General features: G+C 72.4%; 55 protein-coding genes and 1 pseudogene (2 of these 56 running past the window's edge). 27 read left to right on the top strand and 29 right to left on the bottom strand.

Going from position 1 to position 54,458, the window contains the following annotated elements; translation table 11 throughout:
* On the top strand, positions 1-234 hold the 3' portion of the coding sequence (locus OEIGOIKO_RS15660) for a DUF3140 domain-containing protein (RefSeq protein ID WP_125054577.1). Its footprint begins 108 nt before the window's first position; only the last 234 of its 342 coding nucleotides appear in the window; the start codon falls outside the window, past its left edge; its stop codon occupies positions 232-234.
* 95 nt (positions 235-329) lie between these two features.
* Positions 330-923, top strand: coding sequence for a Uma2 family endonuclease (locus OEIGOIKO_RS15655; RefSeq protein ID WP_125054576.1), 594 nt, complete (start codon positions 330-332; stop codon positions 921-923).
* A 72-nt stretch (positions 924-995) separates the two neighbouring features.
* On the opposite strand, the gene OEIGOIKO_RS15650 is transcribed toward OEIGOIKO_RS15655, so the two are convergent.
* Positions 996-2,330: an MFS transporter gene (locus tag OEIGOIKO_RS15650; protein ID WP_125054575.1), complete on the bottom strand. Its 1,335-nt coding sequence runs from the start codon at positions 2,328-2,330 to the stop codon at positions 996-998.
* A gap of 62 nt (positions 2,331-2,392) precedes the next feature.
* On the opposite strand from OEIGOIKO_RS15650, the gene OEIGOIKO_RS15645 reads away from it, so the two are divergent.
* On the top strand, positions 2,393-3,400 hold the full coding sequence (locus OEIGOIKO_RS15645; protein WP_125054574.1) for a LysR family transcriptional regulator: 1,008 nt from the start codon (positions 2,393-2,395) through the stop codon (positions 3,398-3,400).
* A gap of 21 nt (positions 3,401-3,421) precedes the next feature.
* On the opposite strand, the gene OEIGOIKO_RS15640 is transcribed toward OEIGOIKO_RS15645, so the two are convergent.
* The gene (locus tag OEIGOIKO_RS15640) at positions 3,422-3,832 is read right to left on the bottom strand and encodes a VOC family protein (protein WP_125054573.1); all 411 of its coding nucleotides are present in this window, start codon (positions 3,830-3,832) and stop codon (positions 3,422-3,424) included.
* Positions 3,833-3,969: 137 nt separating this feature from the next.
* A complete protein-coding gene (locus tag OEIGOIKO_RS15635) occupies positions 3,970-4,737 on the bottom strand; it encodes an alpha/beta hydrolase (RefSeq protein WP_125054572.1) in 768 nt (255 codons plus the stop codon).
* Positions 4,738-4,840: 103 nt separating this feature from the next.
* Here OEIGOIKO_RS15635 and OEIGOIKO_RS15630 point away from each other — a divergent pair, with 103 nt between their 5' ends.
* On the top strand, positions 4,841-6,001 hold the full coding sequence (locus OEIGOIKO_RS15630) for an adenosine deaminase (protein ID WP_125054571.1): 1,161 nt from the start codon (positions 4,841-4,843) through the stop codon (positions 5,999-6,001).
* 138 nt (positions 6,002-6,139) lie between these two features.
* Positions 6,140-6,403 carry a hypothetical protein gene (locus OEIGOIKO_RS15625; protein ID WP_125054570.1) on the top strand — a complete coding sequence of 88 codons (264 nt, stop codon included), beginning with the start codon at positions 6,140-6,142 and terminating at the stop codon, positions 6,401-6,403.
* A gap of 89 nt (positions 6,404-6,492) precedes the next feature.
* Here the strand turns inward: OEIGOIKO_RS15625 and OEIGOIKO_RS15620 are convergent, their stop codons facing one another.
* The 5 genes from OEIGOIKO_RS15620 to afsQ1 all read right to left on the bottom strand — a co-directional run bounded on the left by OEIGOIKO_RS15620 (position 6,493) and on the right by afsQ1 (position 10,589).
* Positions 6,493-6,699: a PspC domain-containing protein gene (locus tag OEIGOIKO_RS15620; protein WP_125054569.1), complete on the bottom strand. Its 207-nt coding sequence runs from the start codon at positions 6,697-6,699 to the stop codon at positions 6,493-6,495.
* Positions 6,700-6,748: 49 nt separating this feature from the next.
* On the bottom strand, positions 6,749-7,261 hold the full coding sequence (locus tag OEIGOIKO_RS15615; RefSeq protein WP_174857165.1) for a VanZ family protein: 513 nt from the start codon (positions 7,259-7,261) through the stop codon (positions 6,749-6,751).
* A 138-nt stretch (positions 7,262-7,399) separates the two neighbouring features.
* Complete coding sequence (locus OEIGOIKO_RS15610; RefSeq protein WP_246177356.1) at positions 7,400-8,092, bottom strand: hypothetical protein; 693 nt, start codon at positions 8,090-8,092, stop codon at positions 7,400-7,402.
* Positions 8,089-9,915 carry a sensor histidine kinase gene (locus OEIGOIKO_RS15605; RefSeq protein WP_371858924.1) on the bottom strand — a complete coding sequence of 609 codons (1,827 nt, stop codon included), beginning with the start codon at positions 9,913-9,915 and terminating at the stop codon, positions 8,089-8,091. Before OEIGOIKO_RS15605 ends, OEIGOIKO_RS15610 begins: the two co-directional genes overlap by 4 nt.
* The gene (gene afsQ1, locus OEIGOIKO_RS15600; RefSeq protein ID WP_004571966.1) at positions 9,912-10,589 is read right to left on the bottom strand and encodes a two-component system response regulator AfsQ1; all 678 of its coding nucleotides are present in this window, start codon (positions 10,587-10,589) and stop codon (positions 9,912-9,914) included. The genes OEIGOIKO_RS15605 and afsQ1 overlap by 4 nt, the downstream gene beginning before the upstream one ends.
* 219 nt (positions 10,590-10,808) lie before the next feature.
* Between afsQ1 and OEIGOIKO_RS15595 the strand changes: the two genes are divergently transcribed.
* On the top strand, positions 10,809-11,606 hold the full coding sequence (locus OEIGOIKO_RS15595) for a SigE family RNA polymerase sigma factor (RefSeq protein ID WP_125054568.1): 798 nt from the start codon (positions 10,809-10,811) through the stop codon (positions 11,604-11,606).
* A 178-nt stretch (positions 11,607-11,784) separates the two neighbouring features.
* Here the strand turns inward: OEIGOIKO_RS15595 and OEIGOIKO_RS15590 are convergent, their stop codons facing one another.
* Positions 11,785-12,483 (bottom strand): uridine kinase family protein, encoded by a 699-nt coding sequence (locus tag OEIGOIKO_RS15590; RefSeq protein WP_246177355.1) that lies wholly within the window; start codon positions 12,481-12,483, stop codon positions 11,785-11,787.
* 137 nt (positions 12,484-12,620) lie between these two features.
* Between OEIGOIKO_RS15590 and OEIGOIKO_RS15585 the strand changes: the two genes are divergently transcribed.
* On the top strand, positions 12,621-13,022 hold the full coding sequence (locus tag OEIGOIKO_RS15585; protein ID WP_125054567.1) for a hypothetical protein: 402 nt from the start codon (positions 12,621-12,623) through the stop codon (positions 13,020-13,022).
* Positions 13,023-13,146: 124 nt separating this feature from the next.
* On the opposite strand, the gene OEIGOIKO_RS15580 is transcribed toward OEIGOIKO_RS15585, so the two are convergent.
* The 3 genes from OEIGOIKO_RS15580 to deoC are packed head-to-tail and all read right to left on the bottom strand — an operon-like array spanning position 13,147 to position 16,454.
* A complete protein-coding gene (locus OEIGOIKO_RS15580) occupies positions 13,147-14,025 on the bottom strand; it encodes an aldehyde dehydrogenase family protein (RefSeq protein ID WP_125054566.1) in 879 nt (292 codons plus the stop codon).
* Positions 14,018-15,454 carry an aldehyde dehydrogenase family protein gene (locus OEIGOIKO_RS15575; protein ID WP_125054565.1) on the bottom strand — a complete coding sequence of 479 codons (1,437 nt, stop codon included), beginning with the start codon at positions 15,452-15,454 and terminating at the stop codon, positions 14,018-14,020. Before OEIGOIKO_RS15575 ends, OEIGOIKO_RS15580 begins: the two co-directional genes overlap by 8 nt.
* A gap of 4 nt (positions 15,455-15,458) precedes the next feature.
* Positions 15,459-16,454 (bottom strand): deoxyribose-phosphate aldolase, encoded by a 996-nt coding sequence (gene deoC, locus OEIGOIKO_RS15570; RefSeq protein WP_174857300.1) that lies wholly within the window; start codon positions 16,452-16,454, stop codon positions 15,459-15,461.
* Positions 16,455-17,098: 644 nt separating this feature from the next.
* Between deoC and OEIGOIKO_RS15565 the strand changes: the two genes are divergently transcribed.
* From OEIGOIKO_RS15565 to OEIGOIKO_RS42240, 4 genes are all read left to right on the top strand, one after another.
* The gene (locus tag OEIGOIKO_RS15565) at positions 17,099-18,265 is read left to right on the top strand and encodes a hypothetical protein (RefSeq protein ID WP_125054563.1); all 1,167 of its coding nucleotides are present in this window, start codon (positions 17,099-17,101) and stop codon (positions 18,263-18,265) included.
* Entirely contained in the window at positions 18,262-18,909 is a 648-nt protein-coding gene (locus OEIGOIKO_RS15560; protein ID WP_246178012.1) for a class F sortase, read from the top strand. The genes OEIGOIKO_RS15565 and OEIGOIKO_RS15560 overlap by 4 nt, the downstream gene beginning before the upstream one ends.
* Before the next feature lie 85 nt (positions 18,910-18,994).
* On the top strand, positions 18,995-19,639 hold the full coding sequence (locus OEIGOIKO_RS15555; protein ID WP_125054562.1) for a PH domain-containing protein: 645 nt from the start codon (positions 18,995-18,997) through the stop codon (positions 19,637-19,639).
* Positions 19,640-20,017: 378 nt separating this feature from the next.
* Positions 20,018-20,719 carry a hypothetical protein gene (locus OEIGOIKO_RS42240; RefSeq protein WP_176602587.1) on the top strand — a complete coding sequence of 234 codons (702 nt, stop codon included), beginning with the start codon at positions 20,018-20,020 and terminating at the stop codon, positions 20,717-20,719.
* 481 nt (positions 20,720-21,200) lie between these two features.
* On the opposite strand, the gene OEIGOIKO_RS15540 is transcribed toward OEIGOIKO_RS42240, so the two are convergent.
* The gene (locus tag OEIGOIKO_RS15540) at positions 21,201-22,049 is read right to left on the bottom strand and encodes an alpha/beta fold hydrolase (RefSeq protein WP_170251710.1); all 849 of its coding nucleotides are present in this window, start codon (positions 22,047-22,049) and stop codon (positions 21,201-21,203) included.
* A 76-nt stretch (positions 22,050-22,125) separates the two neighbouring features.
* Here OEIGOIKO_RS15540 and OEIGOIKO_RS15535 point away from each other — a divergent pair, with 76 nt between their 5' ends.
* Both OEIGOIKO_RS15535 and OEIGOIKO_RS15530 read left to right on the top strand, forming a co-directional pair.
* Positions 22,126-22,530, top strand: a complete 405-nt coding sequence (locus OEIGOIKO_RS15535; protein ID WP_125054559.1) for a MerR family transcriptional regulator — start codon at positions 22,126-22,128, stop codon at positions 22,528-22,530.
* Positions 22,531-22,757: 227 nt separating this feature from the next.
* Positions 22,758-23,536: pseudogene (locus tag OEIGOIKO_RS15530) on the top strand (IS5 family transposase); the annotation flags it as partial.
* Positions 23,537-23,602: 66 nt separating this feature from the next.
* Here the strand turns inward: OEIGOIKO_RS15530 and OEIGOIKO_RS42110 are convergent.
* The 4 genes from OEIGOIKO_RS42110 to OEIGOIKO_RS15505 all read right to left on the bottom strand — a co-directional run bounded on the left by OEIGOIKO_RS42110 (position 23,603) and on the right by OEIGOIKO_RS15505 (position 28,488).
* Complete coding sequence (locus OEIGOIKO_RS42110; protein WP_174857164.1) at positions 23,603-25,033, bottom strand: hypothetical protein; 1,431 nt, start codon at positions 25,031-25,033, stop codon at positions 23,603-23,605.
* A gap of 218 nt (positions 25,034-25,251) precedes the next feature.
* Positions 25,252-26,925, bottom strand: a complete 1,674-nt coding sequence (locus tag OEIGOIKO_RS15515; protein ID WP_125054558.1) for a phospho-sugar mutase — start codon at positions 26,923-26,925, stop codon at positions 25,252-25,254.
* Positions 26,926-27,114: 189 nt separating this feature from the next.
* The gene (locus OEIGOIKO_RS15510) at positions 27,115-27,936 is read right to left on the bottom strand and encodes a purine-nucleoside phosphorylase (protein ID WP_125054557.1); all 822 of its coding nucleotides are present in this window, start codon (positions 27,934-27,936) and stop codon (positions 27,115-27,117) included.
* A gap of 114 nt (positions 27,937-28,050) precedes the next feature.
* A complete protein-coding gene (locus OEIGOIKO_RS15505) occupies positions 28,051-28,488 on the bottom strand; it encodes a gamma-glutamylcyclotransferase (protein ID WP_030017478.1) in 438 nt (145 codons plus the stop codon).
* A 96-nt stretch (positions 28,489-28,584) separates the two neighbouring features.
* Here OEIGOIKO_RS15505 and OEIGOIKO_RS15500 point away from each other — a divergent pair, with 96 nt between their 5' ends.
* Together OEIGOIKO_RS15500 and OEIGOIKO_RS15495 are read left to right on the top strand one after the other, a co-directional pair.
* Complete coding sequence (locus tag OEIGOIKO_RS15500) at positions 28,585-30,030, top strand: NAD(P)H-quinone dehydrogenase (RefSeq protein WP_125054556.1); 1,446 nt, start codon at positions 28,585-28,587, stop codon at positions 30,028-30,030.
* Positions 30,031-30,303: 273 nt separating this feature from the next.
* The gene (locus OEIGOIKO_RS15495) at positions 30,304-31,284 is read left to right on the top strand and encodes a DeoR/GlpR family DNA-binding transcription regulator (protein WP_078623926.1); all 981 of its coding nucleotides are present in this window, start codon (positions 30,304-30,306) and stop codon (positions 31,282-31,284) included.
* A gap of 115 nt (positions 31,285-31,399) precedes the next feature.
* Here OEIGOIKO_RS15495 and OEIGOIKO_RS15490 read toward each other — a convergent pair whose 3' ends face one another.
* On the bottom strand, positions 31,400-31,954 hold the full coding sequence (locus OEIGOIKO_RS15490) for a TetR/AcrR family transcriptional regulator (protein ID WP_174857163.1): 555 nt from the start codon (positions 31,952-31,954) through the stop codon (positions 31,400-31,402).
* A gap of 336 nt (positions 31,955-32,290) precedes the next feature.
* On the opposite strand from OEIGOIKO_RS15490, the gene OEIGOIKO_RS15485 reads away from it, so the two are divergent.
* Positions 32,291-33,472, top strand: a complete 1,182-nt coding sequence (locus OEIGOIKO_RS15485) for an alpha/beta hydrolase (RefSeq protein ID WP_125054554.1) — start codon at positions 32,291-32,293, stop codon at positions 33,470-33,472.
* Here the strand turns inward: OEIGOIKO_RS15485 and OEIGOIKO_RS15480 are convergent.
* Positions 33,459-33,839: a hypothetical protein gene (locus tag OEIGOIKO_RS15480; protein ID WP_125054553.1), complete on the bottom strand. Its 381-nt coding sequence runs from the start codon at positions 33,837-33,839 to the stop codon at positions 33,459-33,461. The two genes, OEIGOIKO_RS15485 and OEIGOIKO_RS15480, sit on opposite strands and share 14 nt — an antisense overlap.
* Before the next feature lie 97 nt (positions 33,840-33,936).
* Positions 33,937-35,706, bottom strand: coding sequence for an acetyl/propionyl/methylcrotonyl-CoA carboxylase subunit alpha (locus OEIGOIKO_RS15475; protein ID WP_125054552.1), 1,770 nt, complete (start codon positions 35,704-35,706; stop codon positions 33,937-33,939).
* A gap of 466 nt (positions 35,707-36,172) precedes the next feature.
* Between OEIGOIKO_RS15475 and OEIGOIKO_RS15470 the strand changes: the two genes are divergently transcribed.
* Complete coding sequence (locus OEIGOIKO_RS15470) at positions 36,173-36,685, top strand: hypothetical protein (protein WP_246177354.1); 513 nt, start codon at positions 36,173-36,175, stop codon at positions 36,683-36,685.
* Between the two features lie 41 nt (positions 36,686-36,726).
* Here the strand turns inward: OEIGOIKO_RS15470 and OEIGOIKO_RS15465 are convergent, their stop codons facing one another.
* Entirely contained in the window at positions 36,727-37,455 is a 729-nt protein-coding gene (locus OEIGOIKO_RS15465; RefSeq protein WP_125054551.1) for an IclR family transcriptional regulator, read from the bottom strand.
* 239 nt (positions 37,456-37,694) lie between these two features.
* On the opposite strand from OEIGOIKO_RS15465, the gene OEIGOIKO_RS15460 reads away from it, so the two are divergent.
* Positions 37,695-38,612 carry a helix-turn-helix domain-containing protein gene (locus tag OEIGOIKO_RS15460; RefSeq protein ID WP_246177353.1) on the top strand — a complete coding sequence of 306 codons (918 nt, stop codon included), beginning with the start codon at positions 37,695-37,697 and terminating at the stop codon, positions 38,610-38,612.
* 235 nt (positions 38,613-38,847) lie between these two features.
* Complete coding sequence (locus OEIGOIKO_RS15455; RefSeq protein ID WP_125054550.1) at positions 38,848-39,057, top strand: DUF2180 family protein; 210 nt, start codon at positions 38,848-38,850, stop codon at positions 39,055-39,057.
* Positions 39,058-39,106: 49 nt separating this feature from the next.
* Here the strand turns inward: OEIGOIKO_RS15455 and OEIGOIKO_RS15450 are convergent, their stop codons facing one another.
* The 7 genes from OEIGOIKO_RS15450 to OEIGOIKO_RS15425 form a co-directional block, all read right to left on the bottom strand.
* On the bottom strand, positions 39,107-39,394 hold the full coding sequence (locus tag OEIGOIKO_RS15450) for an antibiotic biosynthesis monooxygenase (protein WP_125054549.1): 288 nt from the start codon (positions 39,392-39,394) through the stop codon (positions 39,107-39,109).
* Positions 39,395-39,405: 11 nt separating this feature from the next.
* Positions 39,406-40,095, bottom strand: a complete 690-nt coding sequence (locus OEIGOIKO_RS15445; protein WP_125054548.1) for a TetR/AcrR family transcriptional regulator — start codon at positions 40,093-40,095, stop codon at positions 39,406-39,408.
* 54 nt (positions 40,096-40,149) lie between these two features.
* Entirely contained in the window at positions 40,150-40,770 is a 621-nt protein-coding gene (locus tag OEIGOIKO_RS15440) for a nucleoside triphosphate pyrophosphatase (RefSeq protein ID WP_125054547.1), read from the bottom strand.
* A gap of 66 nt (positions 40,771-40,836) precedes the next feature.
* On the bottom strand, positions 40,837-42,306 hold the full coding sequence (locus OEIGOIKO_RS15435; protein WP_125054546.1) for a peptidoglycan D,D-transpeptidase FtsI family protein: 1,470 nt from the start codon (positions 42,304-42,306) through the stop codon (positions 40,837-40,839).
* Positions 42,307-42,531: 225 nt separating this feature from the next.
* Entirely contained in the window at positions 42,532-42,663 is a 132-nt protein-coding gene (mmpB, locus tag OEIGOIKO_RS43515; RefSeq protein ID WP_003981923.1) for a morphogenic membrane protein MmpB, read from the bottom strand.
* A gap of 115 nt (positions 42,664-42,778) precedes the next feature.
* Positions 42,779-42,994 (bottom strand): acyl-CoA carboxylase subunit epsilon, encoded by a 216-nt coding sequence (locus OEIGOIKO_RS15430; RefSeq protein WP_030020617.1) that lies wholly within the window; start codon positions 42,992-42,994, stop codon positions 42,779-42,781.
* Positions 42,995-43,040: 46 nt separating this feature from the next.
* Positions 43,041-44,630, bottom strand: coding sequence for an acyl-CoA carboxylase subunit beta (locus OEIGOIKO_RS15425; protein WP_125054545.1), 1,590 nt, complete (start codon positions 44,628-44,630; stop codon positions 43,041-43,043).
* 159 nt (positions 44,631-44,789) lie between these two features.
* On the opposite strand from OEIGOIKO_RS15425, the gene OEIGOIKO_RS15420 reads away from it, so the two are divergent.
* From OEIGOIKO_RS15420 to hutH, 5 genes are all read left to right on the top strand, one after another.
* Complete coding sequence (locus tag OEIGOIKO_RS15420; RefSeq protein ID WP_125054544.1) at positions 44,790-45,722, top strand: biotin--[acetyl-CoA-carboxylase] ligase; 933 nt, start codon at positions 44,790-44,792, stop codon at positions 45,720-45,722.
* 339 nt (positions 45,723-46,061) lie between these two features.
* Positions 46,062-47,369 (top strand): adenylate/guanylate cyclase domain-containing protein, encoded by a 1,308-nt coding sequence (locus tag OEIGOIKO_RS15415; protein ID WP_125054543.1) that lies wholly within the window; start codon positions 46,062-46,064, stop codon positions 47,367-47,369.
* Between the two features lie 98 nt (positions 47,370-47,467).
* Positions 47,468-48,262, top strand: coding sequence for an enoyl-CoA hydratase/isomerase family protein (locus OEIGOIKO_RS15410; RefSeq protein ID WP_125054542.1), 795 nt, complete (start codon positions 47,468-47,470; stop codon positions 48,260-48,262).
* Between the two features lie 107 nt (positions 48,263-48,369).
* Positions 48,370-49,524 (top strand): GGDEF domain-containing protein, encoded by a 1,155-nt coding sequence (locus OEIGOIKO_RS15405; protein ID WP_125054541.1) that lies wholly within the window; start codon positions 48,370-48,372, stop codon positions 49,522-49,524.
* Between the two features lie 122 nt (positions 49,525-49,646).
* Positions 49,647-51,191, top strand: a complete 1,545-nt coding sequence (hutH, locus tag OEIGOIKO_RS15400; RefSeq protein ID WP_125054540.1) for a histidine ammonia-lyase — start codon at positions 49,647-49,649, stop codon at positions 51,189-51,191.
* 155 nt (positions 51,192-51,346) lie between these two features.
* Here hutH and OEIGOIKO_RS15395 read toward each other — a convergent pair whose 3' ends face one another.
* Positions 51,347-51,682, bottom strand: a complete 336-nt coding sequence (locus OEIGOIKO_RS15395) for a hypothetical protein (RefSeq protein ID WP_170251708.1) — start codon at positions 51,680-51,682, stop codon at positions 51,347-51,349.
* A gap of 115 nt (positions 51,683-51,797) precedes the next feature.
* On the opposite strand from OEIGOIKO_RS15395, the gene OEIGOIKO_RS15390 reads away from it, so the two are divergent.
* The 3 genes from OEIGOIKO_RS15390 to OEIGOIKO_RS15380 form a co-directional block, all read left to right on the top strand.
* Positions 51,798-52,190 (top strand): hypothetical protein, encoded by a 393-nt coding sequence (locus OEIGOIKO_RS15390; protein ID WP_125054538.1) that lies wholly within the window; start codon positions 51,798-51,800, stop codon positions 52,188-52,190.
* 270 nt (positions 52,191-52,460) lie between these two features.
* Positions 52,461-53,705: a L,D-transpeptidase gene (locus OEIGOIKO_RS15385; protein ID WP_125054537.1), complete on the top strand. Its 1,245-nt coding sequence runs from the start codon at positions 52,461-52,463 to the stop codon at positions 53,703-53,705.
* 74 nt (positions 53,706-53,779) lie between these two features.
* On the top strand, positions 53,780-54,458 hold the 5' portion of the coding sequence (locus OEIGOIKO_RS15380; RefSeq protein ID WP_125054536.1) for a DUF2786 domain-containing protein. The gene runs 650 nt beyond the window's last position; 679 of the gene's 1,329 nt are visible here — the first part of the coding sequence; it begins with the start codon at positions 53,780-53,782; the stop codon falls past the right edge of the window.

The raw sequence follows: 54,458 nt of genomic DNA, 5'->3' as shown, positions 1-54,458 counted from the left end.
GAGTCGGGGCAGCACAAGGGGGGCGGGGAATCGGTGGGCCACGAGTCGGGCCGCCGAATCGTTTCGCTCCTGCGCACCAAGCGCGCGGATCTTTCGGACGACGATTACGCCCACATGCGCAAGGTGACGGGGTACGTCCATCGCCATCTCGCGCAGAAGCCGTCGGGGGACGTGAAGGAGACGACGTGGCGGTATTCGTTGATGAACTGGGGGCATGATCCGTTGAAGAAGTGACGGAGGTGAATCGTTCGGGTGAACGGGATCGGTGGACCAGTGCCGGTCCCGTTCGCCATGCTGGGATCGGTGCCACACCACGTAAGGAGACCGCCGTGAGTGCACTCCCCGCCGACCCCGCTCCGGGGCAGTACTGGGATGAGCTGCTCCGCTTCTGGCAGGAAGCGGACTGGCCCGAGGGCAGCAAGGTGGAGATCATTGATGGAGTCATCGTTGTGTCACCACCACCGGCCGCACCGCACAACCGCATTGCCGCCAAGGTCCAGCGCAGCCTCTACTCGGTGCTGCCGAAGGACTGGGAGGTCTACCAAACCCTCGGGGTCACCCACCCCCATCGTGGGCGGCTGTTCATCCCGGACCTCGTCGTGGTCCCGGACGATGTGCTGGACCGGATCGAAGGGGGCGAACACGTCCCGCTCACCTCTGCGGAGCTGATCGTCGAGGTCACCTCGCCGAACAACGCGAGCTACGACCGGCTCAACAAGGCAGCCGCGTACGCGGAGGCAGATGTGCCGCTCTATCTCCTCATCGACCGCTTCGCTCCCGCCGGGCCCACGGTGACGTTGCTCGGAGAGCCGCAGGACGGTGTCTACCAGGAACTGCAGGCGGTGAAGTTCGGAGAGGACATCCACCTGCCGGAGCCTTTCGGTCTCACCGTCGACACCAGCGTGTTCCCCTTCGGCCCTTGAGACGGACGAAAGGCCCGCCCCACCAGGACAGGTGGCAGAGCGGGCCTTCCGGGTTCCCGGCGGCGAAGCCGCCTACGCGGCTTGCCGCACGCGCAGCACCCGCCGTTCCGCCGCCGCCTTCCGCGTCGCGTACAGCGTGATCGACGCGGCGCCGGCCATCGCGGCCAGGGCCAGGGCGACGGTGGCCTCCCAGCCGCCCGCGTGGAACGCCGCCGCGCCGAGCGCGCCGCCGATGCTGCTGCCGATGTAGTACGCGCACTGGTAGAGCGCCGATGCCTGCGCCCGCGCCGTCTTCGCCGTGCGGCTCACCGAGGACGACGCCACCGCGTGGCCCGCGAAGAAGCCCGCGGTGATCAGGACCAGGCCCAGCAGGACCGCGGCGATCGACGCGGTGAGGGTGAGCAGCAGGCCCGCCGCCGTGGTGCCGACCGCGAGGTAGAGGGCCCCGCGCCGGCCGACACGGCCGACCAGGCGGCCCGCCGCGGCCGAGGAGACCGTACCGACGAGGTAGATCAGGAAGATCGACCCGACGATGCCCTGGGGCAGGTTGAAGGGCTCGTCGACCAGGCGGTAGCCGATGACGGTGTAGACGGCTCCGAAGACCGTCATGAAGAGCGCGCCGATGCCGTACAGGCGCCGCAGCAGCGGGTCGGACAGGTGGCCGCCGAGGGTGCGGGCCAGGGCGCGCGGGCCGACCGCGCGGGGGGAGAAGTGTTGGGCCTTCGGGACGAGGAGGCGGAAGGCCACCGCGCAGACCACGGCCATCAGCCCGACCGCGCCGAGCGCCGCGCGCCAGCCCCATGCCTGGGCCACCCAGCCGGTGACGATCCGGCCCGACATGCCGCCGATGCTGTTGCCCGCCACGAACAGGCCGATCGCGGCGACCAGCGCCTTGGCCCGTACCTCCTCGGCGAGGAACGCCATCGCGGAGGCCGGCAGCCCCGCCAGCGCCACGCCCTGGACGGCGCGCAGCGCGACCAGCCAGCCCAGGTCGGGGGCGAACGGCACCAGCAGCGCGAGCAGCGCGGCCACCGACAGGGAGGCGGTCATCATCGTGCGGCGGCCGAAGCGTTCGGACAGCGCGCTCAGTGGGATGACGGCCAGGGCCAGGCCGAAGGTCGCGGCCGACACGGTCCAGCTGGCCTGGTCGGGCGAGACGGCGAGGTCGGTGGAGATCGCGGGGAGCAGCGCCTGGGTCGAGTACAGGAGCGCGAAGGTGGCGACGCCCGCGGCGAAGAGCGCGAAGCTCATCCGGCGGTAACCGGGGCCGCCCGGGTGCAGCTTGGCGGCCTCGGGGTCGGGCGCCGGGGGCGCGTCGGCGGCGGGCGCGGAGGAGGTGACGGGGGACGACTGCGCGGAGGCGTCGGCGCGCGCGGCGACCGACGCCCCGGTATCGGCGGGAGGCATGGTCCGAACGTATGCCTGCCGGTTTCATGCGTCCAATGCATAGAAACGCCATAATCGATGCTGTGGCGCATAACAGCAGCTCAGCACGGTCTCTGTCGCACACTGGCAACGTGAAAGACATCCGGGCGCGGGCGGGTGAACCGGCGGAGACCGCGGACCTCGGGGGGGACTCGTGGGCGCTGGCCCTGACGCCCCGGCTCGCGCAGTTCGCCGCCGTCGCGCGCCACGAGCACGTCACGCGCGCCGCGCACGAGCTGGGCATGCCGCAGTCCACCCTCAGCCGGGCCATCGTCCGGCTGGAGGCCGACCTCGGCGTCGCGCTCTTCGCCCGGCGCGGCCGGACGCTCACCCTCACCCCGGCCGGCCGCGCGTTCCTGGCCTCCACCGAGCGCGCGCTGCTGGACGTCGAGCGTGCCACCGAGTCCGTACGGGCCGACACCGACCCCACGGCGGGCAAGGTCGCCTTCGGCTTCCTGCACACCATGGGCTCGGAGACCGTACCGGGCCTGATCCGCACCTTCCGCGCCGACCACCCGCGGGTGCGTTTCCAGCTCGTGCAGAACTACGGCGAGGCGATGATCGAGCGGCTGCGCGCCGGTGACCTGGATCTCTGTCTGACCTCGCCGGTGCCGGACTACCCGGACCTGGTCGCGCGCCGGCTGGACGAGCAGAAACTGCGGCTGGTGGTGCCGGACGACCATCCGCTGGCGGCCCGCAAGCGGGTGCGGCTGGCGGAGGCCGCGGGGGAGCTGTTCGTCACCCTGGAGCCGGGGTACGGGCTGCGCCGCATCACCGACGCGCTGTGTGCCGAGGCGGGGTTCACGCCGAAGATCGCCTTCGAGGGGGAGGAGGCCGAGACGCTGCGCGGCCTGGTCGCCGCCGGGCTCGGGGTGGCGCTGCTGCCGCCGCCGGCCGTGCCGCGTCCGGGCGTCGCCGAGCTGACGGTCACGGCCCCGCGTGCGGTCCGCGAGATCGGGCTGGCCTGGATGGACGGCCATCCCGACACGCCTCCGGTGGCGGCGTTCAAGAAGTTCCTGCTGGGGCGGAGGGGGAAGCTGATTCCCCGGTGAGGCGCGGCAGGCCCGCCGTCCTCACTCGGCGCCCATGTCCTCCAGGGCTCCGTACGTCACGGTCATGAACTCGATGGCGACCGTGCCGCCGGGGTCGAGGACGTAGAGACCGCGGCCGCCCCAGTGGTGGTTGATCTCGTTCTCCTTCGTGCGGTACGGGTCGGCCCAGTAGCGCACCGACCGCTTCCGGACACGGTCGAAGATCGCGTCGAACTCGGCGTCCGTGACCAGGAAGGCCACATGGCTGCTGTTGATCGCGTCCGGCGCCACCTGGCTGTCGAGGAAGTCGATGCCGACGCCGTTGGCGGTCTGCACCTGGGTGAACGGGCCCCAGTCGGCGGGCGCGGGGGCGTCCATGAGGTCGCTCAGGAAGGCGGCGGTGGCCTTCTGGTCGTGGCAGTGGACGATCACGTGGTCGAGCGTGTTCGGCACGGGAGCCTCCCTGACGGTCGACGAGCCGGCGGTGGACGGAAGGTGGTGGACGGAAGGTGGTGTGACGAAGACCTGTGCACAGGTGCCGGTGGACGGAAGCCGCTGCACAGAAGTGTGCCGCTGCCGCGCGCCCCTTCCTAGTGCTTCAGCGACTCCCCGAAGCCCGACGCCAGCGGCATCCGCAGGCCCAGCGGCGGCGGTGCCGCCAGCGCGTCCGCGACCGGGCGGGCGTAGCTGTGGGCGAAGAGCGAGCCCAGGACGAAGTCGGCGGCCAGCGCCAGAACTTCGGAGCGGTGCTGGTACAGGGCGTGGCCGTCCGAGTGGACCTCGAAGCGGCAGACGTCGCGGTTGATCTTCTTGGCGCGTTCGGCGTAGCGGTAGGAGAGGTCCGGGTCGGTCCGCTCGTCGTTGGTGCCGTGGACGAGCAGTACCCGCCGGCCGGCGAGCTGTTTCACCGGTACGGAGTCGGCGCCTTCCGGGCCCAGGTCGGGTATCCACGGTGCCAGCGCCAGGACGGAGTTGACCGCCGGGTGGCCCGCGGCGTGCAGTGCGGCGCGGGCGCCCATGCCCGTACCGGCCAGGCAGACCGGTACGTCCCCGTACCGCCGCACCACCTCGTCCAGCGCCCAGGCGGCGTCCGCCGCGGGATGGGCCGCCGTGCCGTTCCAGCCGCGGCAGCGGTAGTGCACGACGTGGGCCACCAGGCCCTCCGTACGCCCCGCACGGGCGAGCCGGGCGGCCAGCGGACGGGCCGCCAGGGTGGACAAGGGGGAGGGGCGCCGGGTGCCCGAAGGGCCGCCCTCCGGCAGTAACAGCGCGACGCCGCACACCGCCCGTCCCGCTCCGGCCGCTCCCCGCGGTTTCCCCAGCCGGGCACCGCGCACCGGCAACGCTTGCTGAGCCATGACCGAAACGATGGCAGAAGGCGAGCCCGCGGCCACCCCGTGTACGGGTCACCGTTGGGTATCGTTCGTGAAGTTCTACGCGCGTAGGGGCTACAGTGCCGAGATGACGAGCGAGACCACCACCCTGCCGACCGTCGACCAGATCCGCCGCGCGCCCAAGGTGCTGCTGCACGATCACCTCGACGGCGGCCTGCGCCCCGCCACCATCGTCGAGCTGGCCCGTGAGACCGGGTACAACGGCCTGCCGGAGACCGACCCCGAGAAGCTCGGTGTCTGGTTCCGCGAGGCCGCCGACTCCGGTTCGCTGGAGCGCTACCTGGAGACCTTCGCGCACACCTGTGCCGTCATGCAGACCCGCGAGGCGCTGACGCGGGTGGCGGCCGAGTGCGCCGAGGACCTGGCCGCGGACGGCGTCGTGTACGCCGAGGTCCGGTACGCGCCCGAGCAGCACCTGGAGAAGGGCCTCACCCTCGAAGAGGTCGTCGAGGCGGTCAACGAAGGGTTCCGCGAGGGCGAGCGGCGGGCCCGCGCGGCCGGCCACCGCATCCGCGTCGGCGCCCTGCTGACCGCCATGCGGCACGCGGCCCGGGCCCTGGAGATCGCCGAACTGGCCAACCGCTACCGCGATCTCGGCGTCACCGGGTTCGACATCGCGGGCGCCGAGGCCGGCTTCCCGCCCACCCGCCACCTCGACGCGTTCGAGTACCTGAAGCGGGAGAACAACCACTTCACGATCCACGCGGGCGAGGCGTTCGGCCTGCCGTCGATCTGGCAGGCCCTCCAGTGGTGCGGCGCCGACCGGCTCGGCCACGGCGTGCGCATCACCGACGACATGGAGGTCGCCGACGACGGCTCGGTGAAGCTGGGCCGGCTCGCCTCGTACGTACGGGACAAGCGCATCCCGCTGGAGATGTGCCCCACCTCCAACCTCCAGACCGGCGCGGCGACTTCGTACGCGGAGCACCCGATCGGCCTGCTGCGCCGGCTCCAGTTCCGGCTGACGGTCAACACCGACAACCGGCTGATGAGCGGTACGAGCATGTCACGGGAATTCGAGCACCTGGTCTCGACATTCCGCTACACGCTCGACGACATGCAGTGGTTCACCGTCAATGCGATGAAGAGCGCGTTCATTCCTTTCGATGAACGCCTGGCGATGATCAACGATGTCATCAAGCCCGGTTACGCCGAACTGCGGTCCGAATGGCTCTTCCGCCAGGTGGATGCCGAGCCCGCGGTGATCAGCGAGTATCGCTCCGAGTAACCGGAACGGTTACGGGAGAAGGGAACGGCCGGGGTGTCAAGCGCCGGTCGTTTTCCGTTCCCGGCGGGTGTTTGCGGCGTGTCGGTGGTGTCACTAGATTCCGGTCCGGTCGAACTCCCATCACAAGGATGTATTTCCATGAAGCAGGGAACCATCAGGACTCTCGGTGCCGCCGCGCTCGGCGTCGCCTTCGCCGCCGCGGCGGCCGGTACGGCCTCCGCCGCCTCGGCGGTCGACAACGTACCGGGCGATGTCGCGGGGACGCTGCAGGGCCTGCAGGTCGAGGAGACCGCCAAGGGCGTGACCGGTGACCAGGGCGGCGATCACAAGCTGAAGGCCAACAACAAGGGCAACCTGCTCGGCGGCCTGCCCGCCGGGGGCCTCACCAAGGCGCTCGGCTGAGTCACCGGCTCCGCGACGCGTCCCGGAGGGGACACGGCTGTGCCCCGGCCCGTACTTCATGTACGGGCCGGGGCACAGCCGTACGGGGCCTACCAGGCGCTCCGGTGGGCCTTGTCCTCGGAGGGCAGGAACAGCCACAGGGCCAGGTAGATCAGGAACTGCGGGCCCGGAAGCAGGCACGAGAGCAGGAAGAGCACGCGCATCGTGCCGGGCGAGGTGCCGAAGCGCCGCGCCAGGCCCGCGCACACTCCGGCGATCATCCTGTTGTTGCGGGGGCGGACCAGTGCGGCGGCCATGGTTCTCGACTCCTTTTCGACCGGGTACGGGACTGTCTGCCCCGATGTCTCAAAGGTAGGTCCGGGAGCCCGACAGGGCGTCGGCCTGCGGTGCGAGGTGAACCCTGGCCCTCGTGGGGGTCGGCCGCACGGGCGGGTCCTCCTTGCGGCGTAGCCGGTACCGGACCCCTGGTACGACCAGCAGGTGCGCCAGTACGACCCCGGCCGTGTTGAGCAGCACCATGTCCACGTCGGGCACCCGGCCGGGTATGCCGGCCTGCAGCAGTTCGATCGCCAGCGAGACCATCGCGCCGGTGAAGGCCGTACGTGCCAGGGAGCCCAGCGGAGAAACGTTCAGGCGGCCCGCTGTCATCGGCAGCAGAATGCCCAGCGGCGCCAGCAGCAGCACCGCGCCCCCGAGACTCTGCACGGCCTCCCACGGCCCGTGCGCCAGCTCCGCGCGGATCGTCGCCAGCGGCCGGAGGTTCGCGGCGGGCACCCAGGGAACCGTACGGGGGCGCAGCGACAGCCAGCCGACGATCAGCAGATGCGCCACGAGGAGGACGGCTCCCGCGGCGCGCATACGGAGGGCGGCGGTACCGCCGCGGCCATGACCCTGCACACAGGCCAGGACGCGGCTACCGGCGGCCGCGGTTCCGTAAGGGCCGAGGCCCGGGCTCCGGGGGCCGGGCGGCGGGGGCCGTGGTCCGCCCGCCCGCCGTCAGCCCGACGTCCCCGGAGCGTCCGACCCCGCGCCCAGCACACTGTCCGGGTGCGTGCGCACCTCGTCCGAGCAGGGGTAACGCTGCGGATGTCCGTCGCCGGGGCCGCCCAGTACCGCGGCGTGCGTACGGCCCAGGGCCGCGCTCTCGCCGAACGTGCACACGATCTGGGCGAGCGCGAAGGACGGCAGGTCCTCCGGCCGCGCGCTCAGCCGCAGTGTCCCCTCGGGGTCGCCCGCGCGCGGGCCGGACACCTCCAGGTTCTCCGGCACCGCCGTGACGAACCCGGCCTCCTCCTCGACAGGCCCCGGCTGCTCCTGGAGCTCGTCCAGCAGCGCGCGGGCCGACCGGAGACGGTCGGCGGGCTGCTGCTTGGGGTTGGTCACGGTGCGTTCCACCGGGGCCAGCGCCGAGCTGCACTCCAGGTAGACGGTGACCCGAGAGCTGTCGGGCGGGACGGGGGCGACCGAGTCCGCAGGAACCTTGCAGCTGACCCGGGAGGGCGCGCCCCCGGCGTCGACCGGCACGGACGTACCGCGGATGCCGCAGCTCGCCAGCGCCGGTACGAGGGCGCCCAGCGCCACGGCCGTCGTCAGTACCGCGGTCCGGCGCCGGGGCGAGGGCCGGGTGCGGGTACGGGCGCGGGTACCGGGCCCCGGTCCGGCCGACGGGGTACGGGTGTGCCACGTCATCGGCCGTCACCGCCTTCCGTGCCGCGGGCTTCGGTGCCGCGGTGCTCCGTGCCTCCGGAACCGGCGTCCGTGCCGCTCCCCGCGTCCTCACGGGCGCCCGCGTCCGTACCGGTGCCCGCGTCCGTGCCGCTCCCCGCGTCCTTACGAGCACCCGCGTCCTTACGAGTGCCCGCGCCCGTACCGCTCCCCGCGCCCGTGCCGACCCGCGCATCCTCACCGGCGCCCGCGTCCGTATCCGTGTCCGTCTCTTCGGCCGGTCCGGCGGCCGAAAGGCCCACCGGCAGCCGCAGGGTGAAGACCGCGCCGCCTTCCGGCGAGTTCGCGGCCGTGATCTCACCGCCGTGGATGTGGGCGTTCTCCAGCGCGATCGACAGGCCCAGACCGCTGCCCTCCGACCGCGGCCGGGAGGCGCTCGCCTTGTAGAAGCGGTCGAAGACGTGCGGCAGGACCTCCTGCGGGATGCCGGGCCCGTGGTCCCGTACCCGGATCAGCAGATCCTCGCCGTCCGGCGTGGCCTCGGTGCGGACCGACACCCGGACCGGCGAGCCGCCGTGCTTGAGCGCGTTGCCGATGAGGTTGGCCAGGATGACGTCGAGGCGGCGCGGGTCCAGCCGGGCCACGATGCCGCGCTCGGCGTCCAGCTCGACCGCGTCCAGCCAGGCCCGCGCGTCGATGCACGCGGTCACCTGGTCGGCGACGTCCACCTCGTCCTGCACCAGCCGGGCCGTCCCCGCGTCGAAACGGGTGACCTCCATCAGGTTCTCCACCAGGTCGTTCAGCCGCCGGGTCTCGCTGACCACCAGCTTCACCGCGGGCGCGATCATCGGGTCGAGGGAGTCCTCCTCTTCCTCCAGCACCTCGGTGACCGCCGTGATCGCCGTCAGCGGCGTCCGCAGCTCGTGCGACATGTCGGCGACGAAGCGGCGGGAGGACGCCTCGCGGCCGCTCAGCTCCTCGACCCGCTGCTCCAGGCGTTCGGCCGTGCGGTTGAAGGTGCGCGAGAGGTCGGCGAGTTCGTCGGTGCCGGTCACCCGCAGCCGGGTGTCCAGCCGCCCCTCGCCCAGCTGCCGGGCCGCGTGGCCCAGGCGCTGCACGGGCCGCAGCACGGTGGTCGCGGCGGCCTGCGCCAGCAGCGCGGAGCCGACCAGCGCCAGCGCGGTGGCGATACCCAGCGACCAGGCCAGCGAGTTGAGATCCTGCCGCTCGGTGGCCAGCGACTTGAGCATGTAGCCGGTCGGGCCGCCGCCGTTCATCCGGGCCCCGGCGACGAGGTACGGGGTGTCCCGCAGCTCCTTGCGCTGCCAGTACATGTGGTACGGGACGCGGTTGCCGTCGTCCAGCGCGCGCTTCTCGTTGACCGCCGTCTGCAACGGCCTGGGCACGGTCTTGAGCGTGAACAGGTCCTTGTCGGTGGACGCCACGCACTGCTTGCCGTCGCTGCCCTGCGCGACCAGCAGGACCGCGTAGTTCTGCGGCCCGCCCGCCATCTGCCGTGCCGCGTCGTCCAGCTCCGAGCACCGTGGCCGCAGCGACAGCGAACGAGTGCTGTCCTCCAGCGACTTGCGGAAGTCGTTGAGCGCGGAGTTCTGGGTACGGTCCAGCACGGTGTTGCGGTTGAGCCAGTACGCGATGCCGGAGGCGGAGACCGCCGCGGTCAGCGCGACGAGCGCGAAGACGAACACCAGCCGCAGCCGCAGGCTGGTCCAGCGCAGCAGGCCGAGCGCCCGTACGCACCGCCGCAGGAAGCCGGGCCGCTCCGGCGCGCCCGCGCCGTCACCGGCCGCTTCGGCATCCGTACGGCTCTCGGGCGAGCGCTCCGTCACTGCGGGGTGTCCAGCCGGTAGCCGACACCGCGCACCGTGCGGATCAGGGTCGGCGAGGACGGTACGTCCTCCACCTTCGCGCGAAGGCGCTGTACGCACGCGTCCACCAGCCGCGAGTCACCGAGGTAGTCGTGCTCCCACACCAGCCGCAGCAGCTGCTGCCGGGACAGCGCCTGACCGGGGCGGCGGCTCAGCTCCAGCAGCAGGCGCAGCTCGGTCGGGGTCAGCTGGAGGTCCTCGCCGTTCTTGGTGACCGTCATGGCCGAGCGGTCGATGACCAGGGAACCGAACGTCGCCGCGTCGTTGGACTCCCGCTCCCCGCGCCGCAGCACGGCCCGGATCCGGGCGTCCAGCACCCGCCCCTGCACCGGCTTGACCACATAGTCGTCCGCGCCGGACTCCAGCCCGACCACCACGTCGATGTCGTCGTTGCGCGCGGTCAGCAGGATGATGGGCAGCTGGTCCGTCCGCCTGATCCGCCGGCACACCTCGAAACCGTCGATGCCCGGCAGCATCACGTCCAGCACGATCAGGTCCGGGCGCTGCTCGCGCAGCAGCTTCAGGCCGTCCTCGCCCGTCGCCGCGGTCACCACACGGTGACCCTGGCGCGACAGGGAGAGTTCGAGGGCCGTGCGGATGGCGTCGTCGTCCTCGATCAGCAACAGGAAAGGCACACCGGCCATTCTGGCCCATGGGGGACCAGGACTTCGACCTGCACGGCGTCCGGCGGGGCCCGTGCCCCGGCCCGCCCCGCGTCCGTACGGCGCTCCGGCCGCGACCCTCCCGCTGTGACAGGGCTGTGACAGACGGCAGACAGCGTCATGAAACTGCTTCGGCAGAGTTTTCCCCATCACGAACCGAAGCAAGCAGGGTCTACCGACGGGGGGCGCGCGATGAACACACTGCACAGCACCACGACCAGCGCAGTCATCACGCGTCTGCACGATGTCGGCCGGGCCACCGAGAAGTCCGGTGCCGTGGGCGGGCGGGGGTGCGCTCGCGGCACCGGGCGTCATCGCATTCCCTACATGGTCGCGATCGACGCGATGACGCACGACGGGGGACACGGGGGGACCGACGGGGGAGACGGTGGTCCCGCCGCGGCGCCGGCGTACAGGGAAGGCACGGGGGAACGGCGCTCCGCGTCGCAGGCGGAGGAAACGGGGGACGCCGCCGCGGCGTTCACCGCCTACGTCCAGGAGCGCCGCGCTTCCCTGTACGCCACCGCCTACCACCTGACCGGCGACCGCTTCGAGGCCGAGGACCTGCTGCAGAGCGCGCTGTTCTCGACCTACCGGGCGTGGGACCGGATCAGTGACAAGGCGGCGCTGGGCGGCTACCTGCGCCGCACGATGACCAACCTGCACATCAGCGCGTGGCGCCGCCGCAAGCTGAACGAGTACCCGACCGAGGAGCTGCCGGAGACGGCCGGGGACACGGACGCGATGCGCGGCACGGAGCTGCGCGCGGTGCTGTGGCAGGCGCTGGCCCGGCTGCCCGAGACGCAGCGCACGATGCTGGTGCTGCGCTACTACGAGGGCCGTACGGACCCGGAGATCGCGGACATTCTCAACATCAGTGTCGGCACGGTGAAGTCCAGCATCTGGCGCTCCCTGCGCCGGCTGCGCGAGGACGACGTCCTCAGCTTCGGCCGTGACGAGCAGGAGTCCTTCGGCGAGCTGGTGGCCTGAGGGCGGGGAAGACGGGGGGACCACGGGGGAGCGAGGAAGAGGGGGACGGGGGATCCCGAGGGGGGACCACGGGGGACACGGGGGGATGAGGAGCGGGTTCGGCCGGCCGGGGGGTACGGCGCGAATCCGCTCCTTCGCCGTTCGGGCCGCGCGGCGGGCCCGGACGGTCTTCGGCTGTTCAGGCGCGGGCGGTCGCCGTCGCGGGGGCGGTGGGGGGTGCGGGGGCCGTGGCGGCGTGGCCGGTCCCGTCGATGGCGCCGGCCGCGTCACGGGCCGCCGCTATCCGGGCCAGCGCCTCCGGCTTCGCGCACGGGTGGGCGCCCAGCGCCGTGTGCCGGGCGACGATCGCGCCCTCGGCGCGCAGCAGGCGCAGCCCGCGGCGCAGCAGGACCGGCACCGGCTTGCGGGCCTCGCGCAGGTCACGGGCGAGCCGCCGCCGGAAGGTCGTGGTGGGGCGGCCGCGCAGGCACAGCGCGTCGGCGAGCAGTCCGGCCGTGCGGCAGCGCTCGACGATGTCCGCCGCGAAGATGCCCTCCGCGAGGAACAGCGGCGCCTCGCCCCGCTCCAGAACCGTTTCGCCGACCCGTGCGCTGGCGGCGATGTCGTACACCGGTACGGCCGTACGTCCCGTACGGCAGAGTTCCTCGATCGCGGCCACGGCGGCACCCGCGTCCCACGACAGCGGCGAGTCCCAGTCGGTGCCGCCGCCGTCGGCCAGCGTCGGCAGGGTCGGGTCCGTGGCCTCCTTGTAGAAGTCGTCGAGGTTGAGCACGGGCAGGCCACTGCGGGCGGCGAGGGACGACTTGCCGGAGCCGGAGGGGCCGGTCAGCAGGACGACCCGGGCGGCGGGCGGCCGGGCGGCGGTGTGGGAGCTCACGGGGAGCCATTGTCGCGCATTGGGCCGTGCGGGCTACCCGGAGCGCGCTCGCTGGAACGGTCCGGCACCGCTCAACTACGCTTCGCAATCGTTCGATTACTCAATCATTTCCTTGGCGACGCACAGGCAGGTGGCACATGGCCTCACATGCACGACCCCGGCACCGGCGCCGCGTACCGCGCGGTCTGACGCGCGCGGGGCTGGCGCTCACGGTGGCCGGTGCGGCGCTCGCGGCGGCCGGTGCGGCACCGGCGGGCGCGGCGTCCGGCCGCGAGAGCGACCTCGACGTCCAGGCGGCCGGCAAGGCGCTGGGAGGCGCGTTGCAGCACTCCCTCGCGGGCGGCGTCGGGCCGGTCAAGAGCCTCAAGCTGGACCCGCTCGCGGGCACCACCGCCGACCCGCTGACCAACAAGATCGGCACTCAGGTCGCCGACTTCAAGCCGCTGACCACCGGCATCGTGACGGATCCGATCGCCGGTGGCGGCGCGTTGGAGGATCTGCCGCTGACCGGCGCGGCGGTCGGGCTGCTGCCCGGCTGAGACCGCCGGGTACGGGGCGGAACGCGGACCGCCCGCCCTCATGGACGGATGAGGGCGGGCGGCGTACTTCCGCGGGCGCGGACGCGCGCGGAAGCCAGGGCCCGCGGGCGCGCGGGCCGGGGGATCAGACCCCCATCGGGTGCCAGACGGTCTTCGTCTCCAGGAAGGCCAGCATCCGTTCCGTACCGGGGTCGGCGCTCCAGTCGGCGACGCCGTCCACAGCCTGTGGACGCAGGACGCGCTTGAGGTTGTCGGCCGCGGCCGTCTCCAGCGCCTTGACCAGCTCCGCGTCGGCCGCGGCGCCCGCCAGGTCGATCGCGTTGACGTCCTGGTGCGCGGCCAGCGGCCCGCCCAGCTCGTTGACGCGTCCGGACAGCACGTTGACCACGCCGCCCGGCAGGTCGGAGGTGGCCAGCACCTCGCCCAGCGACAGCGCGGGCAGCGGCGACTTCTCGCTGGTGACGACCACGACCGTGTTGCCCGTGACGATCGCCGGGGCGATCACCGACACCAGGCCGAGGAACGACGACTCCTGCGGCGCCAGCACGGCCACCACACCGGTCGGCTCCGGGGAGGACAGGTTGAAGTACGGCCCGGCGACCGGGTTCGCGGAGCCCGCGATCTGGGCGACCTTGTCGGACCAGCCCGCGTACCAGACCCAGCGGTCGACCGCCGCGTCCACCTGCGCCGCCGCCTTGGCCTTCGACAGGCCCTCGGCGTCGGCCACCTCCGCGGCGAACTGCTCGCGGCGGCCCTCCAGCATCTCCGCGACGCGGTAGAGGATCTGGCCTCGGTTGTACGCGGTCGCGCCGGACCAGCCGCCGAACGCCTTACGGGCCGCGACCACCGCGTCCCGGGCGTCCTTGCGGGACGACAGGGGCGCGTTGGCGAGCCAGTTGCCCTTGGAGTCCGTCACCTCGTACACCCGCCCGCTCTCGGACCGGGGGAACTTGCCCCCGACGTACAGCTTGTAGGTCTTGAGAACGCTCAAGCGATCAGACATCGAGGTACGCCTCCAGACCGTGCCGGCCGCCCTCGCGGCCGAAGCCCGACTCCTTGTAGCCGCCGAACGGCGAGGCCGGGTCGAACTTGTTGAACGTGTTGGACCAGACGATGCCCGCCCGGAGCTTGTTCGCCATCCACAGGATGCGCGAGCCCTTCTCCGTCCAGACGCCCGCCGACAGCCCGTACGGGGTGTTGTTGGCCTTGGCGACCGCCTCTTCCGGCGTACGGAAGGTGAGCACCGACAGCACCGGCCCGAAGATCTCCTCCTGGGCGATGCGGTGGGCCTGGGTGACGCCGGTGAACAGCGTCGGCGCGAACCAGTAACCGGCGTCGGGCAGTTCGCAGGACGGGGCCCAGCGCTCGGCACCCTCGGACTCGCCCGCGTCCGCCAGCTCCGTGATACGGGCCAGCTGCTCGGCGGAGTTGATCGCGCCGATGTCGGTGTTCTTGTCCAGCGGGTCGCCGACGCGCAGCGTGCTCATCCGGCGCTTGAGCGCCGCCAGCAGCTCGTCCTGCACGGACTCCTGCACCAGCAGGCGCGAACCCGCGCAGCACACGTGGCCCTGGTTGAAGAAGATGCCGTTGACGATGCCCTCGACGGCCTGGTCGATCGGCGCGTCGTCGAAGACGATGTTCGCGGCCTTGCCGCCCAGCTCCAGGGTGAGCTTCTTGTCCGTACCGGCGACGGTGCGGGCGATGGCCTTGCCGACCTCGGTCGAGCCGGTGAAGGCGACCTTGTTGACGTCCGGGTGCGCGACCAGCTCGGCGCCGGTCGAGCCGTCGCCGGTGAGGATGTTCACGACACCCTTCGGCAGGCCCGCCTGGCGGCAGATGTCCGCGAAGAACAGCGCGGACAGCGGGGTGGTCTCGGCGGGCTTGAGGACGACGGTGTTGCCGCAGGCCAGCGCCGGAGCGATCTTCCACGCCAGCATCAGCAGCGGGAAGTTCCACGGGATGACCTGGCCGGCCACGCCCAGCGGCTTCGGGTCGGCGCCGTAGCCCGCGTGGCCCAGCTTGTCGGCCCAGCCCGCGTAGTAGAAGAAGTGCGCGGCGACCAGCGGCAGGTCCGAGTCGCGGGACTCGCGGATCGGCTTGCCGTTGTCCAGCGACTCCAGGACGGCCAGCTCGCGGGAGCGCTCCTGGATCAGACGGGCGATGCGGAAGAGGTACTTGGCGCGCTCGGCGCCGGGCAGCGCCGACCACTTCTCGAACGCCTTGCGGGCGGCCTTGACGGCGCGCTCCACGTCCTCGGAGCCGGCCTGCGCGACCTCGGAGAGGACCTCCTCGTTCGCGGGCGAGACGGTCTTGAAGACCTTGCCGCCGGCCGCCTCGGTGAACTCGCCGTCGATGAACAGGCCGTAGGACGGCGCGATGTCGACGACGGCGCGCGACTCGGGCGCCGGTGCGTATGCGAATGCTGAGCTCATCGGTTCAGTCCACCGTGACGTAGTCGGGGCCGGAGTAGCGGCCGGTGCTGAGCTTCTGGCGCTGCATCAGCAGGTCGTTGAGCAGGCTGGAGGCGCCGAAGCGGAACCAGTCCGCGGTCAACCACTGATCGCCCAGCGTCTCGTTGACCATGACCAGGTACTTCATCGCGTCCTTGGTCGTACGGATGCCGCCGGCCGGCTTCACGCCGACCTGCACACCGGTCGTGGCGTGGAAGTCGCGGACGGCCTCCAGCATCAGCAGGGTCACCGGCGGGGTGGCGTTGACCGCGACCTTGCCGGTCGAGGTCTTGATGAAGTCGGCGCCCGCGAGCATCGCGAGCCAGGAGACCCGTCGCACGTTGTCGTACGTCTGGAGCTCGCCGGTCTCGAAGATCACCTTCAGGTGGGCGTACGAGCCGTCCTCGCGGCGGCACGCCTCCTTGACCTGCTTGATCTCCTCGAAGACCGTCATGTGACGGCCGGAGAGGAAGGCGCCGCGGTCGATCACCATGTCGATCTCGTCGGCGCCGGCCGCGACCGCGTCACGGGTGTCGGCCAGCTTGACGGGCAGCGCGGCCCGTCCCGCCGGGAAGGCGGTGGCGACGGCGGCGACGTGGATGCCGGAGCCGGTCAGGGCCTCCTTGGCGGTCGCCACCATGTCGGGGTAGACGCAGATCGCGGCGACCTTGGGGGTGCCGCGGTCGGTGGGATCGGGGTTGATCCCCTTGGCGCACAGGGCCCGGACCTTGCCCGGGGTGTCCGCTCCTTCGAGCGTCGTCAGGTCGATCATCGAGATGGCGAGATCGATGGCGTACGCCTTCGCCGTGGTCTTGATCGAGCGGGTGCCGAGGGTCGCGGCGCGGGCCTGGAGGCCGACCGCGTCGACGCCCGGGAGGCCGTGCAGGAAGCGGCGCAGCGCACCGTCGGAAGCGGTCACGTCCGCCATCGACGCCAGACGCCCCGCGGCTTCCTTGCCGTATGCGGGAACAGTGGTGGGCATGGTCACGAGGGGAGCATATCTACGCGCGTAGCTGCATGTCACCCCCTGCGGAGGGATATGGGCGCGGCGGGCGTCCGGCTGGGGGGTGGTGGAGGCGTTCGGGTGAGGGGCGGGGGTTGTACGTGACGGAGGGGGGCGGGCGGCGCCCGGGGCGAGAGTGCGGGCGGCGCCCGGGGCGAGAGTGCGGGCGTCATGCGTGACGGGGGGCCGGCGGCGCCCGGTACGGAGGTGTGCGTGGCGCCCGGAACGGGGATGTGCGCGCTGCCCGGTACGGAGGTGCGCGTGGCGCCCGGAACGGGGATGTGCGCGCGGCCCGGAGCGGAGGTGTGCGGCGGCGCCCGTGACAGGGCGCGGGTGCTGTTCGCGACGGGTGCGCCGGGGCGCGTGCGGCCGTGGTGCGCGAGCGCTCTGTAACAACGTGCGCAGGGCCCCCGTAACGGCTGTGCGCAGGCGTTCTGTAACAGGCGCGCGGTGGAGTGATGGGCTTCTGTGCGGCGACCGTTACACAACAGCGGACGGGTCGTCACGGCAGTCCCCTACCTTCAGTAGTGCCGCACCGCACCGCAGCACTTTCCGGCCTTCCGCACGAAGGGCGGCGGATGTGGTCACGTCGCCGCACGACCGACCATCCCCCGGGGGTCCTCATGACCGCACAGTCCGCCCGCCGCACACTCCGCGCCGCCGTCGCGTCCGCCGCCCTGGGTGCCGCCGTCCTCGGCTCCGCCCCCGGTGCCTTCGCCGCCACCTCCGCCACATCCGCCGCGCCTGTCACGGCGACCGCTGCCGCGCAGTCCGCCGCCGACACCGCCGCCCGCTACGAGGGCAAGCCGGTCGCCATCGGCAACGGCATGGTGGCCGTGCTGCGCAACGTGCCCGCCGCGGGCGGTCCGGAGGCATGGATCCGTTACGTCGGTCCGCAGTGGAAGCCGGGCGACTGGTACCTGGTCCGGGTGCTCGGTCTGCTCGACCGCGCCCACCCGAGCGCGCAGCTCAAGGGCCTGTCCCTGCGGCTGACCGGCCTCTCGGGCGCGTCGCCGAAGCTGCACGTCAGCGGCGGCCCCGGCGGCGCGAAGAGCTACGCGCTGCCGACGTCCGCGGCGCCCCACGCGGGCGGCAAGGCGACGGGCGGCCGGACGGCCGACGGCAAGACGGCCGACGGCAAGACGGCCGGCGAGACCGGCAGACACCAGGCGGGCCAGGCCACCGCGCACCGGACCGGCAGCGGTACGGCCTCCGGCAGCCGCAAGAGCTGCACCGTCACCCGCCGCGTGGCCATCGGCGGCGGCACCCTCGCCGTGCTGACCCGTGGCCCGCAGGGGCCCTCGGCGACGTTCGAGGACGGTCCGGGCAACGCCGTTCCCGGCGCCCGTCTCGACCGTGCGCACCCGACCCTGGCCCGCTTCGGCGCGAAGATCATCGACCCGTACGGCGCCCGCCCCAAGCTCCGCTTCAAGATGCAGGGCGGCGACTACCCGCCCGGCACCGCCAACTTCCCCGCCCTGCCCCAGGGCTGCGCCCCGGCCGCGAAGCCCGCCCCGGCCGCGAAGCCCGTCGTGCCCGCCAAGAGCAGCGCGCCCGGTGCCAAGCCCGCGGGCAGCAAGAGCCCGGGCGCGGTCGGCGCCCAGGCCACGCCGACCGGCAGCCAGACCAAGGTGCTGCCCAAGGGCGCCGTGGCCGCCGGTTACGAGGACCTGGAGCAGCCGGACACCACCCCGCTGTTCGCCGCGGGCGGCCTGTTCGCCGCGGCCGGTGCGGCGGGCGTCGTCTTCGCGGTGCGCCGCCGCCGTCAGTCCGAGGGAACGGGGTGCTGAGCCGGGGCCCTCACCGGCGCCTGCCGGGCCGTCTGCTGACGGCGGCGAGCCTGCTCCTCCTCGTGGCGGGCGGCGTACTGATCGCCCGGGGCGTCCTGAACGGCGGCACCCCGGGGGCGGCGCCGCCCGTGCACGTCGCGAACGTCGGTGCCCCCGCCGCTGCCCCGAGCGCGTCGGCCCCGGCGGCCCTGCCCGCCTCCCGGCCGGTACGCGTCCGCATACCGGCCGCCGGTGTGGACACCGGCCCGGTCCTCGGCCTGGGACTCGCCGCCGACGGCACGGTGCAGGTGCCCTCCGTGGCGCAGGCCGACCGGATCGGCTGGTACGACCAGGGCGTCACTCCCGGTGAGACCGGCCCCGCCGTCCTGATAGGCCACTACGACACCGTCGACGGCCCCGCCGTACTGCGGAACGTCGGCCGCATCGGGCCCGGCGACAAGATCTACGTCGACCGGGCGGACGGGCGCACCGCGGTCTTCGCCGTCCGGGCGCTCCAGCAGGTCGACAAGAAGGCGTTCCCCACCCAGCAGGTCTACGGCGACACCGACCGGCCCGAGCTGCGCCTGGTGACCTGTGGCGGCGGCCTGGTGGACGGCCACCGGCCGGACAACGTCGTGGTGTACGCCGATCTGGTGGCGGACTGAGCCGGCGTGCGCGCGGGCGCCCCGGCGCACGAATGATGCCGTACCGCAATGTCCGGGTTCCGGACGCTCAGGCAGAATCGCAGGCATGACGAGCCCGGAACAGTCCTCCACGCCGCAGGAGCAGTACGCGGACCGCAGCTACCGCTCGCCCGCGGCCCTCGTCGGCGGGGTGCTGCTGCTCGCGCTGGCCGCCTGGCTGGGCGGTGACGCGCTGGTGCGCGGCACGGCGCACACCAAGCTCACGGCGGTGGCCGGGCTGCTCTTCGTGGTGCCGCTGGTGGTCGCCTTCACGCTGCGTCCGCTGGTGCGGGCCGGCGCGGACCGGCTCCTGGTGCGCAACCCGTTCCGTACGATCACGCTGCCCTGGGCGGCCGTCGCCGACCTGCGGGCGTCGTTCTCCAGCGAGGTCTTCACCGCGGACGGTACGAAGTACCAGCTCTGGTCGATCCCGGTGTCGCTGCGGCAGCGCAAGAAGGCGAACCGGCAGGCGCAGCGCGCCGCCGCCGGGCGCCCGGTGCGCGGCGGCCGCGACGCGCACCTCGGCCCCGGCACGGAGGCCGGTGTGCCGCGCGCCACCGCCGACCGGTCGCTCGACGAACTGCGGGAACTCCAGGAGCGGGGCGCCGCGCGGGAGGGCGCGCAGGGCGCTCCGGTGGTGAAGTGGGCGTACGAGATTCTGGTGCCGTGCGTGGTGGGCGCGGTGGCGTTGGCGGTGCTCGTGGCGCTGTAGGGGCGGCGTCCGGATCGTCGGCGGGAAGGAGCCCGCGGTGGGCAAGCTGATCTACTCGTCCAGCAGTTGATGAACGGGAACGTGGACGGTTCTGACGGGGGCCGGGGGATTGGGACGCAGGGCGGCTCAGCGGCGTACGTTCGGTAAATGTTCGATTGTTGAACGCGGGGCGCGCGTCTCGGCCTCGGAGCCTCAACCCTCCAGGGGGCGCCGGTTTTCGCGTGTGTCAGGCTGAGCCTGGCACACGGGCGCAGCATGGAGACATGACCGATACGAAGCCCGGGAAGCCCCAGCTGTCCCCGCACGACGAGGCGGTGGCGGCTGTCGCTGAGTCTGCCCGTGTCGTCGCCGGGCTCGCACGCGGCCTGGTGCCCGCCTGTGTACGAGGAGCGCCGGTCTGATCCGGTGCGCTACCTGCGCGACGTTCTGACGATCCGCGACACGTTCCTCCCCACCCTGCTCGTGTGCGCGGCGATCGCCGGCCGCGAGTGCGGAGCGACCTGGGAACAGATCGGCGGAGTAGCCGGAATGTCGCGGCAGCCGGCCCACGAGAAGGGGGCCCATGTCGGGGCGGAATGGGCGGAATGGGCGGAAGGCGGGAGGCGGGGGCACAGCCGGGGTGAGTCCGTGGACGCGTTGCGGAGCGCGGCCCGGCTGGACGACCGGTACGCCCGCGGTCGTGACGGCAGCGACGGCAGCGACGGTATCGTCACCGGCCCGCGCGGGGTGCGCGCGGTCAGCGACGGCCTGGACGCCACGGACCGGCCAGAGCGGGACTGGGAGGAGGACCGCCCTGAGCGTCCGGCGACGGTGGCGGCGACGCGGGCCGCGCTTGCCCACTACAGCGACCACGAGTGGGGCGACCGGCCGCCGCGGTACCTGCTCGCGTTCCCGCCGGTGGACCTTCTGGCCGACGCGATGGAGTGGGGGTGGTCAGATCCGCGTGTACGCGGACACCTCATCGACGCCCTCGCCCGGCATCTGACGTACGGACGGTACGGGTGGCCCGCCGACGGGGAAGACATCTCCCGCGACCTGGTACTTGCGGAGATGATCGCGGGTGACCGTAGGTATCCCTGACCGACCGCCTACGAAACGGCCGGGCAGTAGGTGTTTTTGATCCTGGTCATCTCGTGAGCGTGGCGAAGTCGCCCACGGGATGTGCTGACCCGGTGAACCGGGATGGTGAGATGTTGCTGCGCGGTCCGGTTGCCGGTCATGGTGCCGGGGCCAGGCGCCAGAGGGACGTGATCTCCGCACGTCGAGCTGTGTGGAGTAGGGCGGCGGCGTCCTTGGAGCGTGGGTGACCGGGTTTGGTATCGATCTTGTCCATGACACGATGCTGTGCTGCCTCAACGGCGTCGAGCAGTTGCTGGCGGGTGCGGAGGCCGATGTGTTCTGCCAGGTCGGACGGGATGAGCCAGCCTTGACCGGAGCCCTGGAACCCGGCGCACACCCGACGCGACGGTCGGGCCCTCAACCTGTTCAGACTCCGGGCCCCAGCCAGAACTCACCACAAAGGGTCCGTCAGTGAGCTGGCGGCTCCTCTGCGAGAACGAGGTCAGAGGTTGTGGTCCGCCAAGAACAGTCGCACAAGCTCGTTGAAGCGACTCGGCTCCTCGAAGAAGGCAGCGTGACGAGCGCCGGGTATGCGGACCACAGCCGAGCGCCACAGAGCGGAAAACGGCAAGGCGTCCACGTGCTCCCGATTGACGAACGGATCGTCGGCTCCGTCGATGATGGCGAGCGGGACTGGAGGTGTGATCGCCAGTTGCCGCTTGTCGACGCCTTCTCCGGCCACCACGGATTCGAACATCCGTTTGCGTGCGCGTCCGTCCGCCCTGACTGCATCCGCGAGGACCTCGGGTGGCGCAGGAACAACTGTAGATTGTTCGGCCATTTCTCTCGCTTGCGCGGGAGTAAGTTTCTCCCGCCCGACGTATTCGAAGGTGGGATTGTCCAAAAATCCCGCAGAGAGTGTCTTCTCGTTCACCGGGGGAGTTCCCGTCGTGACGAGTGCTGCCACCCCGGGAAATTTGGCTGCGAGCTCATATCCGATGTATCCACCGAGGGACCATCCGACGACAGCGATGCGTTTGATCCCCAGGGAACCCAGTACTTCGATGAGCGTGTCTGCATACCCCTGATGTGTATACGCGACGAACGGATCGATCGCATCGTCCGAATCCCCATGGCCGAGCAGGTCCGCTGCCAGCACGCGGTGCTGTGCAAAGCCGCCTGAGAGCTGTGCGCGGAAGATTTTTCGTGAGGTGGAGTTCCCATGGACGAACAAGAGCGGAACCCCTGGTGCTTCGCCTTTCGGATCGGTGTCGAAGAGGGCGATCCGCCCGAAGCGCGTCTCGATGAGCCTGGAGTGGAACCCGGCGCCAATAGGAGCGTTGGTTGTCATGTGGGGTACCGTAGAACCTGACATCATGTGAGCTTCAAGTGGCAGAGGTGTAACGCACCGCACACGGAGGTCGGGGATGCGGATCGGGAAGCTCTCGCAACTCACGGGCGCTAGTGTGCGCTCGCTGCGCTACTACGAGCAGTCGGGCCTGCTGACTAGTCGGCGAGGCCCTGGCGGGCACCGCATATACGACGCGGCAGACGTTGCTCAAGTGCGCTTCATTCAGGCGCTACTGTCGGTGGGTTTGTCGACTCGGGAAATCCGCGAACTCAAGCAGCATTGCGATCAGGAACCGCATCAGGGTGTGTCTCGGACAACGGCTGTGCTCCTTGAGCAGAGGCATGTCTTGGATGGTTGTATCAGTAAGTTGTTGAAGGCCCGAGCTCAATTGGACGACTTCATAGCGGAGGTTCGAGCGCGAGATCGGGGCGTGTCCCCTCGGGGCATGTCCTATCGGGGCATGTCCTCTCACTCTGATTGAAGTATTCGACGTGGGTTTGACTGGGCGTTTGGTCCTGTCTCATCGCGTCTCGTTCGGGTTCGGCCGGTCCGTCGGCTCGGGGTGAGAGAGGCCGGTGGACCGGCCGGTGCGGGTGTGACGGCAGAGGACCTGTCTCATCCCGGCACCTCTCGTCTCCTCCCCCGACGGGGCGGTCCGCGGTCCTTCGCCCCCTCGCCAGGCCGGCCGCCGCGCGGTACCTCCCAGACATGACCTCGCGCGACGGGTACCCCAGCGACCTGTCCGACGACCGCTCGGCACTGATCGAACCCGCGCTCACCGCCCGGCGGACCCGGCGCCGCCACCACGCCCTGTCCATCGGCCGCCCGCCCGAGCACGACCTGCGGCGCATCATGGACGCCATCCTCTACGTCGACCGCACCGGCATCCCCCGGCGCTGCCTGCCCCACGACTTGCCGCCCCACCAGACCGTCTACGGACACCTTCGCCAAGTGGCAGCACGACGGCGTCTTCACCCAGCTCACCGGGTTGCTGCGGAGCCTGTTACGGCAGGCGCAGGGGCGGGACGCCGAGCCGTCGGCCTGCGTGATCGACGCGCAGAGCGTGAAGACCTGCACCAGCGTCCCCGCCGCCGGCCAGGGCACGGACGCGGCGAAGAAGATCGTGGGCCGCAAACGGAGCATCGTGATCGACACGCTCGGGCTGCTGCTCGCGGTGCTGGTCACCGCGGCCGGCGTCCAGGACTCCGTCGCCGGCACCCGGCTGGCCGGCCACATCGCCGCCCGCCCACCCCCGCCTGCGCAAGATCTGGGTCGACGGCGGCCACCGCCAGCACCTTGTCGAGCACGCCGCCCGACTCGGCATCGACATGGAAATCGTCCAACGCGCTTTCGGGACCAGAGGCTTCACTCCGGTCGCCAAGCGGTGGGCGGCGGAACGGGCACTGGGCTGGCTGATGTTCCACCGCCGCCTGGCCCGCGACTACGAGGCCCTGCCCGCCCGCTCCGAAGCCATGATTCACTTCGCCACCTCCGCCACCTCCGCCACCGACCCGCCGCCTGAGCGGTCCGTACGGTCCCGGCGCGCGGGCGCGTCACGGCGGGCCGCCGTACACCAGCGACATGTACGCCCCGAAGTACGCCGACCCCAGCGCGGCCCCCGCCAGGGCCAGCACGGCGACGCGGCGGTGTGCTCGGGCGATCGCCAGGGCCAGGGGCAGCAGCAGCGGGAATCCGGGCAGCAGGAAGCGGGCCCGGGGGAAGAAGACGCCGCCGCTGCCCAGGACGATCAGCAGCAGGACGGCGCTGAAGACCAGCAACGGCAGGGGTTGCCGGTCGCCCACGCACAGGATGAAGAGCGCTACCGACACGATCAGCACCAGCGCCACCACTACCAGGAAGAGCTGCGGGCGCGACGGGTACATCAAGAGGTCGCGCAGCGTTCGCAGCGTCTCCTTGCCGCCGTCCCACTGGTTCGCCCACTGCCGCTGGACCGCGAAGTAGCCGTCGGCGCGCCCGAGTCGCAGGCCCACCCACCCGACGTACGCGAGCCAGCCGAGCGGCGCCAGCAGCGCGCCGAGGACGATGCGGCGCACCCGGTCGCGGTCCGCGGGGAGGGGCGCGGCGAGGGGCGCGGCGAGGGGCGCGGGGTCCGGGCCGGGCCCCCGCGCGGGCTCCGGCGCGGAGTCCGGCGTGCGCACCGGAGCGGATGCCACGGTGGGTGCCGGAGCGCGCGCCGGAGTGGCCGGCCTGCCGGACGCGGGTGCCGGCGCGGGCTCCGCAGCGGCGGCCCGGCGCAGGCGCCACAGGGCGACGACGGCGCTGACACAGACCGCCGCGACCAGCGCGAGACCGGTGGGACGGGTGAGACCGGAGAGCAGACAGAGCACACCGGCCGTGACCCAGCGGTCGGTCAGCACGGCGTACAGGGACCACGCCACCAGCGCCGTGAACAGCGACTCCGTATAGCCCATCCACTGCACGACGGCGACCGGCGTGGCACCCCACAGCACGGCCAGTACGGTGCCGACCCGCGCCCCGTACAGCCGCTCGCCCACCGCGAAGATCCCCCAGGCGGCCAGCAGCGCACAGCCGACCGCGACGACCACCCCGACCGAGGCCCGCGAGCCGGGCGTCACCCCCGCGACGGCCTTCACCACCACCGGGTACAGCGGGAAGAACGCGAGGTTGCTCTCGTCGGAGCCGTTCTCGTCGAACGCGAACGAGTAACCGTGGTCCGCGATCCCCAGGTACCAGCCGGAATCCCACCGGTCGGCCAGCAGCGGCCACAGACCGCGGTGCTGGAGATGCGCCCACTTCATCAGCACGAGGGTGCCCAGCAGCCGTACGGCGGCGTAGCCGAGCAGCGCGGGCCCGGCGCGGCGCAGCAGGGCCCCGGCCGCCCGCGCGGCGGGGCCGCGGGGAGCGGGTCCCGCCACCGGTGCCAAGACGGCGGCCGGATCGGGCGCGGTCGGGTCGGACACGGCGGGAGCGGACGCGGCCGTGCCGGGCGCGGTCGGGGACACTGCGGCAACTCCTGGGTGGGCCGGGCAGGTTGTCGGACCAGACCAGGGTGTCCCGGAGCGCCGGCCGCCGGACGGGCGCGCTGCGGCAGGTGCCGTACGGCTGCCACCCGTACGGGGGAAACGGAGCGGGCCCCGGAACGCCGCGGTCCCGGGGCCCGTCCTCGATGACAGCCGTGTGCGCGATCAAGCGCGATCAAGCGCGATCAGGCGCGATCAGCTCAGATGCCGGCCGCCGCCGACAGGTCCGCCTTGATCGCGCCGAGCACCGCGTCGGCCTTGGCGCGCGCCGCCCCCAGCCCCTGGGCGTCGGCGACCGGCACCACGACCTCCAGGTAGCACTTCAGCTTGGGCTCGGTACCGCTGGGCCGGACCACCACCCGGCCGGCTTCCACACCGTCCTGCTCCGACTCCGCGAGGTAGTAGCGCAGCCCGTCGGTGGGCGGCAGCGTGTCCGTCCCCTGGGAGAGGTCGTCGGAGGACGACACGGGCAGGCCCGCCAGCGCGGCCGGCGGCTGTTCGCGCAGCCGCCGCATGGCGTCGGCGATCAGCGACAGATCTTCCACCCGGACCGACAGCTGGTCGGTGGCGTGCAGGCCGAACTCCAGCGCCAGGTCGTCCAGCAGGTCCGTCAGCGTGCGGCCGGACTGCTTCAGTTCGGCCGCCAGCTCGGTGATCAGCAGGGCGGCGGTGATGCCGTCCTTGTCCCGTACGCCCTCGGGGTCGACGCAGTAGCCCAGCGCCTCCTCGTACGCGTACCGCAGACCGTCCACCCGGGCCAGCCACTTGAAGCCGGTCAGCGTCTCCTCGTACGGCAGCGAGGCCGCGGCGGCGATCCGCGACATCAGCGAGGACGACACGATCGTGGTCGCGAAGGTGCCGGACGCCTGCTTGCTCACCAGGTGCGCGGCCAGCAGCGCGCCCACCTCATCCCCGCGCAGCATCCGCCAGCCGGCCTCGGTACCGGGGGCCGGCACGGCGACGGCGCAGCGGTCCGCGTCCGGGTCGTTGGCGACGACGATGTCCGGGCCGACGGAGCGCGCGGTCGCGAAGGACAGGTCCATCGCGCCCGGCTCCTCCGGGTTGGGGAAGGCCACGGTCGGGAAGTCCGGGTCCGGCTCGGCCTGCTCGGCGACCACGGTCGGCGCCGGGAAACCGGCCCGCGCGAAGGCGGATACCAGCACGTCCCGGCCGACGCCGTGCATCGGCGTGTAGACCACGTGGGTGTCGCGCGGCGAGCCCGGCGTGAGCACCGCGTCCGTACGCTCCAGGTACGCCTGGAGGACGTCCTCGCCCAGCACCTCCCAGCCTTCCTCCGGCCGCGGCACGTCGTTCAGCGAGGCCACCGCCGCGATCCGCTCCGCGATCAGCCCGTCGGCGGGCGGCACGATCTGCGAGCCGTCGCCCAGGTACACCTTGTAACCGTTGTCGCGCGGCGGGTTGTGGCTGGCGGTGACCTCGACGCCCGCGACGGCACCCAGGTGCCGTATGGCGAAGGCCAGCACGGGGGTGGGCAGCGGACGCGGCAGCACCGCGGCGCGCAGTCCGGCACCCACCATCACGGCCGCGGTGTCCCGCGCGAAGTCCGCGCTCTTGTAGCGGGCGTCGTACCCGACGACGACCAGGCCCCCGGCCTGGCCCTGGTCCTTGAGGTAGGCGGCCAGCCCGGCCGCCGCGCGGATGACGACGGCGCGGTTCATCCGCATCGGGCCCGCGCCCAGCTCACCGCGGAGCCCGGCGGTGCCGAACTGCAAGGTGCCCGCGAACCGGGCCGCCAGCTCGTCCAGGTCCTCGGCGTCGATCAGCTTGCCCAGCTCTTCGCGGGTTTCGAGGTCGGGGTCCTCGGCCAGCCATGCCTTCGCCCGGCTGATCAGCTCCGCGGGATCGGTTGCCACGTGATGCTCCTGCCTCTGGTTGCGGTGGTGGGGGAAGCGCTCGGCGCGTTAACGCTTACCCACTCCGCGCGATTGTTCGACCGGCGGGCGCGCGGACACCGGCCGCGCGCGCCGCGTACGACGTACGGGGCGTTCCGAGAACGCCCCGTACTCCTGCTGCACTGCTGCTACTGCTCTGCCGCGCGCGGCTCAGAGCTTGCCGAGCACCTGCGCGAGCAGGCTGCCCATGCGGGTCGCGGAGTCGCGCCCGGCCTGGAGCACCTCTTCGTGGTTGAGCGGCTCGCCGGTCATGCCCGCGGCGAGGTTCGTCACCAGCGACAGCCCGAGCACCTCGGCGCCGGACTCGCGGGCGGCGATGGCCTCCAGGACGGTGGACATGCCGACCAGGTCCGCGCCCAGGGTGCGGAGCATCTTGATCTCGGCCGGGGTCTCGTAGTGCGGGCCGGGGAGCTGGGCGTACACGCCCTCCTCCAGCGTCGCGTCGACCTCCTTGCACAGCGCGCGCAGCCGCTGCGAGTACAGGTCCGTCAGGTCGACGAAGCGCGCGCCGACGATCGGGGAGGTGGCGGTCATGTTCAGGTGGTCGCTGATGAGGACCGGCTGGCCGGGGCGCATGCCGTCGCGCAGACCGCCGCACCCGTTGGTGAGCACCACGGTCTTGCAGCCGGCGGCGACGGCGGTCCGCACACCGTGCACGACGGGGGCCACACCGCGGCCCTCGTAGTAGTGCGTACGGCCCAGGAAGACCAGGGCCCGCTTCTCGCCGATCTTGTACGAGCGGAACTTGCCGCCGTGGCCCTCGACGGCCGGCGCCGGGAAGCCGGGCAGCTCGGTGACCGGGAATTCGTGCTCGGGCGCGCCCAGGGCCTCGGCGGCCGGAGCCCAGCCGGAGCCCATCACCAGGGCGACGTCGTGGGTCTCGGCGCCGGTGAGCTCGCGCAGGCGGGCGGCGGCGTCGGCGGCGGCGCCCTGCGGGTCGCGCGCGATGTCCGGGGTAACAGATGCGTTCACGCGGACGAGGGTAGCCGGTAAATGCCTACGCGCGTAGATGTCCCGGCCGACGGCATCCGGGGGATCTGTTCGTAGCTCTCTACGAAGGGCCGCGCACGGCGGCCGGGCGCCCCTTCAGCAGGGACGCTTCCGCAGCTCCATCACATAGTCGTGCGGCGCCCCGGCCGACTCCGCCGCATCCGCGATCTCGCCCAGGTAGCGCGCGGCGGGCAGCCCGCCCTCGTACCCGTTGAGGACGTACAGCCACGCGGCCTCGTCACCGTCGAGGGTGTGCACCCGCACCCGCATCCGGCGGTAGATGTCCATGCCCACGCCCTCCCAGCGGTCCATGGACTCCTCGTCCATCGGGGCGATGTCGTAGAGGGCGACGAAGACCTGCGAGCGGGGGGCCTCGACGATCGTCGGGAGCGCTCCCTCCCAGCCCATCTGTTCCCCGCCGAACGTGAGCCGCCAGCCGTTGAGCCAGCCGGTGCCGCGCAGCGGCGAGTGCGGAGCGCGGCGGGTCATCAGCCGCGCGTCGAGGTTGCCGGCGTACGCGGCGTAGAGCGACATGGTTCCGAGGGTACGGGAGGTCAGGGGGTGCGCTCGTGGTACGTGAGGTTCGAACGGCGGCCCCCGGGGGGTAACCCGGCGCGGGCGTACGGGACAATGGAGGACGTGACTCGGATCGTGATCATCGGTGGCGGACCCGGCGGATACGAGGCGGCCCTGGTGGGCGCCTCTCTCGGCGCGGAGGTGACCGTCGTCGACTGCGACGGCCTGGGCGGGGCGTCGGTGCTGACCGACTGCGTCCCGTCCAAGACCCTCATCGCCACGGCCGAGGTGATGACCACCTTCGACTCGTCCTACGACGAGCTGGGCATCATCGTCGCGGACGACACGCCCCCGATCGACCGTCCCGCGCGCGTCGTCGGGGTGGACCTCGGCAAGGTCAACCGCCGGGTGAAGCGCCTCGCGCTCGCCCAGTCGCACGACATCACCGCCTCCGTCACCCGCGCGGGCGGCCGGGTGATGCGCGGCCGCGGCCGCCTGGAGCCGGGGCAGTCGCCGGACGGTTCCCGCACGGTCACGGTCACCGCCGCGGACGGTACGGAGGAGACGCTGACCGCCGACGCGGTCCTGGTCTCGACCGGCGCGCACCCGCGCGAGATCCCGGACGCCCAGCCCGACGGCGAGCGCATCCTGAACTGGACGCAGGTCTACGACCTGGACGAGCTGCCGGAAGAGCTGATCGTGGTCGGCTCCGGCGTCACGGGCGCCGAGTTCGCGGGTGCCTACCAGGCGCTCGGCTCCCGCGTCACCCTCGTCTCGTCCCGCGACCGGGTGCTCCCGGGAGAGGACCCGGACGCCGCCGCCGTCCTGGAGGACGTCTTCCGCCGCCGCGGCATGAACGTGATGGCGCGCTCGCGGGCCGCTTCCGCCAAGAGGGTGGGCGACCGTGTGGAGGTCACCCTGTCGGACGGTCGTACGATCACCGGCTCGCACTGCCTGATGGCGGTGGGCTCCATCCCGAACACCGCGGGCATCGGGCTCGAAGAGGCCGGGGTACGGCTGAAGGACTCCGGCCACATCTGGACGGACAAGGTCTCGCGCACCTCGGCCCCCGGCGTCTACGCGGCGGGCGACTGCACCGGCGTGTTCGCGCTGGCCTCGGTCGCCGCGATGCAGGGCCGGATCGCGATGTACCACTTCCTGGGTGACGCGGTGACGCCGCTCAACCTCAAGACCGTCTCCGCGAACGTCTTCACCGACCCGGAGATCGCCACCGTCGGCTACAGCCAGGCGGACGTGGACGCGGGCCGGATAGACGCCCGGGTCGTCAAGCTGCCGCTGCTGCGCAACCCGCGCGCGAAGATGCAGGGCATCCGGGACGGTTTCGTCAAGCTGTTCTGCCGCCCCGGCACGGGCATCGTGGTGGGCGGTGTGGTCGTCTCGCCGCGCGCCAGCGAGCTGATCCACCCGATCTCGATCGCGGTGGACAACAACCTCACGGTGGAGCAGATCGCCAGCGCGTTCACCGTCTACCCGTCGCTGTCCGGCTCGATCGCCGAGGTGGCGCGGCAGCTGCACACGCGCAAGATGTCCAGCGAATAGACCGCGGCCAGCCGGATGAACGGACCGCCCGGCACGCGGTGCGGCACCCCGTGGGGCGGGGTGCGCCCGCCCGCGCGCCGGGCCGCTCCCCGTACCGCTTCCGGTGCCGTCCTGCCGCGGAAGGCAGGCGGCGGGGGCCGGTTCGTGGCAGTCTGGTGTCGCTGAGTGACCGGCCAGCGGCATATACCACGTGCGAGGGTCGGGAACGAACAACTTCCGTTAATTGGTGCAACCTGCTGAAAGCAGACGGTCGTTGGCGTTACTGTCAGTTTCGTGTTCGCTGCAGAACGTCGCCAACTGATCCTCGAAATGGTGCGCGCGAACGGAGCGGTGTCGCTCCGTGAGCTCGCCCGCGTCGTCCAGACCTCCGAAGTAACCGTACGGCGGGACGTGCGGGCGCTGGAGGCAGAAGGACTGCTCGACCGCCGGCACGGCGGTGCGGTCTTGCCGGGCGGTTTCGCCCGGGAGTCCGGCTTCCCACAGAAATCCCATCTAGCGACCGCGGAGAAGACGGCCATCGCCGATCTCGCCGCCGGCTTCGTCGAAGAAGGCGAGGCCATCGTGGTCGGCGCCGGGACCACCACGCAGGAGCTGGCCCGCCGGCTCGCGCGGGTGCCCGGTCTGACCGTGGTCACCAACTCCCTCCTGGTCGCCCAGGCGTTGGCCCACGCCAACCGTGTCGAGGTCGTGATGACCGGCGGCACCCTGCGCGGGTCGAACTACGCACTGGTCGGCAGCGGGGCCGAACAGTCGCTCCAGGGGCTGCGGGTCTCCCGCGCCTTCCTCTCCGGCAGCGGCCTGACCGCCGAGCGCGGCCTGTCCACGTCCAACATGCTCTCCGCGAGCGTGGACCGGGCGCTGGTGCAGGCGGCGGCGGAGGTCGTGGTCCTCGCCGACCACACCAAGCTCGGTACGGACACCATGTTCCAGACGGTGCCCACCGACGTGATCACCCGGCTGGTGACCGACGAGCCGCCGGGCCACGACGACCGGGCCGCGACCGAACTGCAGGCCCTGGCCGACCAAGGGGTGCAGATCGCGGTGGCCGGCGGCCCCGGGGCCGGCGCCGCCCAGCAGGCACCGGAGGTGGTGGCGGCCGACCGCCGCGGCCCACGCCGGGACGTGCCGCTGCCCGGCCAGCGGCGCAATCTGGCACCGGGCGGCGGCGGTTCCGGGCCCCAGCTGCGTACGGCGGCTCCGCTCGCGGAGCCGCCGGGCGGCCGGGTCGCCGACCTGGCGCCGCGCCGTCGCTGAGCGGGTGCCGGCGTGCGTACGGCCGCGCCGGCACCGCACGGTCAACGGCCGGACGGACGGTGCCACGCGGCACCGCACGGTGAACGGCCGGGCGGACGGCAGCACCCGGCCCCGTTCACCCCTGCTCGGCGCGCAGCCCGGTCAGCGTCAGGGTGAGCAGCCGGTCGGCCAGCCGGGGGTCGTCCGGTGACTCCTCAGCGGCCAGGGCGATGCCGTTGGTCAGCTGCATCAGATCGCCGATGCTCACATCGGACCGTACGGCACCGGCCTGCTGCGCGCGGCTGAGCAGTTCGCCGCCCGCCTCGCGCATCGGGACGCTGCACCGGGACAGCCCCGAACTGGCGTCGCCGGGCGCGGCCATCAGCGCCCGTGACAGCCCGCGGTAGGTGCTGGCATGCGTGATGATCGCCCGCAGCCACTCCACGAGCGCCGCACACGGCTGCGGCGCGTCGCTCAGCTCCCGGGCGTGCGCCAGCAGCGCGTCCACCTCGCCCTGGAACACGGCGCCCATCAGGGCCGTCCGGTTGGGGAAGTGCCGGTAGAGCGTGCCGATCCCCACGCCCGCACGCCGTGCGATGTCCTCCAGCGAGGTGTCGGTCCCGTGGTCCGTGAAGGCCGTGCGGGCCACCGCCAGCAGCCGCTCGTAGTTGCGGCGCGCGTCGGCACGCATGGGTCGTACGGATTCCTGCCCTGCCGTCTCGGTCACCATCGCCGTCCTCGCCGTCCTCCCTGAGCGCGGCCCTCCAGCGGACCGGTGCCCCCAGGATGCCACTGCCCCCGGCCCGCCAGCCTTCGGACCGGGACGGCGCCCCGCGCCGGCCGGGCGCCGCCCGGCGCGCGGGGTGGACGGCAGGCGGCCCGCGGATGACCGGGAGGGAAGGCGGCGCGGACGCCTCGGCGAACAAGTGGCCAAGGCGGCAACGGAGCACGTCCGGGGGACATCAAACCTGGCGCAATGGGGTCTGCAGAGGCCGTCCGAACGCGTGCGGGAACACCTGGGGAAGCAATGGAACTGACCAGCCGATCGCTGCTGTACACCATGATCGCGGTCGCCGTGGTGTGCGTGGGACTCACGCTCTGGCAGTGGCCGCGTTTCGCCAGGCGCGGCCCGCTGGCCTGGCTGGGCCGGATAGGTTCCATCCTCGCCACCCAGCTGTCCGTCGTCGCCGCGCTCGGCCTCGTGGTGAACGCCAACTTCCAGTTCTACGGTTCCTGGCACGAACTGCTCGGCCTGTACGACGACGCCCCCGGCGCGGTCGCCAAGTGGGGCGACGGGGGCGCGGGCCCGGTCGGCGACCCGTCGAAGGGGCTGGTGCAGCCCGCGGGGACCGAGGACCTGGACAAGGTGCACGGCCTGCCCAAGGGGCCGCCCGACAAGGCCGGCCGGGTGGAGTCCGTACGGATCGTCGGCAAGCGCACCAAGGCCGTCGACCCCGCGTTCGTCTACCTGCCGCCGCAGTACTTCCAGAAGCAGTACGAGCGCCAGCGCTTCCCCGTCATCGTCGCCATCAGCGGCTACCCCGGCGGCCACTTCCTGCTGGGCCAGCACCTGCGGGTGCCGCAGACCGCCGGCGGCCTGATCGGCAAGGGGAAGATGCAGCCCACCGTCATCGTCATGCTGCGGCCCACCATCGCGCCGCCCCGCGACACCCAGTGCGTGGACGTGCCGGACGGCCCGCAGGCGGAGACGTTCTTCGCGAGCGACCTGCCCACCGCGCTGAAGGAGCACTACCGGGTCGGCCACGCCGCCAGCGGCTGGGGGCTGCTCGGCTACTCGTCCGGCGGCAGCTGCGCCCTCCAGCTGACCATGCGGCACCCCCGTACGTACACCTCGGCGGCGGCCCTCTCGCCCGACTACAAGGTCACCAGCGACCCCACCACCGGCAACCTCTTCGGAGACGGCAAGGAGCGCGTCGCGCGCAAGCGGGAGCACGACCTGATGTGGCGGCTGGCGCACCTGCCCGCGCCGCAGGTCTCGGTGCTGATCGGCACCAGCCGGGAGGGGGAGAAGAACTACCCGGCGGCGAAGGAGTTCCTGAACGCGGTCAAGCCGCCGATGAAGGCCGAGTCGGTCATCCTCGACCAGGGCAGCCACAACTTCGCCACCTGGCGGCGCGAACTGCCCGCCGCGCTCCAGTGGATGAGCCGGCAGCTGACGTTCCCGGAGGACGTGGTCAACACCTCCTGACGCCGGGCCCGGGACGGTACGGACCCGCGCCCTGACACCGGTCGTCCGCCGCGCTCCAGCGGGCCAGCAGGTCCCGCAACGGGCCTGCCAGGGCGGGCGACGCGCGCAGCAGACGGCGCAGCCGGGCCCGCCAGCCGGCCTCCACGTCGGCGGCCGCGGCGGGGTCGCCCTCCAGGCGGGCGGTCAGGAATTCCTCGCGGGAGTCCTCCAGTTCGTCGGTGAGCGCCTCACGGTCGACCCCGCCGGGGCTGAACCGGGCGAGCAGGCCGGTCAGTTCGTCCCGGCAGCGGTGCCACCGGTCCGTCCGCGACCGGGCGAACAGCTGCTGGGCGGCGGTCGCCGCGAGGGCCGCGAGGTGCGCATCCATGCGTTCCATGAAAGGCGCGGGGGCCCGGGGCACTCAAGTGCCCCGGACCCCCGCGCTGGCGGACCGGACGGCCGTACCGACCGTCCCGTACCGGCCGTCAGTCCTTGATCTCGCAGATCACCGCGCCGGACGAGAGCGAGGCGCCGACCTCGGCGGTCAGGCCCTTGACGGTGCCGGAGCGGTGCGCGTTCAGCGGCTGCTCCATCTTCATCGCCTCCAGGACGACGACCAGGTCACCCTCGGCGACCTGCTGGCCCTCCTCCACGGCGACCTTGACGATGGTGCCCTGCATCGGCGAGGCGAGGGTGTCGCCGGAGGCGGCGGAGCCGGACTTCTTGGCGGCCTTGCGCTTGGGCTTGGCACCGCCGGCGACCGCGGCGCGGGCCAGCGGCATGCCCAGCGAGGACGGCAGCGAGACCTCCAGGCGCTTGCCGCCGACCTCGACGACGACCGTCTCGCGGGTGTCCGCCTCGGCCTCGTCGGTGCCGGGCGCGGCGAACGGCTTGATGTCGTTGACGAACTCCGTCTCGATCCACCGGGTGTGCACCCGGAACGGCTCGGTGGAGCCGGTCAGCTCCGGCGCGAACGCCGGGTCCTTGACGACCGTGCGGTGGAACGGGATGGCGGTGGCCATGCCCTCGACCGTGAACTCGCCCAGCGCGCGGGCGGCGCGCTGGAGCGCCTGCTCACGCGTGGCGCCGGTGACGATCAGCTTGGCCAGCAGCGAGTCCCAGGCCGGGCCGATGACCGAGCCGGACTCCACGCCCGCGTCCAGCCGCACGCCCGGACCGGCCGGCGCCTCGAACGTCGTCACCGTGCCGGGGGCCGGGAGGAAGTTGCGGCCCGGGTCCTCGCCGTTGATGCGGAACTCGAAGGAGTGGCCGCGCACCGCCGGGTCGTCGTAGCCCAGTTCCTCACCGTCGGCGATGCGGAACATCTCGCGGACCAGGTCCAGGCCGGTGACCTCTTCGGTGACCGGGTGCTCGACCTGGAGGCGGGTGTTGACCTCCAGGAAGGAGATCGTGCCGTCCTGGCCGACCAGGAACTCGCAGGTGCCCGCGCCCTCGTAGCCGGCCTCCTTGAGGATGGCCTTGGACGCGCGGTACAGCTCCGCGTTCTGCTCCTCGCTCAGGAACGGCGCGGGCGCCTCCTCGACGAGCTTCTGGTGGCGGCGCTGGAGCGAGCAGTCACGGGTGGAGACGACGACCACGTTGCCGTGCTTGTCGGCCAGGCACTGCGTCTCCACGTGCCGCGGACGGTCCAGGTAACGCTCGACGAAGCACTCGCCGCGCCCGAAGGCCGCCACGGCCTCACGGACGGCGGAGTCGTACAGCTCCGGCACCTCTTCGAGGGTGCGGGCGACCTTCAGGCCGCGTCCGCCGCCGCCGAAGGCCGCCTTGATGGCGATCGGCAGGCCGTGCTCCTCGGCGAAGGCCACGACCTCCTCGGCGCCCGAGACCGGGTCGGGGGTACCGGCCACCAGCGGCGCACCGGCACGCTGCGCGATGTGACGGGCCGCCACCTTGTCACCCAGGTCGCGGATGGCCTGCGGGGGCGGGCCGATCCAGGTCAGCCCGGCGTCCAGGACGGCCTGGGCGAACTCGGCGTTCTCCGACAGGAAGCCGTAGCCGGGGTGGATGGCGTCGGCACCCGAATCGGCGGCGGCGGCCAGGACCTTGGTGATGTCGAGGTAGCTGGTGGCCGGGGTGTCACCGCCCAGTGCGTAGGCCTCGTCCGCCGCGCGCACGTGCAGGGCGTCCCGGTCGGGGTCGGCGTAGACGGCCACACTCCCGATTCCGGCGTCCCGGCACGCCCGGGCAACGCGGACAGCGATTTCGCCTCGGTTGGCGATGAGCACCTTGCGCACGATCGGTTCCTCCTTGGCGCTTCGCCGCAACAAAATAGGACGTCGCGAGTTTAGGGACTGGCGACACCGCGTGCCGACCCGTTCCCGGTAGTGAGCTTGCCCACACGGAGCGTGTGCCCGGTGCGGATACGGGACCGCAGGCCCCCGGTATCCCAGGGTAGGCCCGTATTCCGGGGCCCGTGGGGTGATCAAGATGTGGGCAAGGTCTCGCCTCCCTTCCGTTCACCGGAACCCCGTTTCTTTGTGGAGTCCCTACGAATGGGCGAAAGAATCTTTGCCCGCCGCTGCGTCCGGGTCCGGTCCGTGCCGCCCCCCGGACGCGTCCGCTCGCGTCCCACGGCCGGCACCGCTCCTCCGGCCCGTTCCGTTTCCGTGCTCATACCCGGCTCCGGGCTCTTGCAGCGCGGGGGGTACTCAGGAGTAGCGTGCCCGGTGTTCTTTCGTACTCGCGGTAACAGCGCAACGCGTGACCGGGAAGTGGGTGGACGGGGTGGCGGCACGCAGGCCGGTGGCGTGGGCGGCGGCGGTGGTGCTGGTGCTGGAGGCGCTCGGCATCCTCTTCCTGAACTGGGTCCTGAGCATCGTCGTGGACAAGCAGCAGATGTCCATGGCGGGCGTCGACCCCGGCGTGATGTCCACCGGCGCCTGGGTACTCGGCGCCGTCTTCGCGCTCTACCTGGTGTCCTGCGCCGCCCTCCTGGCCCGCATCGGCCTGCGCGACCGCCCGCCCGGCACGCTCGGACGCATCGCCCTCATCACCTGCGCCGTGGTGCACGCCGTCCTGGGCGCCTTCGCGGTCGGCCTGGTCGGCTGGGCGGCGTTCGCGGTGCTGATGGCCGTCCTGGCGCTGCTGGTACTGACACTGACGGCGTACGGCGCGTCGTACGGCGCGTCGTCCGGCCTCCCGGACGGCGAGGACACCGGCCGCGGTGGCGGGCCCGGCACCCCGGCTGGCGCTCCGGCTCGCCCTGCGAGCTGACGGCCGACGCGCCCCACCGGATCAGGACCCGGCGCCGCCGTTCATCCCAGCGCCGCCACCTCCCGCCGCAGCGCCTCGGTCAGCGGGGCGCGCAGGCGGGCGAAGTCCTCCACCGGGAGCGCGGCCGACACGGCGGTCAGTGTGGTGGGGGTGCCGGGGCCGCCGGGGCGTAGCGGTACGGGTACGGCGACGCACGCCATCCCGGACGCGGCCTCCTCCCGCTCCACGGCGATGCCGTCCCGGCGGACCCGGCGCAGTTCCCGCTCCAGCCGCTCCGGGGCGGTGATGGTGCGCGCGGTGCGGGCTCGCATGCCCCCGGCGGCCAGGTACTGGCGCCGGGTGGCGGCGGGGAGGGCGGCCAGCAGGGCGCGGCCGTGCGCCGTGGCGTGTGCGGCGGTGTCCTGGCCGACCGAGAAGGCGGACTCCGGGCCGGCGGCGCCGTCCAGCACGGCGATCTCGCCGTCCCGGTAGGTGCTGAAGAAGACGTCGGCGCCGGAGGAGCGGCGCAGGCGCAGCAGCACCTCGTGCACCCGTTCGTCGACCCGCAACTGCCGCTGGAAAGCCTGGTGCAGGGCCGGGACGCGGTATCCGAGGGTGTACCCGGCGGCCGTACGGGCCAGGTGGCCGCGCTCGGTCAGCGAGCCGAGCAGGTCGTAGACCGTGGAGAGGCCGCAGTCCAGCTGCCGGGCCAGGGCCTTCGCCGTCACCGGGCCGTCCGCCGCGGCGACCGCGTCGAGCAGGTCCAGGGCACGGTCGACGGACTGCGGCATGGCGGTCTCCCTCCGGGACGGGGTGCGGTACGGGCGCGGGGCGCGGCGTGTGCGGGGTGCGGCGGTACGCGGGCGGACGGCGCGTGCGTACGGCCTTCCAGCCTCGCACAGCTTTGCCGGGGGTACGGAAGTACGCTGGGCGGTTCCGCTTCCTCCGCGGCCGGAAAGCGATTGCGTGAGAATGAGGAATGCGGAAAGCGCAGCGGCGGAGCGAGCGGGAAAGCGGCGAAGAAGCAGGGATGCAGGAAAGTACGGGTTCCGCGGCGAAGCGTGCGCGGCCCGCGGTATCGAAGGTGGCGACGATGGACCGGCGGGCCGAACTACGGGAATTCCTCCGATCGCGGCGGGCCCGGGTACGCCCCGAGGACGCGGGCCTGCGGCCGGGCACCGGCTTCAGCGGCCGCCGCCGGGTGCCGGGGCTGCGCCGCGAGGAACTCGCCCAGCTCTCCGGGGTCAGCGTCGACTACTACGTACGCCTGGAGCAGGGCCGCGGCGGCCACGCCTCGGCCGAGGTGCTGGACGCCATCGCGCACGTCCTGCGGCTCGACGCACACGAGCGGGCGCACCTGTACGCGCTGGTGCGCGGCGATGAGGGCCGCCACGACGACGCCCGCCAGCCGGCCGCCGGGCAGGGCCAGGAGGTGCGGCCCGGCGTGCTGCGGCTGCTGCGGACGTTCGAGCACTCGCCCGCCTACGTGGTCGGCCGCCGCCAGGAGGTGCTGGCCTGGAACGAGCTGGCGCGCATCCTGATCGCCGACTTCCCGGCCCTGCCGCCCGGGGAGCGCAACCTCGCCCGCCTCACGTTCCTCGACCGGTCCGCGCGCCGCCGGTACGTCCACTGGCAGCAGAAGGCCGACGACACGGTGGCGTTCCTGCGGCTGGACACCGGACGGCACCCGGACGACCCGAAGCTGGCCGCGCTGATCGCCGAACTCACCGAGCACAGCGAGGACTTCCGCCGCCTGTGGTCCGACCACAACGTCCGCGACAAGACGTACGGCAGCAAGCCGCTGCACCATCCGCGCGCGGGCGCCCTGGACCTGTCCTTCGAGACGCTGCGGCTGCCGGACGAGCCGGACCAGGCCGTGGTGGTGTACCTGGCCGAGCCGGATTCGGCGGCCGACCGGGAGCTGCGCCGGCTGGTGGGGGAGGGCTGAGCGGGCGGGCCAGGAGGGCCGAGTGGGTCGGGCCGGCCGGATTGCCGGGTGGCAGTGGCATTACCAGGAATGCGGTTCCCGGGAGAAAAGGGGCCTGGGCGCCCGCCGAATTCCGCGGCACCGTGACGGTGGTCACCGCGCGTGAATTCCCGGAATGCGCGAGGGCCGGATGCCGTTCAGTCAGAACGGTCGCCCTTCCGGCGATCACGGAACCAAGCTCACCAGGAGTTGTTGAATGCAGTGCTTCGACTGTGCGGAACTCGGCCGCGAGACCGCCGCGCTGGCCGTCTGCGCGGACTGCGGCGCGGCGGCGTGCGCCGCGCACGCCGCCGCCGTTGCGCGGACGGTCCACCGTACGGCGGGCCTGGGCCGCAGCACGGCCCACTCGGCGGGCCGCCGCCTGCTGTGCACGCACTGCCGGCACGCCGCGACAGCGGCGGCCTGACGCCGGGCGGCCGCGGGCGGGAAGGGCCGGTGACCCGCCCGGCCGGCGCTCAGGGCGCCGCGAGCCGTACGATCTCGCGCGGCCGGGACTCCCGCTCGTCGTAGGCGAGGTCGAGTCCGGCCGCCGCCTGCACGGCGGCGAGGGACGCGGCCGACGCCTCCTCCGACTCCCACTCCACGATCGAGACCACCGCGTCGCCGTCCGCGGCCAGCCAGCAGTCCGCCGACAGGCACCCGGGCGTGCGCCGGAACTCCTCGGCGACGCGGCGTACGCGCGTGACGAACTCCGCGCGGTGCGCCGCGTGCGGGTAGTGGTGTGCCACCATGCCGACCTTCATGACGCTCTCCTTCACGTTGCCTGTGAGTACGGGGTGCGGGCCGTGCCCGCGGGGTCGCCGGGTGCGTACGGGAGCCCGAGCGCGCCGGCCGCGGCACCGGCGACCAGCGACTCGTCGTGCGGGGCCTGGCCGGACAGGGCGATCGACGTGCCCTCGACCGCGCCGACGAAGGCGAGCGCGAGGGTGCGGGGCGGCGGACCGTCCGGCAGCGCGCCCGCCGTGCGGGCGGCGGTGACCAGGCCGGTGCAGCGCTCGACGAGCCTGCGGTAGCCCTCCTCGATCGCGCGCCCCACGGGGTGGTCGTCCTGTCCGGCGAACTCCAGCCGCAGCGCCATCGCCACACGGGCGATGTCCCGGCGGCAGTACACGGCGTGCCCGCGCGCCAGGGTGAGCAGCGCCGCGAGCGGGTCCCGCTCCTGCTCGACGTGCCGGCCGACCTCCTGCCACCAGGTGTCCAGCACCCACTCGGTCACCGCCAGCGCCAGGTCCTGCTTGCCCGTGAACTGGTGGTAGAGCGCGCCGCGGGTGTATCCGGCGTCCTGGGCGACCTGTTCGAGGCGGAGGTTGCCGTAGCCGTAGCGGGACAGCCCCCGGGCGGCGGATTCCAGGAGCGCCGCGCGGGTGCGCGCCCGGCGGTCGGCCTGGGTGGTGCGGGGCGGCGACGTGCCGTCCGCCGCCCCCGCACTCTTACGTACATCCATGTATGTATGTTACGCGCGCCGGCGGCGCGGCAACAGTGGCCGTGGCCCGCGTCCTCACGCCCAGAGATCAGTGATCGCGACATCCAGATCGGCCAGCAGGCGCCGCAGCAGCGGCAGGGACAGGCCGATGACGTTGCCGGGGTCGCCGTCGATGCCGTCGATGAACGGCGCCGACCGGCCGTCCAGCGTGAAGGCGCCCGCCACGTACAGGGGTTCGCCGGAGGCCACGTACGCGGCGATCTCCGTGTCGCTCGGCTCGCCGAAGCGGACGGTGGTGGACGCGGTGGCCGACACCCGGCGGCCCCCCGCCGCCGTGTCGATCACGCAGTGGCCGGTCTGGAGGACCCCGGAACGGCCGCGCATCGACTTCCAGCGGGCGGTCGCGTCCTCCGCGTCGGCGGGCTTGCCGAGCGCCCGGCCGTCCAGCTCCAGCACCGAGTCGCAGCCGACGACGAGGGCGCCGGCGGTCTCAGGCCGCGCGGCCACCGCGGCGGCCTTCGCCTCGGCGAGCACCCGGGCCAGCTCGGCGGGGGAGTCCGCGGTGATCGCGTCCTCGTCCACGCCGCTGACGACGACCTCGGGTGCGAGCCCGGCCTGGCGCAGCAGGCCGAGGCGGGCGGGGGACTGGGAAGCGAGGACGAGACGGCGGGCGGCGGTGCCGGGCTGAACGGTCATGCCCGCCATCGTACGGAGCGGGGCGGGCACCGTCCGGCGCCCGCCCCGCTCCGTACCTGCCGCCGCTCACTTGTCGAGCACGGCCTCCATGACCTTCTTGGCGATCGGGCCGCCCAGCTTGCCACCGGCGATCTCCGAGCGCGGCATGTCCATGTCGGACGGGTCCACGAAGACCGCGACCGCGACCGGCGAGCCGTTGCCCTGCTTGGCGTACGAGACGAACCAGGCGTACGGGCGCTCGTCGCGGACGTCCGCGCCGTGCTGCGCGGTACCGGTCTTGGCGCCGACCTTGACGCCGTCGATCAGCGCCTTCTTCGCCGTGCCGTTCTCCGCGGTGTTCTCCATCATCTGCTGGACCTTCTTGGCGGTGTCCTCGGAGACGGCCTGGTTCAGCTCCTTGGGCTCGAACTTCTCGATCGTCGACAGGTCCGGACCGCGGGTCTCCTCGACCAGGTACGGCTGCATGACCTTGCCGTTGTTGGCGAGCCCGGCGACGACCATGGCCATCTGCAGCGGCGTGCTGGTCAGGCTGCCCTGGCCCATGCCGGTCAGCGCGGTCTGCGGCTTGTCCAGCTTCTCGGGGTAGCCGCTGGTGGCCGTACGGACCGGGGTGAAGAGCTTCTGGTTGAAGCCGAACTTCTCCGCCGTCTCGCGCATCTTGTCCTTGCCGAGCCGGTTCGCCGCCTCCAGGTAGGTGTTGTTGCAGGACCACTGCATGCCGACCTTGAGGGACGCGTTCGCGCACGGCGCGGAGGCGATGTCGTTGCCGACCTTGGTGGAGGTCTGGGGCAGCGTGTAGGGCACCGGGGCCTGCACCGGGGTGTCGATGTCCGGGACCACGCCGTGCTCCAGGGCCGCGGCCGCGGTGAGGATCTTGAACGTGGAGCCGGGCGGGTAGATCTCCAGCGACGCCCGGTTGTTCATCGGCTTGGTCTTGTCCTTGATGAGGGCGGTGTACCTGTCGCCCTCCTTGAAGGAGCTGCCCGCGAAGACGGAGGGGTCGTAGGACGGTGTGCTCGCCATGGCGAGGATCTTGCCGGTGGCCGGTTCGAGGGCGACCACCGCGCCCTTGGCCTTGAGGTCGGTCAGGCTCTTGTACGCGGTTCGCTGCGCCTTCTCGCTGATGGTCGTCAGCACGTCGCCGCCGCGCGGCTTCTCCCCGGTCAGGATGTCCTTGGCGCGCTTGAGGAAGAGCTTGTCGTCCTTGCCGCTGAGGATGTCCTTGTAGACGCCCTCCAGGAACGTGCTGCCCTGCGACTGCGAGGCGTAGCCGGTGATGGGCGCGTACATCGGGCCGTCCTTGTAGACCCGCTTGTACTTGAAGTCGCCGGTCGTCTCGACCGAGCCGGTGATCGGCTTGCCGTTGACGATGATGTTGCCGCGCGGGTAGGAGAACGCCTCGATCTTCACCCGGCGGTTGTTGTCGTCGTTCGCCAGCGAGTCCGCCTGGACGAACTGGACCCAGGTGACGCGCACCAGCAGCGCCAGCACCAGCACTCCGCAGAAGACGGCTATGTGTCTCAGCGGCCTGTTCATCGCTCTCCACTCCCCATGCCCGTACGGCGCGGTGCCGCGCGGGACCGGCCGTACGGGCGCCCGGATTGCGGCCTTCAGGGGTAAAGGATGTCCCAACTGGGGGTGGCGGTTGCAGGCGGGGTCTGTGAGCTGGTCCTCTTCGTCCGAATTCGTGAGGCGCGTGCCCGGGCCTGTCGCCGCGGAGACCGCTCCTGATCGCGGGCCGTGTCCGGACGGGAGGCCCGGTCAGGCCCCGCCGACCAGCATCACCATCAGCACCACCGCGGCCACGGCCAGCACGATGCCCATCCGGCGGAGCATCGCCTGTACCTGGCGCAGCTCCTCGGGAGGCTCGTCGGGCGGATCGGACCACAGCATCCTTCGATCCTGCGCCGGGAACGCCGACGGCGCCTGAGTACGCGTACTCAAGCGCCGTCGGGCGGATGGACCAGGGCGCCGCGAAGAGACCTCAGGAGCGCCCTGCCGACACGGCTCAGCGCGGCCAGTAGCTCGTACGCCAGGCCCGCGGGCCCGGGTGCGGCAGCCGGCGGCGCGGGATCGTGGACGCCGGGTCGGCCCATTCGTCCGTACGTTCCGTGCCGGGCGCGGCGGAGGCGGCGGCAGCGGCCGCCGCCGCGCGGGTGCGGACCACCGCCAGTGCGGCGGCCAGCTCCTCGGGTGTGGGGTTGCCCCGGACGACCTTGATCATGGTCAACCGACCTCCTGGAGGGGGATTGCGGCGGGCACGGACGGCCCTACAGCGGGATGTTGCCGTGCTTCTTCGGGGGCAGCGACTCGCGCTTGTTGCGCAGCGTGCGCAGCCCGCGGACGATGTGCCGGCGGGTCTCCGAGGGCATGATCACCGCGTCGACGTAGCCGCGCTCGGCCGCCACGTACGGGTTGAGCAACGCGTCCTCGTACTCCTGGATCAGCTCCTGGCGGCGGGTGTCCTGCGCGTCCTGGTCCTCGATCGCGGCGAGCGTGCGGCGGTGCAGGATGTTGACCGCGCCCTGTGCGCCCATGACCGCGATCTGCGCGGTCGGCCAGGCCAGGTTCAGGTCCGCGCCCAGGTGCTTGGAGCCCATGACGTCGTACGCGCCGCCGAACGCCTTGCGGGTGATCACGGTGATCAGCGGAACCGTCGCCTCCGCGTAGGCGTAGATCAGCTTGGCGCCGCGCCGGATGATGCCGTCCCATTCCTGGTCCGTACCCGGCAGGAAGCCCGGTACGTCCACGAACGTCAGCACCGGCACGTTGAACGCGTCGCAGGTGCGCACGAACCGTGCGGCCTTCTCGCTCGCGTTGATGTCCAGCGTGCCCGCGAACTGCATCGGCTGGTTGGCGACCACACCGACCGCGTGGCCCTCCACCCGGCCGAAGCCGGTCACCATGTTCGGCGCGAAGAGCGCCTGCGTCTCCAGGAACTCGCCGTCGTCGAGGACGTGCTCGATGGCGGTGTGCATGTCGTACGGCTGGTTCGCCGAGTCCGGGATCAGCGTGTCCAGCTCGCGGTCGTACTCCGAGGTCTCCAGGTCGGCCTCCTCGGGGAAGGCGGGCGGCTCGGAGAGGTTGTTGGAGGGCAGGTAGGACAGCAGCGCCTTGACGTACTCGATGGCGTCCTTCTCGTCACCCGCCATGTGGTGCGCGACGCCCGAGGTGCTGTTGTGCGTCCGCGCGCCGCCCAGCTCCTCGAAGCCCACGTCCTCGCCGGTGACGGTCTTGATGACGTCGGGTCCGGTGATGAACATGTGCGAGGTCTGGTCGACCATGACCGTGAAGTCGGTGATGGCGGGGGAGTAGACCGCGCCGCCCGCGCACGGGCCGACGATCAGCGAGATCTGCGGGATCACGCCGGAGGCGTGCACATTGCGGCGGAAGATCTCCGCGAACAGGCCGAGGGCCGCGACGCCCTCCTGGATACGGGCGCCGCCGCCGTCGTTGATGCCGACGACCGGGCAGCCGTTCTTCAGGGCGAAGTCCATCACCTTGACGATCTTCTCGCCGTAGACCTCGCCCAGCGAACCGCCGAAGATGGTGAAGTCCTGCGAGTACACGCAGACCGTGCGGCCGTCGACGGTGCCGTAACCGGTCACCACGCCGTCGCCGTACGGCCGGTTCTTCTCCAGCCCGAAGTTGGTCGAACGGTGCCGCGCGAACTCGTCCAGCTCGACGAACGAGCCCTCGTCGAGGAGCAGCTCCACGCGCTCACGCGCCGTCAGCTTGCCCTTCGCGTGCTGCTTTTCCACGGCCCGCGCGGACCCGGCGTGGGTGGCCTCCTCGATCCTGCGCTGAAGATCGGCCAGTTTGCCCGCGGTCGTGGTGATGTGTGCTTCCGGCTCGGACATCGGGATGCGGCTCCTGCTCGTCCTGGACTGGTGCTCGTACGGGGGGTGGTACGTCGTACGAGGGTGTACGGGGGTTGAACGGGGTTGGCTACCGCTTCGTAGCGTATCGGCGGGACTGCTCAGCGGCACTGCGTCGTTGACCACACCTAGGCTGGGGCCATGACGTCTCAACCACCGGAAAACCAGGACAAAGACCGCCCGGGCGGCGGCGACGGCGACGCGGCGCGCACCGGACCGGGACCGGAGGCGGGTTCCGGCGGGCGCTGGTCCGACCTGGACCGGCCGCCGCTGAACGGGACGGCACTGCGGCGCGCCCTGCTGCGCCCCGGTTCGCTCTGGACCGGCCTCGACGTCGTGCCGGCGACCGGCTCGACCAACACCGACCTCGCCGCGCGCGCCGCGGAAGGGCTGGCCGAGGGGACCGTCCTCGTCGCCGAGGAGCAGTCGGCCGCGCGCGGCCGACTGGACCGCAGGTGGTCGGCGCCGCCGCGCTCCGGCCTTTTCTTCTCCTTCTACCTCACCCCGAGGGTCCCCCCGGAGCGCTGGGGCTGGCTGCCGCTGCTCGCCGGGGTGGCGACCGCCAGCGCGGTGGCCCGCGTCGCGGGCGTGGACACCGCCCTGAAGTGGCCCAACGACCTGCTGGTGACCATCGGTGACGAAGAGCGCAAGGCGGGCGGCATCCTCGCGGAACGCGCCGGCGACGGCGTGGTCGTCGGCATCGGCCTCAACGTCACCCTGCGCGCCGACGAGCTGCCCGTACCCGGTGCCGGTTCGCTCGCCCTGGCCGGCGCCGAGGTGACCGACCGGGACCCGGTGCTGCGGGCCGTACTGCGGTCGGTCGAGGACTGGTACGGGCAGTGGACCGCGGCGGACGGCGACGCGGCGGCCTGCCGCCTCCAGGACGCGTACGCGGCCGGGTGCGCCACGCTCGGCCGTCAGGTGCGTGCCGAACTGCCCGGCGACCGGGCCCTGCTCGGCGAGGCGGTGGCCATCGACGGTGACGGGCGGCTGGTGCTGGCCACGGAGGAGGGCATGCAGCGGCCGGTCGCCGCGGGGGACATCGTGCACGTACGGCCGGCGGTGCAGGAGTAGCGGCGGGCGTGCCGGACGGGGCCCGCCCGGTCTCCGTCCAACTGCCGTCCAACCGGCGGGGCGGGATGCCGGGTGCTTTCGTACGGTGACTGTGGCGCGCCGGGCCTCTGCGCGCCACTGATCCCCCTCCCGTCCACATCGCGATCAGGAATGATCAGATCCTGGTCAAGAAACCTCGGGAGCAATCGCACTTATGTGTCGATCGGGGCGATAGCGCCGAGGCGTGAGAGTGAGCCAGAGCACACCTGCCGTATCGTTGAGGCCGTCCGCCGTGGAGCGGGCGAACGAGCGAGAAGTGATCGGAAGGGCAGTGCGCAGGGAACGGACAGGGAGCGAGCGGTGACCGCCGACGACTCGGGCGCCGGCCCGCGCGAAGCGGACATCGCCCCTCGTGAGACGGGGGCCGCTCCACGTGAGGGGGACTCGGCGCCTGCGGACGGCACGGCGCGCGCCGACGGCACGCCCGAGCCCGCCGCTGCCCACGGGGCGGACGGGACCGGCGGCGCCGATGGGACGGACGGGACCGGCGGCGCCGACCGGACCGGCCCCGCGTCCGGCACGGCGAACGGGACGGGCGCCGACAGCGCGGGCGACGGCCCCGACGACGACACCATCGCCATCCGCCTGGAACAGCTGATCCTCGGCTCCGACCGCCGCTACACCCCCTTCCAGGCGGCCCGCAGCGCCGGCGTCTCCATGGAACTGGCCTCCCGCTTCTGGCGCGCCATGGGCTTCGCGGACATCGGCCAGGTCAAGGCACTCACCGAGGCCGACGTGCTGGCGCTGCGCCGGCTGGCGGGCCTGGTGGAGGCCGGACTGCTCAGCGAGGCGATGGCGGTGCAGGTGGCCCGCTCCACCGGGCAGACCACGGCCCGCCTCGCCGACTGGCAGATCGACTCCTTCCTGGAGGGTCTGACCGAGCCGCAGGACTCCGGCCTGACCCGTACGGAGATCACCTACCCCCTCGTCGAACTCCTCCTGCCCGAGCTGGAGGAGTTCCTCGTCTACGTCTGGCGCCGCCAGCTCGCCGCCGCGACCGGCCGCGTCGTGCAGGCCCAGGACGACGCGGAGATGGTCGACCGGCGCCTCGCGGTGGGCTTCGCCGACCTGGTCGGCTTCACCCGGCTGACCCGCCGCCTGGAGGAGGAGGAACTGGGCGAACTGGTCGAGGCGTTCGAGACCACCGCCGCCGACCTGGTCGCCGCGCACGGCGGCCGGCTCATCAAGACGCTCGGCGACGAGGTGCTGTTCGCCGCCGACGACGCGGGCACCGCGGCCGAGATCGGCCTGCGCCTCATCGAGACCATGGCCAACGACGAGACGATGCCGGAGCTGCGCGTCGGCATCGCGTTCGGCACGGTCACGACGCGGATGGGCGACGTCTTCGGTACGACCGTGAACCTGGCCAGCCGCCTCACGTCGATAGCCCCGAAGGACACGGTGCTGGTGGACGAGGCGTTCGCGGAGGAACTGGGACGTACGGGCGAGGCGCCCGTCTCCGAGGCCGACGCCAAGGCCGCCGCCGCGGCGGCCGCGGACGGGGCCGGGCCGCTGCCCGAGTACCGCTTCGCGCTGCAGCCGATGTGGCAACGGCCGGTGCGCGGGCTGGGCGTCGTCGAGCCCTGGCTCCTCAGCCGCCGCAGCTGATCCCCGTACGCCGCTGCTCCCGCCTGCTTCGAGGCTCACGTGCCTGTTGCGCCCCTGACTAGAGTGACGGAACGATCGTTAACCAGGGAGGGTGCCGCATGGACACGCAACGCTTCGGGGACTTCGTCGGCGTACACCGGCACGGACACGTGGCCGAGCTGCGGCTCGACCGGCCCAAGGCGATGAACGCCGTGTCCACGGCCATGGCGGACGGCATCAGCGCCGCCTGCGCCGCGCTCGCCGCCGACCGGGACGTCCGCGTCACCGTCCTCACCTCCACCCACGAGCGGGCCTTCTGCGTGGGCGCCGACCTGAAGGAACGCAACTCCTTCAGCGACGCCGACCTGATGCGGCAGCGCCCGCGCACCCGGGCCGCCTACACCGGCGTCCTGGAGCTGCCGATGCCCACCGTCGCGGCCGTGCACGGCTTCGCGCTCGGCGGCGGCTTCGAGCTGGCGCTGTCCTGCGACCTGATCGTGGCGGACCGTACGGCGGTGGTCGGGCTGCCCGAGGTGTCGGTGGGCGTCATTCCCGGGGGCGGCGGTACGCAGCTGCTGCCGCGGCGGGTCGGCGCGGCCCGCGCGGCCGAGCTGATCTTCACGGGGCGGCGGGTGGACGCGGCGGAGGCGCTGGAGCTGGGGCTGGTCGACCACCTGGTGGACGAGGCGCGGGACACGCCGGAAGCCCTGGAGCTGGCCGGGCGCATCGCCCGCAACTCCCCGGTCGGCCTCCGCGCCGCCAAGCGCGCCCTGCGCCTGGGCCACGGCCTCGACCTGCGCACCGGCCTCGACCTGGAGGACGGTGCCTGGCGCAGCGTCGCCTTCTCGGCGGACCGGGCGGAGGGCGTGGCCGCCTTCGTCGAGAAGCGCAGCCCGGAGTGGCCGGGGGAGTAGGGGGTACCCGGCCCCGCCCGGTCGGAACAGGTCGGTACCGGTCGGAAAGGGCGGACGCTGTGGAACATTCCTACGCTGTAGTGACACGTAGTGCTCACGGTGACGGAATGCGAGGTCCGGTGACGGGTGACGGCGATGACAGGCTCCGGGCCGTGGTGGCACTCGCGCAGGCGATGGCGGCGGCACACACCCCGCGCGCGTCGGTGCGGGCCGCCGCGGACGGGGTGCGGGCCGCCCTGGGGGGCTCGTTCGCGGCGGTCTCGGCCTGGGAGCGGGAGCTGGGCCGGCTGAAGGTGCTGGTCAACGTCGGTGAGCTGGCCGACGGGGAGGTGACCTGCCCCGAGGACGAGTCCTACCCGGTGCACGAGTTCCCGGAGATCGTCGGCTTCCTGCACGAGCAGTGGGCCGGAGGCGGCCAGCCCAACGCCTGGGTGGAGACCGTCGGGGACGGCCCGCAGGACGGCCGGTACAACCACCAGCGGGTGGCCGCGCTGCGCCGCAGGGGCCGCGGCTGCTGCGTGGTCGCGCCGATCGTGCTGCACGGGCGGGCGTGGGGCGAGCTGTACGTGGCCCGCTCGGCCGGGGAGCCGGCCTTCACGCGCGCGGACGCGGACTTCGCCACCGTGCTGGCCGCGGTCGCGGCGGCCGGGATTGCGCAGACCGAGCGGCTGGCCGAGGCGCGCCGGCTGGCGTTCACGGACGCGCTGACCGGCCTCGCCAACCGGCGCGCGGTGGACATGCGGCTCGACGAGGCACTGGAGCGGCACCGGCGGGACGGCGCGGTGGTGAGCCTGGTGGTGTGTGATCTGAACGGGCTGAAGCGGGTGAACGACTCGTGCGGGCACGCCGTCGGCGACCGGCTGCTGGAACGTTTCGGCTCGGTGCTGTCGCTGTGCGGCGCCATACTGCCCGGCGCCCTCGCCGCCCGGCTCGGCGGCGACGAGTTCTGCCTGCTCACGGTGGGCCCGTCGGCCGACGAGGTGGCCAAGGTGGCCACCGAGCTGTGCGACCGGGCGGCGGAGCTGGAGCTCGGCGAGGGGGTGGCGGTCGGCGTCGCGTCGACCGGCGACCCGATCGGTCCGGTGCGCTCCGCCCGCCGGCTGTTCCGGCTGGCGGACGCCGCCCAGTACCGGGCGAAGGGCTCCGGCTCGCGCGGCCCGGTGGTGGCGGGCCGGGACGGCGGTAGGGACGACCCGGTGATCCGCCTGGCCGACGCCCCGGAACGCCCCTCGTCGACGGAGCGCCGCCGCTTCCGGCGGTGACCGGGGCGCCCGCCCGCGTACGCGCCCGGCCCGCCCGCCCGCGCACGGTGCTCGCCCCGCCCGCCGCCGAGCCGGAAATCCAGTGGTGACATCCAGGGATTCAGTCTCTAGGGTGCCTGAATATGGATATGCACACTGTGGTGCTGGGGACGTCCGGCACGACCGCACAGGACGTCATCGCCGTCGCCCGCGGCGCCGCCCGTATCGAGCTGTCCGAGGAGGCCACGGCGGCCGTCGCCGCCGCCCGCGCGGTCATCGACGACCTCGCCGCCAAGCCGGACCCGGTGTACGGCGTCTCCACGGGCTTCGGCGCCCTGGCCGTACGCCACATCAGCCCGGAGCTGCGCGCCCAGCTCCAGCGCAACATCGTGCGCTCGCACGCCGCCGGCATGGGCCCGAGGGTGGAGCGCGAGGTCGTCCGCGCGCTGATGTTCCTGCGCCTGAAGACGCTGGCCTCCGGCCGTACGGGCGTCCGGCCGCTCGTCGTCGCCACGATGGCGGAGATCCTCAACGCGGGCATCACCCCGGTCGTCCACGAATACGGCTCGCTCGGCTGCTCCGGCGACCTCGCGCCGCTGTCGCACTGCGCGCTGACGCTCATGGGCGAGGGCGAGGCGGAGGGCCCGGACGGCGTCGTCCGCCCGGCCGGCGAGCTGCTCGCCGAGCACGGCATCGCGCCGGTCGAACTGCGCGAGAAGGAGGGCCTGGCCCTCCTGAACGGCACCGACGGCATGCTCGGCATGCTCGTCATGGCCTGCGCCGACCTGGCCCGCCTCTTCACCACCGCGGACATCACCGCGGCGCTCTCCCTGGAGGCGCTGCTCGGCACCGACAAGGTGCTCGCGCCCGAGCTGCACGCCATCCGTCCGCACCCCGGGCAGGCCGCCTCGGCCGCCAACATGCTCAAGGTCCTGGCCGGTTCGGGACTCACCGGCCACCACCAGGACGACGCGCCGCGCGTCCAGGACGCCTACTCCATCCGCTGCGCCCCGCAGGTCGCGGGCGCGGGCCGGGACACGCTGGACCACGCCCGCCTGGTCGCGAGCCGCGAGCTGGCCGCCGCCGTCGACAACCCGGTGGTGCTGGAGGACGGCCGGGTCGAGTCGAACGGCAACTTCCACGGCGCGCCGGTCGCGTACGTACTGGACTTCCTCGCCGTCGCCGCGGCCGACCTCGGCTCCATCGCGGAGCGCCGCACGGACCGCCTGCTGGACAAGAACCGCTCGCACGGCCTGCCCGCCTTCCTGGCCGGCGACCCGGGCGTCGACTCGGGCCTGATGATCGCCCAGTACACGCAGGCGGCGCTGGTCAGCGAGCTGAAGCGGCTGGCGGCGCCCGCCTCGGTGGACTCCATCCCGTCCTCCGCGATGCAGGAGGACCACGTCTCGATGGGCTGGTCGGCGGCGCGCAAGCTGCGGACCGCCGTGGACAACCTGACCCGGGTGCTCGCCGTGGAGCTGTACGCGGCGACCCGCGCGGTGGAGATGCGCGCGGGCCTGACCCCGGCGCCGGCCACCCGCGCGGTGCTGGACGCCGTACGGGCCGCGGGGGTGCAGGGCCCGGGGGAGGACCGTTTCCTCGCGCCGGACCTGGAGGCGGCGTACGCGTTCGTGCGCGACGGCCGGCTGGTCGCGGCGGTCGAGGAGGTCACGGGCGAGCTGGCCTGACGGGGCGGGCGGCCGGGCGGGGCGGGTGAGACCCGCTCCGTCCGGTTCGCGCTTCCGCTCCGCCGGGCCGCCGTCCGGACATCCGCGCGGTTCTCCGCGCTTCTTTGCCAGGTCGGGGCCGGGGCGGGAGGCGGGCAGGGGCCGGGCCGGGCCGGTCAGGCCGCGTCGCCGCGGGTGCGGCGGACGGAGAAGCCGACCAGACCGGCGCCGATCCCCAGGAAGGCGGCGCCTCCGACGACGTACGGCGTGGTGTCGAACGCGCCGGTGTCGGCGAGCAGCGCCCCCTGCGCGGCCGCGGAGCCCTGCTGGTCCGTACCGGTCCGCGCGGCGGCGTGCGACTGCGTCTTCGGGGCCTGCTGGGCCGACCGGGGGGTGTCGTGCGGCGTCCGTTCGCCGTGTTCGACGGTGGCGTTCGCGGACGGTACGAACCACAGGGCGAGCAGTACCGATCCCGCGGCTGCGGCGGTCAGCAGTGGTCGACGTGCGGTCACGGGCACGGAAACGATCCCCCTTGTGGGCTCGGCAAATTGACCGTTGACAACAGATGTTAGTGACAGCCGCGGGTCGTGGGGAAGTCAGGAGCCGGTGGTGCTTACGCTCCCTGACATGAGCAACGACGAGACATCACGGTTTGTCCGGCTCCATGTCGAACTCGTCATGGAGGTCGCCGACTCGGACCGGCTGACCGGCGCGGCACTCGACCACATCAACGGTGACCCTTCTCTACCCGCGGAGGAACGCGGCCATGCGCGGGAGACGGTCCAGACCGATCCGGCGGAGGCGCTGGCGTACCTCGTGGACCCCTTCGACCTGGTCGAGGGCGTCCCGGGGGTGGAGCTGACGCAGGCGTCCTGGAGCAGCGAGGAGATCGACTACGACGCCGACGCGGAGTGGGTCCTCGGGCACGACGCCGAGGACGACGACTTCCCGGAGGACGAGGAGCCCGGGACGGCCGGGGCGGACGGGACGTCGGCGGACGGGGTGCGCGTCCGCTTCTGAGGCACCGCCCGCGGCCGGCGCCGCGCGATCTCCGTACGACCGGCACGCGCTTTCCGTCCGACCGCCATGCGATCTCCGTACGACCGCCGTGCGATCTCCGTACGACGCCCGGCGCCGTACGGAGATTGCGTGGCGTTTCCCACAGCCGCCACAGGCATGGAACGGACGAAACGGAACAGGCGTTCCTGATGGTGTCGGCCGGCAGTCTGCGGCGCGGCGCCCAGCTCGGGGGTTTTCGGGTTCGGCAGCAAGGCAATGGAGAATCGTGTGATGACGGACAGCAAGCGTCGCAAGGGCCTGATAGCCACTGCCGCGCTGCTCGGGGGTGTGCTGACACTCGGGGCGTGCGGTGGCGGTGACGGCGGTGACGGGGGCGGCCAGGACAACACGAAGAAGGTCGACGAGGCGGCGGCGAAGGACGCCTCGGAAGCCAAGATCAAGATCGAACCGAAGAACGGCTCCACCGACGCGGGCATCAACAGCGCCGCCAAGGTCACCGTCGACGGCGGCAAGCTCACCGACGTCACGATGACCGCCGGGGAGAGCAAGAAGCCGGTCGAGGGCACGCTCGCCGCCGACGGCAAGTCCTGGCAGCCGAAGAAGCAGCTGGAGCGCTCGACCAAGTACACGATCACCGCGCACGCCGCCGACGGCGAGGGCCGCAAGGCGGTGGAGCACTCGACCTTCACCACGGTCTCCCCGAAGAACAGCTTCATAGGCAACTACACGCCGGAGGACGGCTCGACCGTCGGCGTCGGCATGCCGGTGTCGGTCAACTTCGACAAGCCCGTGAAGAACAAGAAGGACGTCCAGTCCGCGATCAAGGTGGCGTCCAGCAGCAACCAGGAGATCGTCGGCCACTGGTTCGGCGACCAGCGCCTGGACTTCCGCCCCAAGGACTACTGGAAGCCGAATTCCCAGGTCAGCGTGGATTTGAAGCTGGACGGCGTGGAGGCCGCGCCCGGCGTCAAGGGCGTCCAGAACAAGAAGGTCAACTTCACGATCGGCCGGTCCCAGGTCAGCACGGTCGACGCCAAGACCCACCAGATGACCGTGGTCCGCGACGGCAAGACGATCAAGACCATCCCGATCTCCGCGGGCAGCAAGGACCACCCGACGTACAACGGCAAGATGGTCGTCTCGGAGAAGTACCAGCAGACCCGGATGGACGGCTCCACGGTCGGTTTCACCAACAACGACGGCAAGGGCGAGTACGACATCCCCGATGTCCCGCACGCCATGCGGCTGTCCAGCTCCGGCACGTTCCTGCACGGCAACTACTGGGGCAAGGGCATCTTCGGCAACGCCAACACCAGCCACGGCTGCATTGGCCTGGAGGACGTGAAGGGCGCCGGCGACCCCAGCACGGACGGCGCCTGGTTCTACCAGAACTCGCTGATCGGCGACGTCGTCCACATGGTCAACTCCCCGGACAAGACCATCAAGCCGGACAACGGCCTCAACGGCTGGAACATGGACTGGAACGAGTGGGTGGCGGGCAGCGCCGTGAAGTAGCGCTCCCCCTGTCCCCCCGAGGGCGGGCCCCCGCCGGTGCGCAGGCGGGGGCCCGCCCTCCGTATCGTGACCACGTGAGCAAGCGCAACGACGGACAGCGGCAGCGGGGCGGCCGGGCGGCGGCCGGTGAACTGGTCGGCACCGTACTCGGCACCGTCCGGTACGCCGAGGACGGGACACCCGCCGAGGACGCGCTGGAAGCCGGCGCCTCGATGCTGGCGGCGGCCCCCGCAGGCCCGGAAGCCGTCAGCGCCGCGCTGCTGGCCGCGGCGGAGGACGCCGTACGGCGCTGCTGGCAGGGCGGCTGGCAGCCCGCCGACCTGGAGCGGATCGTACGGCGTGAGACGGGCGGCGGCCCACGTACCGCCGTCGTCGTGGACGCGATGGCGGCCGAGGCGCAGCGCGCGGGCCGGGCGGCGGAACGCGCTCGCGGGCCCCGCTGGGCGGCCCAGCTGCGCGATCTCGGGGCCGAGGCCTGGTGGCAGTCGGACACCCGCTACATGCAGGAGCTGGCGCACCGCCGCCGCAGCTCACGCTTCGAGACGACGTACGACGTATTGGCAGCGTTGCGCGTCCTGGCGCGCCTGCCCCGCATCACACCCCTCCCGGCCGCCCGTCCGGCACGCACGAGCGCACCCGCCGAGTCCCGAACCCTGGGCCGTATCCGCGGTCTGCTCGCCAAGGCCGAGGCGACGGACTACCCGGAGGAGGCGGAGGCGCTGTCGGCCAAGGCCCAGGAGCTGATGGCGCGGC

The organism is Streptomyces paromomycinus (assembly GCF_003865155.1).
Lineage (GTDB): Bacteria > Actinomycetota > Actinomycetes > Streptomycetales > Streptomycetaceae > Streptomyces > Streptomyces chrestomyceticus.
The sequence above is the reverse complement of the archived record's forward strand: the minus strand, read 5'-3'. Positions and strand labels throughout refer to the sequence as shown.

Bases quoted from the DNA above. Each gene is read 5' to 3' on its own strand.
- hutH (WP_125054540.1), top strand. From the start codon at position 49,647: ATGGATATGCACACTGTGGTGCTGGGGACGTCCGGCACGACCGCACAG.
- deoC (WP_174857300.1), bottom strand. From the start codon at position 16,454: ATGCCCACCACTGTTCCCGCATACGGCAAGGAAGCCGCGGGGCGTCTG.
- OEIGOIKO_RS15620 (WP_125054569.1), bottom strand. From the start codon at position 6,699: ATGGCCGCCGCACTGGTCCGCCCCCGCAACAACAGGATGATCGCCGGA.
- OEIGOIKO_RS15430 (WP_030020617.1), bottom strand. From the start codon at position 42,994: ATGATCAAGGTCGTCCGGGGCAACCCCACACCCGAGGAGCTGGCCGCC.
- OEIGOIKO_RS15435 (WP_125054546.1), bottom strand. From the start codon at position 42,306: ATGAACAGGCCGCTGAGACACATAGCCGTCTTCTGCGGAGTGCTGGTG.
- OEIGOIKO_RS15650 (WP_125054575.1), bottom strand. From the start codon at position 2,330: ATGCCTCCCGCCGATACCGGGGCGTCGGTCGCCGCGCGCGCCGACGCC.
- OEIGOIKO_RS15555 (WP_125054562.1), top strand. From the start codon at position 18,995: ATGACGAGCCCGGAACAGTCCTCCACGCCGCAGGAGCAGTACGCGGAC.
- OEIGOIKO_RS15615 (WP_174857165.1), bottom strand. From the start codon at position 7,261: ATGCGCGCCGCGGGAGCCGTCCTCCTCGTGGCGCATCTGCTGATCGTC.
- OEIGOIKO_RS15535 (WP_125054559.1), top strand. From the start codon at position 22,126: ATGCGGATCGGGAAGCTCTCGCAACTCACGGGCGCTAGTGTGCGCTCG.
- OEIGOIKO_RS15630 (WP_125054571.1), top strand. From the start codon at position 4,841: ATGACGAGCGAGACCACCACCCTGCCGACCGTCGACCAGATCCGCCGC.
- OEIGOIKO_RS15445 (WP_125054548.1), bottom strand. From the start codon at position 40,095: ATGGATGTACGTAAGAGTGCGGGGGCGGCGGACGGCACGTCGCCGCCC.
- OEIGOIKO_RS15585 (WP_125054567.1), top strand. From the start codon at position 12,621: ATGGCCTCACATGCACGACCCCGGCACCGGCGCCGCGTACCGCGCGGT.
- OEIGOIKO_RS15490 (WP_174857163.1), bottom strand. From the start codon at position 31,954: ATGCGTGCCGACGCGCGCCGCAACTACGAGCGGCTGCTGGCGGTGGCC.
- OEIGOIKO_RS15465 (WP_125054551.1), bottom strand. From the start codon at position 37,455: ATGCCGCAGTCCGTCGACCGTGCCCTGGACCTGCTCGACGCGGTCGCC.
- mmpB (WP_003981923.1), bottom strand. From the start codon at position 42,663: ATGCTGTGGTCCGATCCGCCCGACGAGCCTCCCGAGGAGCTGCGCCAG.
- OEIGOIKO_RS15405 (WP_125054541.1), top strand. From the start codon at position 48,370: ATGCGAGGTCCGGTGACGGGTGACGGCGATGACAGGCTCCGGGCCGTG.
- OEIGOIKO_RS15480 (WP_125054553.1), bottom strand. From the start codon at position 33,839: ATGGATGCGCACCTCGCGGCCCTCGCGGCGACCGCCGCCCAGCAGCTG.
- OEIGOIKO_RS15565 (WP_125054563.1), top strand. From the start codon at position 17,099: ATGACCGCACAGTCCGCCCGCCGCACACTCCGCGCCGCCGTCGCGTCC.
- OEIGOIKO_RS15410 (WP_125054542.1), top strand. From the start codon at position 47,468: ATGGACACGCAACGCTTCGGGGACTTCGTCGGCGTACACCGGCACGGA.
- OEIGOIKO_RS15425 (WP_125054545.1), bottom strand. From the start codon at position 44,630: ATGTCCGAGCCGGAAGCACACATCACCACGACCGCGGGCAAACTGGCC.
- OEIGOIKO_RS15440 (WP_125054547.1), bottom strand. From the start codon at position 40,770: ATGACCGTTCAGCCCGGCACCGCCGCCCGCCGTCTCGTCCTCGCTTCC.
- OEIGOIKO_RS15420 (WP_125054544.1), top strand. From the start codon at position 44,790: ATGACGTCTCAACCACCGGAAAACCAGGACAAAGACCGCCCGGGCGGC.
- OEIGOIKO_RS15505 (WP_030017478.1), bottom strand. From the start codon at position 28,488: ATGTCGCTCTACGCCGCGTACGCCGGCAACCTCGACGCGCGGCTGATG.
- OEIGOIKO_RS15625 (WP_125054570.1), top strand. From the start codon at position 6,140: ATGAAGCAGGGAACCATCAGGACTCTCGGTGCCGCCGCGCTCGGCGTC.
- OEIGOIKO_RS15455 (WP_125054550.1), top strand. From the start codon at position 38,848: ATGCAGTGCTTCGACTGTGCGGAACTCGGCCGCGAGACCGCCGCGCTG.
- OEIGOIKO_RS15635 (WP_125054572.1), bottom strand. From the start codon at position 4,737: ATGGCTCAGCAAGCGTTGCCGGTGCGCGGTGCCCGGCTGGGGAAACCG.
- OEIGOIKO_RS15580 (WP_125054566.1), bottom strand. From the start codon at position 14,025: ATGTCTGATCGCTTGAGCGTTCTCAAGACCTACAAGCTGTACGTCGGG.
- OEIGOIKO_RS15460 (WP_246177353.1), top strand. From the start codon at position 37,695: ATGCAGGAAAGTACGGGTTCCGCGGCGAAGCGTGCGCGGCCCGCGGTA.
- OEIGOIKO_RS15485 (WP_125054554.1), top strand. From the start codon at position 32,291: ATGGAACTGACCAGCCGATCGCTGCTGTACACCATGATCGCGGTCGCC.
- OEIGOIKO_RS15450 (WP_125054549.1), bottom strand. From the start codon at position 39,394: ATGAAGGTCGGCATGGTGGCACACCACTACCCGCACGCGGCGCACCGC.
- OEIGOIKO_RS15385 (WP_125054537.1), top strand. From the start codon at position 52,461: ATGACGGACAGCAAGCGTCGCAAGGGCCTGATAGCCACTGCCGCGCTG.
- OEIGOIKO_RS15500 (WP_125054556.1), top strand. From the start codon at position 28,585: ATGGAGGACGTGACTCGGATCGTGATCATCGGTGGCGGACCCGGCGGA.
- OEIGOIKO_RS15610 (WP_246177356.1), bottom strand. From the start codon at position 8,092: ATGACGTGGCACACCCGTACCCCGTCGGCCGGACCGGGGCCCGGTACC.
- OEIGOIKO_RS15575 (WP_125054565.1), bottom strand. From the start codon at position 15,454: ATGAGCTCAGCATTCGCATACGCACCGGCGCCCGAGTCGCGCGCCGTC.
- OEIGOIKO_RS15595 (WP_125054568.1), top strand. From the start codon at position 10,809: ATGAACACACTGCACAGCACCACGACCAGCGCAGTCATCACGCGTCTG.
- OEIGOIKO_RS15540 (WP_170251710.1), bottom strand. From the start codon at position 22,049: ATGACAACCAACGCTCCTATTGGCGCCGGGTTCCACTCCAGGCTCATC.
- OEIGOIKO_RS15390 (WP_125054538.1), top strand. From the start codon at position 51,798: ATGAGCAACGACGAGACATCACGGTTTGTCCGGCTCCATGTCGAACTC.